This window comes from Pseudomonas sp. GM_Psu_1, from assembly GCF_026544185.1.
GTDB lineage: Bacteria > Pseudomonadota > Gammaproteobacteria > Pseudomonadales > Pseudomonadaceae > Chryseomonas > Chryseomonas oryzihabitans.
In genome coordinates, this window is sequence record NZ_JALNUX010000013.1 from 55,824 (window position 1) to 113,339 (window position 57,516).

Below are 57,516 nucleotides of genomic sequence, written 5' to 3' on the forward strand. Positions count from 1 at the left end.
GCAGCTTGCGGGTGTTCTTGCAGGCCGGATTGGTGCAGCCGAAGAACTTGCCGAAGCGCCCGGTCTTGAGTTGCATCTCGCTGCCGCACTTGTCGCATTCCAGCGACGGGCCCTCGTAGCCCTTGATGCGATAGCTGCCCTCTTCGATCTCGTAGCCCGGGCAGTCCGGGTTGTTGCCGCAGACGTGCAGCTTGCGGTGCTCGTCGATCAGGTAGGCATCCATCGCCGTGCTGCAGATAGGGCAACGGTGCTTGCCGCGCAGGACCAGGGACTCGGATTCGCCCTCGTCGTCTTCGGCGATCTCGTCGCCCGGCACCAGGTTGATGGTGGCCTTGCAGCGTTCCTTGGGCGGCAGGGCATAGCCCGAGCAGCCGAGGAAGACCCCGGTGGACGCGGTGCGGATCATCATCGGCCGGCCGCAGACCTGGCAGGGAATGTCGGTCAGGGTGGGCTGGTTGGCCCTCATGCCCTTCTCGCCGGCCTCGGCGGTCTCCAGCTTCTGCTTGAAGTCGCCATAGAATTCGTCGAGCAGGTTCTTCCAGTCCCGCTCGCCCTGGGCAACGTTGTCCAGGTTGCCTTCCATGTTGGCGGTGAAGCTGAAGTCCATCAGGTTGGCAAAGCTTTCGTTGAGGCGATCGGTGACGATGTCGCCCATCTTCTCGGCATAGAAGCGGCGGTTGTGCACCGTCACGTAGCCACGATCCTGGATGGTGGAAATGATGGCCGCGTAGGTGGAGGGTCGGCCGATGCCGCGCTTCTCCAGTTCCTTGACCAGGCTGGCTTCCGAGAAGCGCGCCGGCGGCTTGGTGAAATGCTGGCTCGGGTCGAGCTTGACCAGGCCGAGGTCCTCGCCCTGCTTCATCTCGGGCAGCACGTCGTCGTCGCCCGGCTTGCTCTGTTGCGGCAGGACGCGGGTGTAGCCGTCGAACTTGAGGATGCGGCCGCGGGCACGCAGCTCGAAGTCACCCGCCGCGGCGGTCACCGTGGTGGACAGGTACTCGGCCGGCGGCATCTGGCAGGCCAGGAACTGGCGCCAGATCAGTTCGTACAGGCGCTCGGCGTCACGCTCCATGCCTGACAGGCTGTTGGGCTTGACGTTGACGTCGGACGGGCGGATGGCCTCGTGCGCTTCCTGGGCGCCTTCGCGGCTGCCGTAGACATTGGCCTTTTCCGGCAGGTACTGCTTGCCGAATTCGCTCTCGATGTAGCCGCGGGCCATGGCGATGGCATCGCCCGACAGGTTGGTCGAGTCGGTACGCATGTAGGTGATGTAGCCGGCCTCATAGAGACGCTGGGCCATCATCATGGTCTTCTTCACCCCGAAGCCCAGGCGATTGCTCGCCGCCTGCTGCAGGGTGGAGGTGATGAAGGGCGCCGAGGGCCGGCTGCTGGTCGGCTTGTCTTCGCGCTTGGCGATGCGATAGGCGGCCTTTTCCAGCTTGGCCAGGGCGGCCTTGGCCTGGGCTTCGTTCAGCGGCTTGAAGGCTTCGCCCTTCTCGCGCACCACTTCGAAGCGCACCTGGGCCTTTTTCGGCGTGGCCAGGTCGGCATGGATCTCCCAGTATTCCTCGGGGACGAAGGCGCGGATCTCGCGTTCGCGCTCCACCACCAGCTTGACCGCGACGGACTGCACCCGACCGGCGGACAGGCCACGGGCGATCTTCGACCACAGCAGCGGCGAGACCATGTAGCCGACCACGCGGTCGAGGAAGCGCCGCGCCTGCTGGGCGTTGACGCGATTGATGTCCAGCTCGCCGGGCTGGGAGAAGGCTTCCTGAATGGCCTTCTTGGTGATCTCGTTGAAGACCACGCGCTTGTAGCGCGAGTCGTCACCACCGATGGCTTCCCGCAGGTGCCAGGCGATGGCCTCCCCTTCGCGGTCCAAGTCGGTTGCGAGATAGACGGTGTCGGCGTCCTTGGCCAGGCGGCGCAGCTCCTCGATCACCTTTTCCTTGCCGGGCAGGATCTCGTAGTGGGCCTTCCAGCCGTGCTCGGGATCGACGCCCATGCGGGCGAACAGCTGGCGCCGGGCCTTTTCCTTGGGTGACAGCGCGGGCGCCTCGGCGGCGGTCTTGCGCGTCTTGGCGGCGGGCTCCTTGGCGGTGCCGGCGCCGCTGGTGGGAAGGTCGCGGATGTGGCCGATGCTCGACTTCACCACGTACTGGTTGCCCAGGTACTTGTTGATGGTCTTGGCCTTGGCCGGGGATTCCACGATGACCAGCGATTTACCCATGGGAGAGTCAGATTCCTGCTTGAAAGCGATGAGCGAGCGAAAGGCGAGCGCCGGAACGGCGAATGGAGGACCAGAACGTCTTCAGTCTGGTGCGCCGGGGGCGGTCGGCCAACGCGGCACCGCTATATATAGTGGCGATGTCGGCAAGGTCAAGGCTGCGGCGTGGCATCCAGACCCAAGGGATCGGCTTCGACGCTGATCAGCGCGAAGCGCGGCACCTGCTCGCCATCGACCTGGACGCTCTCGCGAAACATGCTCAGAGGCCGGGCCCAGAGTCCGTATTCGCCGTACAGCGCCTGATAGATGACCAGCTCTTCCTCGGTCTCCGAATGCCGGGCCACGCCCAGTACCCGATACTGCTGACCCTTGTAGTGCCGGTAGAGTCCCGTCTGTAATGCCATGTTCCACCTCGAAAAAAGAAAACCGGGGCAGCCCTGGGGCGCCCCGGTCGGATGACGCACGCTGCGGCGGATCAGCGCAGGCGTTCGAACACCGTGGTGATGCCCTGGCCGAGACCCACGCACATGGTGGCCAGGCCGAAGGTGCCGTCATTCTGTTTCATGACATTTAACAGCGTGCCTGAAATTCTGGCGCCAGAGCAACCGAAGGGGTGACCCAGGGCGATGGCACCACCGTGCAGATTGACCTTTTCCTCCATCTTGTCGAGCACCTTGAGGTCCTTGAGCACCGGCAGGGCCTGGGCCGCGAAGGCTTCGTTGAGTTCGATGAAATCGATGTCGGCGATGGTCAGACCGGCGCGCTTGAGCGCCTTCTGCGAAGCCGGGACCGGACCGTAGCCCATGATCGCCGGATCGACACCGGCCACGGCCATGGCGCGGATCCTGGCCAGCGGCTGCAGGCCGAGGTCCTGGGCGCGCTGGGCCGACATGACCAGCATGCAGGAGGCGCCGTCGGTGATCTGCGAAGAGGTACCGGCGGTCACGGTACCGCCCTTGGGGTTGAAGGCCGGCTTCAGTGCCGCCAGGCCTTCGAGGGTGGTTTCCGGACGGATGGTCTCGTCATGGCTGAAGACCTTGAGGAAACCGTTCTCGTCGTGACCTTCCAGGGGAATGATCTCGTCCTTGAATTTGCCTTCCTGGGTGGCCTTCCAGGCCAGCTGGTGCGAGCGATAGCCGAACTGGTCCTGGGCCTCGCGGGTGATGCCGTGCATCTTGCCCAGCATCTCGGCGGTCAGGCCCATCATGCCGGAGGCCTTGGCGGCATGCAGCGACAGCTGGGGATTCGGGTCGACGCCGTGCATCATGCCGACGTGACCCATGTGCTCCACCCCGCCGACGACGAAGACGTCGCCGTTGCCGGTCTGGATCGCCTGGGCGGCGGTATGCAGGGCGCTCATGGAGGAACCGCACAGGCGGCTCACCGTCTGGGCACCGCTGGTGTGCGGGATGCGGGTCAGCAGCGACGCCATGCGGGCGATGTTCCAGCCCTGCTCCAGGGTCTGGTTGACGCAGCCCCAGATCACGTCTTCCACCTCGGCCGGATTGACCTGGGGATTGCGGTCGAGGACCGCGTCGATCAGCCGCGCGGACAGGGTCTCGGCGCGGGTGTTGCGGTGCATGCCGCCCTTGGAACGACCCATGGGCGTGCGGGCGAAGTCGACGATGACGACGTCTCTCGGATTCAGACTCATTTCTTTACTCCAGGCTCAACCGAAGAAGCGTTGGCCAGCGGCGGCCATTTCGCGGAGTTTGGGGGTCGGGTGGTACAGCGGCCCGAGGTCGGCGTACTTGTCGGCCATGGCGACGAATTCGGCCACGCCCAGGCTGTCGATGTAGCGCAGCGCACCGCCGCGGAAGGGCGGGAAGCCGATGCCGTAGATCAGGCCCATGTCGGCCTCGGCGGCGCTCTCGACGATGCCGTCCTCCAGGCAGCGCACGGCTTCCAGGCACAGCGGCACCATCATCCGCTCGACGATCTCCTCGTCGGTGAATTCACGCTGCTCGTAGGTGACCGGTGCCAGCACCTCGGCCACGGCCGGGTCGGCGACCTTCTTCGGCTTGCCCTTCTTGTCGGTCTCGTAGACATAGAAGCCCTTGCCGTTCTTCTGGCCGAAGCGCTGGGCTTCGTAGAGGGCGTCCACCGCGGTCTTGCGGCTTTCCTTCATGCGCTCGGGGAAGCCCTCGGCCATGACGTCGCGGGCGTGGTGGGCGGTGTCCATGCCGACCACGTCCATCAGGTAGGCCGGGCCCATGGGCCAGCCGAACTTCTCCATCAGCCGGTCGACGCGCTGGAAATCGGCCCCCTGGGCCAGCAGCGCGGCGAAGCCGCCGAAGTACGGGAAGAGGATGCGGTTGACCAGGAAGCCGGGGCAGTCGTTGACCACGATGGGGTTCTTGCCCATCTGGCGGGCATAGGCCACGGTGGTGGCGATGGCCTTCTCGCTGGTCTTCTCGCCGCGGATCACCTCGACCAGGGGCATCATGTGCACCGGGTTGAAGAAGTGCATGCCGCAGAAGTTTTCCGGACGCTTGAGCGCCTGGGCCAGCAGGCTGATGGAAATGGTGGAGGTGTTGGAGGTGAGGATGGCGTCCTCGCGCACCTGGCCTTCCACTTCGGCCAGCACGGCCTGCTTGACCTTGGGATTCTCGACCACGGCCTCGACCACCAGGTCGACGCTCTTGAAGTCGCCATAGGACAGCGTCGGGCGGATGCGATTGAGCGCCTCGGCCATCTTCGCCGGCTCCAGGCGGCCCTTCTCGACCCGCTTGTTGAGCAGCTTGCTGGCTTCGCTCAGCCCCAGCTCCAGGGCTTCGTCGCGAATGTCCTTCATCAGGATCGGGGTGCCCTTGAGCGCGGACTGGTAGGCGATGCCGCCGCCCATGATGCCGGCGCCCAGCACGCTGGTCAGCTTGACCGGCGCGGCCTGCTTCTCCAGCACCTTGGCCTTGCGCTTGAGCGCCTGGTCATTGAGGAACAGGCCGACCAGGCTGGCGGAGACCGAGGTCTGGGCCATCTTGGCGAAACCGGTGCCTTCGACTTCCAGCGCCTTGTCGCGGCCGTAGTTGGCGGACTTCTGGATGGCCTTGATGGCTTCCAGCGGTGCCGGATAGTGCGGACCGGCTTGGCTGGCGACGAAGCCCTTGGCCGATTCGAAGGCCATCATGGCTTCGATGGCATTGAGCTGCAGCTTTTCCAGCTTGGGCTTGCGCTTGGCGCGGTAGTCCAGCTCGCCGGCGGCGGCGCGGCGGACCAGGTCCAGGGCGGCGTCGAACAGGTGCTCGGGGGCGACCACGGCATCGGCCACGCCGACCTTGAGGGCGGTGGCGGCGTCGTTTTCCTTGCCGGACGCGATCCACTCGATGGCGTTGTCGCTGCCGATCAGGCGCGGCAGGCGGACGGTACCACCCCAGCCCGGATAGATGCCCAGCTTGACTTCCGGCAGGCCGATGCGCGCCGCGGTGCTCAGCACCCGGTAGTCGGCGGCCAGGGTCATCTCGCAACCGCCACCCAGGGCGATGCCGCCCACGGCGGCCACGGTGGGCACCGGCAGGTCTTCGAAGTCGTTGAAGATGCGGTTGATCTCGGCGATGCCGGCCTGCAGCTCTTCGGTCGGCCGGCCGAACATCTCGACGAATTCGGTGATGTCGGCGCCGACGATGAAGACGTCCTTGCCGCTGGTGACGATGACGCCGCGCAGGCCGGCGTGGGCTTTCAGGGCATCCACGGCCTGGCGGAATTCGCGCAGGGTGATGGCGCTGAACTTGTTGACCGATTCGCCTTGGAGGTCGAAGCGAAGTTCGGCGATGCCGTCCTCCACGTCGCGCACCGAAAGGGCTTTGCCTTCGAAAATCATCAGCGGGTCTCCCTTGAGTCCTGGTCGCGAAGCGGGCGGCGGCTTGGGTGGAAGCCGAGAATCGCCAGCCCCGATATTGTTCTGTGGAGGGCACCGGCCGGGCCGGGGCGAAAATTCATACAACCGTTTGAACGGCTCGCACAACCTTCTGGCAAAAGCGGGCGCTTGTCAATTGGGACGCACGGGGAAAGCGCGAGCGGGGTTCGCGTGGCGGGCGCTTGAGCTTGGCGCGCTTCTGTGCAAGATAGCCGTGGAGCTATCCCCGACTCCTGGAGTCGAAACTACAAGTGGGCTAGAGCCTGCGAATCGAGCGCCAGCCACGGTACGGTCTGGCGCCCCATCATGAAGGAGAGATGTGTATGGCCTACCAACACATATTGGTTGCCGTCGACCTGACCGAAGATTGCCAGCCGGTGATCCGCCGTGCGGTTGCCCTGGGTCAGTGCTGTGGCAGCAAGGTGTCGCTGGTGCACGTGGTCGAGCCCATGGCCATGGCCTTTGGCGGTGACGTGCCCATGGACCTGTCGTCGCTGCAGCAGCAGCAGATCGAGCAGGCCCGCGAGCGACTGGACGGTTTCACCACCCAGTATGCGGAGCTGGCCGGCAATTGCGTGCTGGCCTATGGGCAGCCGCGCCAGGAAATCCACCGCATGGCCAAGGAACAGGGCTGCGACCTGATCGTGGTCGGCAGCCACGGTCGTCACGGCCTGGCGCTGCTGCTGGGCTCGACGTCCAACGACCTGCTGCACGGCGCGCCCTGCGATACCCTGGCGGTAGCCTTGAAGAAAGATAAGGCCTGATCCCGCGGCCGGGCTGGATTATTCCAGTTCGGCCCAGCGTTCGATGAGGCGATCCAGTTCGGCCTGCAGCGCGTCCATTCGGGCGAGCTTGGCCTGGGTGACCTCGTTCGGCAGCTGGTAGAAGCCCGGGTCGGCAATGGCGGTCTGCAGGGCCTCCAGCTCGATCTCCGCGGTTTCGATGGCGCCCGGCAGGGCGTCCAGTTCACGCTGCTCCTTGTAGCTGAGCTTGCGCTTGGCCGGTGCGGCGGCAGCGGCCACGGGTGCCGCAGCGGGCGCGGGTTCGGCCTTGGCCGGCGCCGGCTTGCTGTCCTCGCGGGTCTGCACGCCGAGCAGGCGCGGCGAGCCGCCCTGACGCAGCCAGTCCTGGTAGCCACCGACGTATTCGCGGACCCGCCCTTCCCCCTCGAACACCAGGGTGCTGGTCACCACGTTGTCGAGGAAGGCCCGGTCGTGGCTGACCATCAGCACCGTGCCCTCGAAACTCAGCAGCACCTCTTCCAGCAGCTCCAGGGTCTCGACGTCGAGGTCGTTGGTGGGTTCGTCCAGCACCAGCAGGTTGGCCGGCTTGCTGAACAGCTTGGCCAGCAGCAGGCGCGCGCGTTCGCCGCCGGACAGCGCCTTGACCGGCGTGCGGGCACGCTGGGGGCTGAACAGGAAGTCGCCCAGGTAGCTCAGCACATGGCGATCCTGGCCGTTGATGGTGATGAATTCGCGACCCTCGGCGAGGTTGTCGATCACCGTCTTTTCCGGTTCCAGTTGCAGGCGCAGCTGGTCGAAATAGGCGATCTCCAGCTTGGTGCCGTACTGGATCTTGCCGGAGGTGGGCTGCAGGTCGCCCAGCAGCAGCTTGAGCAGGGTGGTCTTGCCCGAGCCGTTGGGACCGAGCAGGCCGATGCGATCGCCGCGCTGGATCAGCAGGGTCAGGTCGCGGATCAGGGGTTCGCCGCCGGGATGGGCATAGCTCATGTGCTCGGCGAGGATGACCTGCTTGCCGGACTTGTCGGCGGTTTCCAGCAGCAGATTGGCCTTGCCCTGGCGTTCGCGGCGCTCGCTACGTTCGTTGCGCATGGCCTTGAGCGCACGGACCCGACCTTCGTTGCGGGTACGCCGGGCCTTGATGCCCTGGCGGATCCAGACTTCTTCCTGGGCCAGGCGCTTGTCGAACAGGGCGTTGGCGGTCTCTTCGGCCGCCAGTTGCTGCTCCTTGTGCACCAGGAAGCTGGCGTAGTCGCCCTGCCAGTCGATCAGGTTGCCGCGATCCAGTTCGAGGATGCGGGTGGCCAGGGCCTGGAGGAAGGCACGGTCGTGGGTGATGAACAGCACGGCGCCCGGATAGCCGCGCAGGGCGTCTTCCAGCCAGGCGATGGCGCCGATGTCCAAGTGGTTGGTGGGTTCGTCGAGCAGCAGCAGATCCGGCTCGGCCACCAGCGCCTGGGCCAGCAGCACGCGCCGCCGCCAGCCGCCGGACAGTTCGGCGAGGGTCTTTTCCGCCGGCAGCTGCAGCCGGCTCAGGGTGCTTTCCACCAGTTGCTGCAGGCGCCAGCCATCGCGGGCCTCCAGCTCCTGCTGGACGTGCATGAGCCGCTCCATATCCAGTTCGCCGCTGGTGTCCTGGGTCAGGTGATGGTACTCGGCGAGCAATTCGCCGACGCCGGCCAGGCCCGCGGCCACCACGTCGAACACCGAGCGGTCGTCGGCGCGCGGCAATTCCTGCGGCAGTTCGCCGATCTTCAGCGCCGGGGCGCGCCAGACCTCGCCGTCATCGGCCTGCTGCTCGCCCTTGACGATGCGCAGGAGGCTGGATTTGCCGGTGCCGTTGCGGCCGATGATGCATACCCGCTCGCCCCGCTCGATCTGCCAGGACACCCCGTCCAGCAAGGGGGTGACGCCAAAGGCCAGGGATACGTTGGTGAACTTGAGCAGCGCCATGGGTTTCTCCGCGAAAAAGGCCAGCCAGTCTAGCAGAGACGCCCACCCCGGCGCCGGTCGACACGAGCCGGCGAAACGCCCGGACCGCCCGACGGCAGGCCATGGCCGACGCTTTCGCCGCCTGGCGCCGGCACGTAAGCTAGACTGCCCCGTGACGGTCGGCCGCTTGCCTTGCGCAGTGCGCGCCGCCCCCTCCGCATCCAGCTTTTACGGAATTCCCATGCGCGGTCGCCTGTTCGTCATCCTGCCCCTGCTCCTCGCTCCCCTGATCGGCTCCACCACCTCGCAAGCCGCTCCCCTGGAGCAGCAGCGGCAACTCTACGACCAGGCCAAGGCGGCGCTGGACCGCGGCGATGCCAGTGTCTACCTGGCCAATCGCGGCGAATTGCGCACCTATCCGCTGGAGCCTTACCTGGCCTATGACGAGCTGATCAAGCGCGTTCCCGGGGCCAGCGATGCCGAGATCGAGACCTTTCTCGCCGAGCACGGCGATCTGCCGCAGTCCAACTGGCTGCGCCTGCGCTGGCTGCGCAGCCTGGCCGATCGCGGCGACTGGAATCGCTTCGAGAAATACTATTCGCCGGACTTCAACTTCACCGAGCTGGACTGCCTGCACGGCCAGTACCTGATCGCCCAGGGCAATGCCAGCGAGGGCTTCAAGCTGGCGGAGAAATACTGGCTGGTGGGCAAGGCCCAGCCGACCACCTGCGACGGCCTGTTCCAGGCCTGGGCGGCACGCGGCCAGCTCACCGAAGAGCGCGTCTGGGAGCGTGCCAAGCTGGCTGCCGACAAGGGCGAGTACGGCCTGGTGCGCATCCTGTCCGCCCAGTTGCCGACGCTGTCCGGCCAGGCCCAGCGGCTGATCGACGTGGCCCAGAAGCCGCAGCAGATCGCCAATGTCCAGGCCTTCGCCCCGGCCAGCGAGAGTCTCGCCGACGTGGTCGGCCTGGGCCTGCGCAAGCTGGCGCGCCAGGACCCGGAACAGGCCATGAGCCTGCTCGAAATCTACAGCCAGCGCATGCCCTTCACCCGCGATGAAAAGGTCGCCATCGCCCGCCAGATCGGCCTGACCCTGGCAAAGAATTTCGATCCCCGCGCCCTGCCGCTGATGGAGCGCTATGACCCCGAGCTGCGGGACGACGACGTCAGCGAATGGCGAGCCCGCCTGCTGCTGCGCCTGGGTCGCTGGAGCGATGCCCATGCGCTGATCGAGCGCTTTCCGCCGAGCCTGGCCAAGGCCAATCGCTGGGAATACTGGCGCGCCCGCACCCTGGAGCTGATGCAGCCGCAGAGTCCGGCGGTGCTGCGGGAATACGCCGAGGTCAGTCGCGAGCGCGACTACTACGGCTTCCTTGCCGCCGACCGCAGCAAGGCGCCCTATCAGCTCAACAACAAGCCGCTGATGCTCAGCGACGCCCTCAAGCGCAAGGTGCGCAACACCCCCGGCGTGCAGCGGGCCCTGGAATTCATCGCCCGTGGCGAGCCGATCAATGCTCGCCGCGAGTGGTTCTATGTCAGCCGTCACTTCAACCGTGACGAACTGGTGGCCCAGGCCCGCATGGCCTACGACATGCAGTGGTACTTCCCGGCGATCCGCACCATCAGCCTGGCCAAGTACTGGGACGACCTGGACATCCGCTTCCCCATCGCCTATCGCGAAAGCTTCGTGCGCGAGGCCCAGACCCGCGGTCTGCACAGCAGCTGGGTGTTCGCCATCACCCGCCAGGAGAGCGGCTTCATGGCCGATGCACGCTCCGGGGTGGGCGCCATGGGGTTGATGCAGCTGATGCCGGCCACCGCCAGCCATACCGCCAGCAAGTTCGCCATTCCCCTGGCCTCGCCGCAACAGGCGCTGACCCCGGAGAAGAACATCCAGCTGGGCACTGCCTATCTGTCCATGGTCCATGCCCAGTTCAACGGCAACCGGGTGCTGGCCTCGGCCGCCTACAACGCCGGCCCGGGGCGGGTGAAGCGCTGGCTGACGGGCGCCCGCCACCTGGCCTTCGATGTCTGGGTGGAGACCATTCCCTTCGACGAGACGCGGCAATACGTGCAGAACGTGCTGGCCTATGCGGTGATCTACGGGCAGAAGCTCAATTCGCCGCAACCCCTGGTGGACTGGAACGAGCGTTTCTTCGACGAGACCTGAGTGCTCGCCGACCCGTCCTGACACCACCGCAGCGGACCCGCACGCCGGGTCGCGTCCGCTGCCTAACCCCTTCCCAGAGCCGTCACGCCACGCCGCAGCTGCATCCTGCCAGGCCCGCGGCCTCGTGACGGCTGCGCAAAACAGCGCCACCCCCTATACTGCAGCCCCTTTTTTTCCGCTATTGAACCGGAGAAACCCATGCTCAAGCGTTCGCTGGCCCTGGCAGCAGGCCTGGCCCTGTCCCTGACTTCCCTGCTCTCCCACGCCGCCGACGAACTGCGCGTCTCGGCCATTCCCGACGAAGCGCCCACCGAGCTGATCCGCAAGTTCAAGCCGCTGGGTGAATACCTGGAGCAGCGCCTGGGCATGCCGGTGAAATTCGTCCCGGTGTCCGACTATGCCGGCGTGGTGGAAGCCATGGCCTCGGATCGCCTGGACCTGGCCTGGTTCGGCGGCTTCACCTTCGTCCAGGCGCAGCGCAAGGCGCCGATGACCCCCCTGGTGCAGCGCGCAGAAGATCAGCAGTTCACCAGCAAGTTCATCACCGCCGACCCGGCCGTGAAGACCCTGCAGGACCTCAAGGGCAAGACCTTCGCCTTCGGTTCGGTCTCTTCCACCTCGGGCAGCCTGATGCCGCGCTACTTCATGCAGCAGGACGGCATCGTCCCCGAGCAGTTCTTCTCGCGGGTGGCCTATTCCGGCGCCCATGACGCCACCGTCGCCTGGGTCGCCGCGGGCAAGGCCGATGCCGGCGTGCTCAACGCCTCGGTGTGGAAGAAGCTGGTCGACGCCGGCAAGGTCGACACCAGCAAGGTCCGGGTCATCTCCACCACCCCGGCCTACTACGACTACAACTGGACGGTGCGCGGCAATCTGGATCCGCAACTGGCGGCCAAGATCAAGCAGGCCTTCCTCGACCTGGATCCGGCCAAGCCGGCCGACAAGGCGATCCTCGACCTGCAGGCGGCCAGCCGCTTCGTGCCGACCTCGCCGGACAACTACAAGAGCATCGAGGCTTCCGCCCTGGCGGCCGGCCTGCTCAAGTGAGTCTCGCCCTCAGGGGCGTGACGCTGGTACACGCCGACGGCTCGCCCGCCCTGGCCGATCTCGACCTCAACCTGCAACAGGGTGAGCAGGTCGCGCTGATCGGTCCGTCCGGGGCGGGCAAGACCAGCCTGCTGCGCCTGCTGGCCACCGGGCTGCGGCCGCTCGCGGGTGAGCTGGAGCTGCTCGGCCAGCAGCCCTGGAGCCTGGGCAACCGGGCGCGGCGTCAGTTGCGCGCCCGTATCGGCCTGATCCACCAGGCGCCGCCCTTGCCGGCGCGCCAGCGCGTCATCACCGCGGTGCTGGCCGGACGTCTCGGCCAGTGGTCGCTGGCGCGCAGCCTGGTCAGCCTGGTGCATCCGCTGGATCGCGCCGGCGCCGCGGCGGCCCTGGCGCCGCTGGATCTCGCCGATCGGCTCTACTCCTCCTGCGATCAGCTGTCCGGTGGCCAGTTGCAGCGCATCGGCATCGCCCGGGCGCTCTACCAGCAGCCGCAGCTGCTGCTCGCCGACGAACCCGTGTCGGCCATGGACCCGGTGCTGGCCGCCCATACCCTGGAGGTGCTGAGCGACGCCGCGGCGCGCCAGGGCACCACCCTGGTCACCAGCCTGCACAACGTCGAACTGGCGTTGCAGCGCTTTCCGCGCATCCTCGGTCTGCGCGCCGGTCGGCTGCTGTGGGACAAGCCCGCCAGCGCGGTCACCCCGACCGATCTCGCCGCGCTCTATGCCAACGAAGGCCTGAGCACCACCCTGCCGCCCGCCGCCCGGCCCCGGCTGCTGCTCACCCTGCTGGCCCTGCTGCTGGCCTGGCCGACGCTGCGCCTGGCGGAATTCGATCTGCTGGGTCTCTTCACCGGCGACAACGCCCGCACCATGGGCAACTTTCTCGCCGGCTTCTGGCCGCCCGCCCATGACGCCGACTTTCTCGCCGTGCTCGGGCGCGCCACCCTGGAAACCCTGGCCATCGCCACCCTGGGCATGGCCCTGGCGGCGCTGATCGCCCTGCCCGCCGCCCTGCTCGCCACCCGTGTGCTGTCGATCTCCGCCCTGCCCCGCGGCGGCCGTCCAGGCCGCCTGCCGCGCCTGCTCCGCGGACTGGTCCGCGGGGTGCTGATCGTCCTGCGCAGCGTGCCGGAGATCGTCTGGGCGCTGCTGTTCGTCCGCGCCGTGGGCCTGGGGCCGACCGCCGGGGTGCTGGCCATCGCCATCACCTATGGCGGCATGCTGGGCAAGGTCTATGCGGAAATCTTCGAATCGGTCGATCCCGGTCCGGCGCGGGCCCTGCTGCTGCAGGGCGCCGGTCGCCTGCAGGCCTTCGTCTATGGCGTGCTGCCCAACGCCGCGGGCGAGATGATTTCCTACAGCGTCTATCGCTGGGAGTGCGCCATTCGCGCCTCGGTGGTGATGGGCTTCGTCGGCGCCGGGGGCCTCGGCCAGCAGGTCGATCTGTCGCTGCGCATGTTCGCCGGTGGCGAGGTGGCCAGCCTGCTGCTGACCTTCCTGGTGCTGGTGCTCCTGGCCGATGTGCTCAGTCGTCTGCTGCGCCAGGTGGAGCGTGGTCAGGGCCGGGGCCGGGGCGCTCTGACGGTGCTGGCCATGGGCGCCGCCCTGGTGGCGTCCGCCAGCTACCTGGGCACCGCCTTCGGCGAATTGCTGAGCGCTCGCGCCCTAGGCCAGATGGGCAGCTTCCTGGCCGACTTTCTCCAGCCGGACTTCTCCCTCGCCCAGCTGTCGGCCGTGGCCCACGGCGCGGTGGAAACCCTGGCCATGTCGGCCCTGGGTACCCTGCTCGCCGGGCTGCTCGGCATCCTGCTGGCGCTGCCGGCGGCCGGGCGCCTAGGCCTGGGCGCCCTGGCGCTGGCGCGGCTGCTGCTCAATGCCCTGCGCGCCGTGCCGGAACTGGTCTGGGCGGCGCTGATGGTGCTGGCCGCCGGCCTGGGACCCAACGCCGGGACCCTGGCCCTGGCCCTGCACACCGCCGGGGTGCTCGGCCGGCTGTTCGCCGAGGCCCTGGAAAACACCCCCAAGGCCCCCGCCGAAGCCATTCGCCTGGCCGGCGGTGGCGCGCTGGCGGCCTTTCTCTACGGCACCCTGCCGGCGGTCTGGCCGCAGTTGCTGGCCTATCTGCTCTATCGCTGGGAAAACAATATCCGCATGGCCAGCATCCTCGGCTTCGTCGGCGCCGGTGGCCTGGGGCAGCAGCTGTACTTCAGCCTGAGCCTGTTCCAGCAGGCCCAGGCCGCCACCGTGATCCTCGGCATGCTGGTGCTGGTGCTGGGCGTGGATCTGCTGAGCAATTGGGCCCGGCAGCGCTGGGTCGTCCGTTAACGAATCTCCGGCAGCAGCAGCGCTGGCAATTGCGCGAGAAAAGCGGCTTCATCGTCGAGCTGGCGCAGATCCAGCCAGAGCGCATCGGCGTCGATGCGCCCCACCACCGGGATGGGTAGCTGGCGCAGGCCTTCTTCCAGTTGCCGCAAGGCGCGCCCACGCAGGCGCTTGCTGACCTGGGGGCGACAGCACAGCGCCGCCCCAGGCAGGCGGGCCACCGGCTGGGCGCCACTGCCGATCATGCCCAGCGCCGGCTCCACGCTGACCGCATAGGTCGAGCCCAGCACGGCGGCGAAGGCCGGTAGCAGCCGCTCGGCCTGAGTGGTGATGGCCTCGGCCGGGCGCGACAGCAGGCGCAGGCTGGGCAATCGCTCGGCCAGTCGATCCGGATCGCGATAGAGCGCCAGGGTCGCCTCCAGGGCGGCCAGGGTCAGCTTGTCGACCCGCAACGCCCGCTTGAGCGGATTCTTCTTGATGCGCTCGATGAGGTCGCGGCGACCGACGATGAGGCCGCACTGGGGGCCGCCGAGCAGCTTGTCGCCACTGAAGGTCACCAGGTCGGCGCCGTCGCGCAGGGCCTGCTGCACCGTGGGTTCGGCGGGCAGTCCCCAACGGGTCAGGTCCACCAGGGTGCCGCTGCCCAGGTCTTCCAACAGCGGCACTTTATGGGCGCGGGCGATGGCGGCCAGCTCCGCCGTAGCCACGCTGGCGGTAAAGCCCTGGACGCTGTAGTTGCTGGTGTGCACCCGCATCAGCAGCGCGGTGCGCGGGCCGATGGCGGCTTCGTAGTCGCGGGCATGGGTACGGTTGGTGGTGCCCACCTCCACCAGCTTGACCCCGGCGCGGGCCATGATGTCCGGGATACGAAAGGCGCCACCGATCTCGATCAGCTCGCCGCGGGACAGTACCCCTTCCTTGCGTGCGCCTATGGCATGCAGGGCCAGCAGGACCGCCGCGGCGTTGTTGTTGACCACCGTCACCGCCTCGGCGCCGGTGAGTTCGCGCACCAGGTCGGCGACCAGGTCGTCGCGATCGCCGCGTTTGCCAGTGGCCAGGTCGAATTCCAGATTCATCGGCTGACGCGCGGCCTCGGCTACCGCGGCGATGGCCTCTTCCGCCAGCAGCGCCCGCCCCAGGTTGGTGTGCAGCACCGTGCCGGTGAGGTTGAACACCCGCCGCACCCGCGGCTGGCTGTGCAACGCCAGGCGCTCGCCCAGACGGCCGGCCAGCACGCCCTCCTCCACCTCCACCGCGGTCAGGGTGCCGGCCCTCAGGGCCTCGCGCAGATCGTCCAGCAGCGAGCGATAGCCGCCAAGGACCTGCTCGCGACCGTGGCGTTCCTCCAGCGGACGCGAAGCGGGATGGCGCAGCAGGCGGTCGATGGACGGCAGGCGGATGGCGGTCATGGGAGCCTCTTGGGTCGAGTCGACCCCCAGTGTAGCCCGAACCCGCGGCGGGTCGACCAGGGGCGCCGGACTGCCGCAGGCTCGTCCCGCCCTGGGAGAGAGCGGCCCGAACCCGGACCCGGGGCGTCCGGAAATGACCCCCGGGTTCCCGGTTTGCCGCGTGCCAGAGCCCGTCCTAGGATGGTTTCGCGGGCTCTTCCCAGCCACCTGCCGCGGTCCTGGCGTGGAGGGCCCTGGCCACCACGTCCACCTCACGACAATAACAAAGGTGCCGTCATGTCCAAGAAATCCTCCCTCTGGGCCAGCGATGGCCTGCTCGACAACAGCGACATCGTCAGCCTCGGCAACTTCACCTACCTGCACACGCTGAAGAGCGCCGCGGCCACGCCGCTGGCGCAGACCCACACAGCCAGCACCCCTACCGTCAGCGAATTCCTCAACGGCGCCATCAGCGAGTACGTGCTGGGTGGCACGCCCGACGGCATGCGGCCGTTCCTCGTCGATGGCCATCAGCTGACGCTGCACAACTCGCTCAACGGCGCCACGGCCCACAGCTGGATCACCGCCGAGAACCAGGTGCTCATCACCTATGCCGGCACCACCAGAGGCGAGAATCTGCTGATCGATCCCCTCTCCACCGCCGGTGGCCTGCTGAGCGATCTGCAGATCCTCGGCCAGCAGGTCTCCAGCGCCCAGCGGCAGTCGCTGGACTTCGCCCACCAGGTGATCGAGGCGGCGGCCAAGCAGGGTTATGGCACCCAGGACATCTTCGTCACCGGCCACTCCCTGGGTGGCATCTCGGCGGCCTACGTCGCCCAGCAGACCGGTCTCGGCGGCATCAGCTTCGAGGCCTCGGGCATTCCCCGCGATGCTCAGGCCGTGGGCCATGGGGGCAATTTCGTCAATGTGGTCACCCTCGGCGATCCGGTGGCCAACTACAGCTCCGACATCCGCGGCGAACAGCCCTTCGCGCCGAGCTTCGTCAGCCAGGCCGAGGGTGGCGGCAGCCTGCCCCACTATGGCTCGCTATTTTTGATCGGTGCCCAGGCCGACCAGCACGACCTGACCCAGGCGGCGGCCAAGGTCGGCCACCTGTTCAACGGCGACAACGGTGGCCAGGTCAATCCACTGGGGGCGGCCCTGCATCCGCTCAGCGTGGCCGCCGGAATCGCCGAAGCGGCGCGCCTGATCGCCGAATTCCATCTGCCGGCCGCCGAATACACCAACCTCGGGGTGACCCCTACCGGTGGTTTTCTGGACACCCTGCCGGCGCAGATCGGCACGGCCCATGGCCCGGTGCTGATGGTCGGCAACTACAGCGTGGCGGAATTGCAGGCCTTCGCCGAGACCCACGCCACCTTCGGCTAGCCGGCTCGCGGCGGCCTTGTTTCGCCGCCGCGAGAGAACTCCCTCCTGCCGTTCGGGTCTGCCCTCCTATCGTCCGGGACCCCGTGGGTCCCGCCCGCCTTTAGCCCAGGAGAACCCCATGACCGCAGACGGTCCCCAGCGCATGACCGATGAAGAAGCCCAGGAATTCGCCACCGAGGTGTTCAACCTCGCGCGCACCGGCAATGCGAAGGTGCTGGCCCTGGTGCTGGAAAAGGGGCTGACGCCCAATCTGCGCAATCACAAGGGCGACAGCCTGCTGATGCTGGCCAGCTACCACGGTCACCTGGACGCCAGTCGTGTCCTGCTGGAGCACCGGGCCGATCCGAACCTCGCCAACGACATGGGCCAGTCGCCCCTGGCCGGCGCGGCCTTCAAGAACAACCTGCCGATGGCCGAACTGCTGCTGGAGCACGGCGCCGCCGTGGAGGGCGCCATGCCCGACGGCAAGACCGCGCTGATGATGGCGGCCATGTTCAATCACGTGCAGATGGTGGAATTGCTGGTCGCCCGCGGCGCCGACCCCAAGGCCCGGGACGCCGCCGGCAACACGGCGCTGAGCGTGGCCCGCGCCATGGGCGCCCAGGACACCCCTGCCGTGCTGGAGCGACTGGGCGGCGTCTGATCAGCGCTTCTGGTAGCGATAGAACAGATTGGGTTCGCTGACCACATAGAGGTTGCCGGCCGTATCCAGGGTGACACCCTCGGGCTGGCGGATCCGCCGTGACAGGCCGCCGAAGGGCGCCACCAGGGAACGGGTATCCAGGGTATGGCCCTGGTCGTCGAACTCGATCAGCACCCGCGACTCGTCGCTGAGCAGCAGCAGGTGACCGGTGCGGCGATCGACATGGACCGCGGACAGGTCACCGGTGCTGGGCGCCTGGTCCAGCCAGGCCTGGCGATCGATGATGCGCAGGGCGAAGTCGCCGTCGAAGCTCCTGAGCAGGCCACGGATTTCATAGAGCTTGCGCGGCGAATGCTCCTTGACCACGAACAGGCGATCGCGGGCGGCGTCGTAGTCCAGGCCTTCGAAGCCCTGGTTGGCGCGGGGGAAGAGATCCAGGGTCAGGCTGCGATAGTCCTTGCGCCGGAGCACGTCGTCGCCTTCGGGGATGCCTACCAGGGTCAGGGCGTTGGCGCCCTCTTCCGCCAGCAGCAGGCGGTCGTTGCCTAGATAGGTCACGCCTTCGACGTCGTCGAAGCCTTCCAGGCGATGGCGTTGCAGCAGCTCGCCGTCACGGCTCAGGGCCAGCAACTCCGGCGGATTGTTGACCACCGCCCAGAGCCGATCCCGTTCCGGGTCATAGCTGAGGTCGGACAGATTCTCGGTGACCCCGGCCACCGGCTTGGCTTCCACCGCCACCCGGTAGCGACCCAGTTCCAGGGAGGTTCGGGGTTCGCTCTGCCACTGCTGGCCGAGCCAGAACAGCAACTGGCTGTCCAGATGGCTGCTGCGCAGGCCCTGGGTCACCCCCAGTGCCAGCAGCAGGGCCAGGCCCAGCAGCCAGCCGGTCCGTCCGATCCTGATCCGTCGTACCCTCGCCGTCATCGCCTTGCCCCGTCATTGTTGTACGGGGCGGAGTATCCGGGGCTGTCTTTATGGTTGTGTGACAGTGCTAACGCCGGGGCTGAACGGGGTTACCCTCCCAGCGCGAGCGACCTGGCAGGGTTTCGCCCTTCATCACCAGCGACAGCGGACCCAGTTCCACGTCGTCGCCGACGCGGGCGCCATAGAGCACCACGCTGCGCGGCCCCAGGTTGACGCCCTTGCCCAGCTCCACCTCGCCGACCTTCATCACCCGGTCTTCGAACAGATGGGTCTGGGGCCCGGCCAGGGCGTTGAGTTCGCCGTGGTCACCGAGGCGCACGCAGTCGAATTCGGTGAGGTCGGTGGTGTCCAGGTAGGTGCCACGACCCAGGCGGGCGCCGAGCAGGCGCAGCGCCAGCGGCAGCCAGGGCGTGCCGCGCAGGGCGCCGAGCAGATTGGGCACCGCCAGGGTTTCGTAGAGGCTGGTGATGGCCTCGCTGCGCCAGACGAAAAAGGTCCACATGGGTGCCGAACGCGGGCGATAACGGCCTACCACCAGCCACTTGAGCCCCAGCACGACCAGGAAGCTGGCCAGGGCGAAGGCGCTGCCGGCCAGCAGGGTCTCGCCGAGCAGTTGCAACCAGGCGCCCTGCTGCCACAGCGGCACCAGGGCCTCGGCGATGGCGCAGCCGGCGGCCACGGTGAAGCCGGTGGGCAGCACGATGCGCAGGGCTTCGATCAGGCCACGCGCCACCCGGCGCCAGGGGGCCGGGCGGAAGGTCAGGCTTTCCGGGTAGCCGGTCAGGGTTTCCCGCGCCGGCAGCCGGACCGCCGGCGAGCCGAGCCAGGTTTCGCCCTGGCGCAGGGGCACACCCTCGTCGAGTCGACCCAGGACACCGATCAGGGCGTCTTCGGGGATGTGGCAGCCGTCGGCGACATAGGCGCCGTTGCCGACGAAACTGCGCCGGGCGATGGAGGTGCGTCTGAGGGTCATCCAGCCCTGGGCGACCTGTTCGTCACCGAGCATCACGGCATCGGCGATAAAGGTCTCGGCGCCCAGTTCCAGCAGCGAGGAGACCGGACCCTGGGCGGTGGATATCTCGGCATCGCGACCGACCCGGGCACCCAGCAGGCGATACCAGAGCGCCGAATAGACGGTGGCATAGAGGCCCTGCAAGCTTTGCAGCGCCGACTCCTGGATCAGGTTGGCCAGCCACTTGCGCCAGTAGAAGAGGCTGTCGATCGACCACTGGCCTTCTTCCAGCCGCGGCAGGATCAGCCGCCGCGCCAGGGCGCAGCCGAGCAGGGTCAGGGCGACGCTGACCACGCCCAGCGGCAGGGCCAGGACGCCGTATTGCAGGGCATCGAGCAGCAGCGAAGAGGTGTGCCACCAGGGTAGTCCACCAAAGCTTTCCAGTTCGTCGATCAGCAGCGCCAGGGGAAACAGCGGCATGAAGAACAGCACCGAGACCACCAGGCCGCTGAGGGCATAGAGGCCCTTGAGCAGGGCACGCTGGGCACGGGACACCGGGGCCGGCGGCAGCACGCGGGCACCGGCGGCACCCTGATCGCGGGCCGGCGCGCCGCCCCAGTGGCGGCCGGCCGGGATGCGCTGACCGCTGCGCAGGGCGGATTGGGCCTGCAGCCGCGCACCGTCACCGAGGGCGGTGTCGCCTTCGAGGATGGCATAGGAGCCGACCTGGGCTTCGCGCCCCAGGGTCACGGCGCCGAGCAGCAATTCGCCGCGCAGCACCCGGGCGTTTTCGAAATTGACGCCGTTGCCCAGGCTGGCGCCCTGCCCCAGGGTCAGCAACTCGGGGACGCGCAGGGTCAGGGTGCCGACGAAGGCTTCGGCGCCGACGCGTGCGCCAAGCAGGCGCAGCCAGCCCCGCGCCAGGGGCGAGCCGCTGAGCAGGTAGGCCGGCGCCAGAGCGAGGAAACGCTCACCCAGCCACCAGCGGTAGTAGGTCAGACCCCAGAGCGGATAGCGACCGGGCTGCAGGCGGCCGGTGAGGCGCTTGCCCACCACGGCCACGGCGAATTCCAGGCCGATGGCCAGGACGAACAGGCTGAGGGCGGTCAGCATCGCCAGGGGCAGCGCGGTGCCGGAATGGATCAGCAGCGGGAAGGCCAGGAAGGGCGCCAGCCAGCGGCCCAGGCGCAGGGTCAGCAGCGGCGGCAGGGCTACCGCCTGGGCCAGGCCACAGCGCCAGCGCCGCCAGCGGCTGGGTGGCGCCCAGGCCTCGGTGGCCGTCGTTGCGCCCGCTTCGGCGGCGTCGGCCTCCAGGGCCTCGGCGATGGCGCCCAGGGTGCGGCCGGCATAGACCGCCTTGACCGTGGCACTGGCATAGCGCGGATCCTGGCGCAGGCGCGAGACCAGCCGGGCGGCGAACAGCGAGTGCCCGCCCAGGTCGTCGAAGAAATCCATCTCGGCGTGCAGCGGCTGACCGGGGAAGAGTTCGGCGGTGGCCGCCAGCAGCGCACCCAGGGCGCCGCTGGCCGGAGCGACCGGCGCCACCGCAGCGATGGCCAGGGGGCGGGCCCGCAGTTGCTTGCGATCGATCTTGCCGGAATTCAGCCGTGGCATCTCGCCGAGCCATTCGAAGCGGCTGGGCACCATGTACAGCGGCAGGCAGCCGGCCAGTTCGGTGCGCAGCAGGTCGCTGCGTGGCAGCGGGCCGCCATCGCCGACCAGGAAGGCCACCAGTTGCTCCACGCCGCCCTCTTCGCGCAGCACCACGGCCACGGTCCCGACCCCGGGTTGGCGGGCCAGGGTGGCTTCGATCTCGCCCAGCTCGACGCGATAGCCGCGGATCTTCACCTGGTCATCGACCCGGCCCAGGCAGTGCACCTGCCCGTGTTCGTCGACCCGCGCCAGGTCACCGGTGCGATAGAGCTTGAGATCGTGACTGCCGGTGCTCCAGGGATTGGGCAGGAATTTCTCGGCGGTCAGCTCCGGGCGGCCCAGGTAGCCATCGGCCACGCCGGGACCGGTGATGCAGAGTTCGCCCACCTGGTCGCGCGGCAGCAGCGCCAGCGGCTGGCTGGCATCGGCAGGCACCACCAGCAGGCTGTAGTTGGGCAGCGGCCGGCCAATGGTCACCGGCTCGCCCGGTTGCAGCTGCGCCAGACTCGCCGAGACGGTGGCCTCGCTGGGGCCATAGGTGTTGAACAGCCGCCGCTGCGGCCGGCTCCAGCGTGCCACCAGGGGCTCGGGGCACATCTCGCCGCCCAGGTTGATCAGGCGCAGGCTGGGGACGTCTTCCGGCAGCAGCGCCAGCAGGGTCGGCACCACGTGCAGCACGCTGATGCGATTGGCGCTCAGGGCGCGGGCCAGGGCCTCGGGATCGGCGGTGATCTCGCGCGGGGCCAGCCAGAGGGTGGCGCCCACCAGGTAGCTGATCCAGATTTCTTCGAAGGACATGTCGAAGGCCACCGAGAAACCCTGGTAGACCCGATCGCCGGCTTCGATGCCGAGCAGCGAATTCTCGCTGCGCAGGAAGTGGCAGATGCTGTCCTGGCGGATGCCGATGCCCTTGGGCTTGCCGGTGGAGCCGGAGGTGTAGATCAGATAGGCCAGATTGTCCGGAGAGACCAGGCCGCGCCGGCGCAGGGTTTCGCCGCTGCCCAGGGCGACGCTCAGCGCGTCGGGGGTCCAGCAGTGCAACCCGGGGCGCGCCAGCAGATCGGCGAAGGGCGCCCCGGTGATCACGCCTACCGCCTGGGCGTCTTCCAGGCACAGGGCCACGCGGTCGGCCGGGGTTTCGGCATCGCAGGGCAGCCAGGCGGCGCCGGTCTTGGCGATGGCCAGCTGCATCACCAGCAGCTCAATGCCGCGCGGCAGCCAGAGGCCGACCACGCGACCGGGCCCGACGCCGGCGGCCAGCAGCCGCGAGGCGGCGCGGTCGGCCCAGGCGTTCAGTTCACCGTAGCTCAGGCTGCGCTCGCCTTCGAGCAGGGCGGGTCGCTCCGGCGCCCGCGCCGCGGTGGCCTCGAACAGATCGGCGAGGACTTCATCGCGGCACAGATCGGGGCGGATGGGGCCTTCGACCAGACTGAGGGAGAGTTCGGCAAGCGCTTCCATGGGGGACAGCCTCTGGGTGTTTAGCGCAGTTTGTATCTCCCGGGTTACGCGCTCCTTAAGGGGCGCTTAGGGTTTGCTTAAGGCTGGCGGCCCCTCGCGCTGGGGGCGCCGGAATGGCTCTAGGCTGCGGCCTTCGCGAGACTCGCCACTGATCGGGGATGGACGGCGGGTCGCTGGCGAGGCCAAAAAAAACGCCTCCCGAAGGAGGCGTTTTCCGTCACCGCATGGCGATCAGCGCAGATCGAAACGATCCAGCTCCATCACCTTGGTCCAGACCTTGACGAAGTCCTTGACGAACTTCTCCTGGGCGTCGGCACTGCCGTAGACCTCGCTCAGGGCGCGCAGCTGGGCGTGGGAGCCGAACACCAGATCGACCCGGGTACCGGTCCACTTCACGGCCCCGGTCTTGCGATCGCGACCTTCGAAGGTGGCCTTGTCCGGACCGGTGGCCTTCCATTCGGTGGCCATGTCCAGCAGGTTGACGAAGAAGTCGTTGGTCAGGGTCTGCGGCCGCTGGGTGAAGACACCGTGCTGGGCGCCGCCGACGTTGATGTCCAGCACGCGCAGGCCGCCCAGCAGCACCGTCAGTTCCGGCGCGGTCAAATTCAGCAGATGCGCCTTGTCCACCAGCAGGAATTCCGGCTTGACCTTGAACTCCCCGCCCACGTAGTTGCGGAAGCCGTCGGCCCAGGGCTCCAGGTGCCCGAAGGATTGCACATCGGTCTGTTCCTGGGAGGCATCCACGCGACCCGGGGTGAAGGGAACGCTGATCGAGTGCCCCGCCGCCTGGGCGGCCTTTTCCACCCCGACGCTACCGGCCAGCACGATCAGGTCGGCGATGGACACCTGCTTGCCCTGCCCTTGGAAGTCACGCTGGATACCCTCCAGCACACCCAGCACCTTGGCCAGTTGCGCCGGCTGGTTGACGGCCCAGTCCTTTTGCGGCGCCAGGCGCAGCCGGCCGCCATTGGCCCCGCCGCGCTTGTCGGAACCGCGGAAGGTGGAAGCCGCCGCCCAGGCGGTGCCGACCAGTTCGGACACGCTCAGGCCGGACGCGGCCAGCTTGTCCTTGAGCGCCTTGACCTCGGCCTCGCCCAGGGGCGCGCCTTCAGCCTTGGGCAGCGGGTCCTGCCAAAGCAGCTCCTCGGCCGGGGTTTCCGGGCCCAGGTAACGGGCCAGCGGCCCCATGTCCCTGTGGGTCAGCTTGAACCAGGCACGGGCGAAGGCATCGGCCAGCTGGTCCGGATTTTCCAGGAAGCGGCGGGAGATCTTCTCGTAGGCCGGATCGAAGCGCAGCGCCAGGTCCGAGGTCAGCATGGTCGGCTGGTGACGCTTGCTGGGATCGTGGGCATCGGGCACGGCATTGGCACCGGCGCCGTCCTTGGGCCGCCACTGGTGGGCACCGGCCGGGCTCTTGAACAGCTCCCACTCGAACTTGAACATGTTCTCGAAGTATTCGTTGCTCCAGCGGGTCGGCGTGGAGGTCCAGGTCACTTCGAGGCCGCTGGTGATGGTGTCGGCGCCCTTGCCGGTGCCATAGCTGTTCTGCCAGCCGAAGCCCTGCTGTTCCAGGTCGGCCGCTTCCGGCTCGGCACCGACGCTGGTGGCCGGGCCCGCACCGTGGGTCTTGCCGAAGGCGTGGCCGCCGGCGATCAAGGCGACGGTTTCCTCGTCGTTCATGGCCATGCGGCCAAAGGTTTCGCGAATGTCATGGGCCGAGGCCACCGGATCGGGATTGCCGTTGGGACCTTCGGGGTTCACGTAGATCAGGCCCATCTGCACGGCAGCCAGCGGGTTCTCCAGCATGCGGCTGGAACCCAGGTTGCGGCTCTGCTCGACCGGATGCTGCTCGGGCTGTGCGGTCAGCACGCCGTCACCGGGCTGCTCCATCTGCTTGTGCTCGCCGTAGCGGACATCGCCCCCCAGCCAGACGGTCTCCGAGCCCCAGAACACCGCGTCGTCCGGTTCCCAGACGTCCTGGCGACCGCCGGAAAAGCCGAAGGTCTTGAAGCCCATGGATTCCAGGGCAACGTTGCCGGTGAGCACGATGAGATCGGCCCAGGAGATCTTGCGGCCATACTTCTGCTTGACCGGCCAGATCAGCCGGCGCGCCTTGTCCAGGCTGACGTTGTCCGGCCAGCTGTTGAGCGGCGCAAAGCGCTGCTGACCCTGACCGGCGCCGCCACGGCCGTCACCGACGCGATAGGTGCCGGCGCTGTGCCAGGCCATCCGCACGAACAGCGGGCCATAGTGACCGAAGTCAGCCGGCCACCAGTCCTGGGAATCGGTCATCACGGCGCGCAGGTCGGCCTTTACCGCTTCCAGGTCGAGGCTCTTGAATTCGGTGGCGTAGTCGAACTCTTCGCCCATGGGATCGGAGAGCGAGGAATGCTGGTGCAGGAAGTTGAGATTGAGCTGGTTCGGCCACCAATCCTTGTTGGTGGTACCGCCGCCGGCGGCGTGATTGAACGGGCACTTGGATTCGGTCGACATCTTCTTGGCTACCTCAGGGTCTTGTTCATCCGGTTGTCAGCCGCGACAGCAGCACGGCCTGCAGAAGGCGTGGTTCCGGTCGCGTCGGCCTAGGGGCTCGACAGACACCGATGCCGGCGTCGAGCCGGCTCCGGAGAGAGCCCCACCATGGGCGAAGCGGACGTTGCGGTCATTGTTATCCCCTCATCAGATGGGCACACCGACGAAGCGGCGCAATCTCCATACTAGACGGCTTCGCCGCCCGGTGTGATAGAAGGTTTTGTGCCCCTCGATAGACTGGCTCTGCAAGATGACCCGCAGGTGACAGGGCATCCTCGAGCGACTCTTGGCGCGATAAGCAACGTTGGCGACCGCTTCGCCGAGGTTCGCGCGGCTTGGCTTCACGAAGCGCGACTGGGGAGCGTGCGCCTACAGAGGCCCGGGCGGAGCAGCGCGCCATATGCGGAAACAGAAGGAACGGCGACCGCCCTGCCCCGGGCGGTCGCCATGCCCGGTCTAGCCCGGGGCGAACAGCAGGTTGGGCGCGTGGCGCTCGTAGCCCTCTTCCGCCAGGCGCACGTCCAGCGCCAGGCTTGCGAGGTCGGCGGACAGGGGTTCGCTGCGGGCGTCGTGGTCGCGATAGAGGTGCTTGAGGTAGGTCTTGCAGTGGGCACAGGTCTCGGCGCGCAGCGGGGCCTTCTGGGCGTTGGCGTCGTCGGTGCTCAGGGAGTAGTAGCCCAGCCCCTTGCCCGTCTCGCAGTGGCTGCACTTGACCCGCACGAAGTGCCATTCGCAGGCGCACAGCGAACAGGTGAGGTACCTCAGGCCATTGGCCTTGCCCAGGTGATGGATGACGCCGGCCATGGGCGGCGCGCCGCAGCAGGGGCAGGCCGTCTGGCTGCCCTGTTCGCGCAGGGCGCTGAAGTCGCTGCGCTGCAGCCAGTGGGTCCAGGCCACCTGCAGGGCGGCGCCGAGGAAGGGCACCACTCCGGCCGGCACCAGCTCGTAGCTGCCCGCCAGCAGGGCGATGGCCCAGGCCTTGCGCTGGCCGGTGTCGGCCTGGCGCAATTCGTCCAGGGCGGCCTGCACCGGTGCCTGAGAGAGCGTGAGGGTCTCCAGCAGGGCATCCAGGGCGGGCAGCCAGTCGCCTTCGCGGACCAGGGTGTCGTAGCCCAGGGGCGGCAGACCGTGCTGCAGACTCCGGGCGCTGCGCGCCTCGTCCAACGGCAGGGGCGCGAGGCGGTCGAAGACGCCTTGCTGGGCCTCGCACACCTCGGCCATCAGCAACAGGTAGTCGCCCAGGGCATTGCCGGTGGCCAGCAGGCGCAGGCGGTCGGCGCGATAGCCGAACAGCTCGCCACCGGGCAGCAGGATGAAATCGGGATTGACGGCCGCGGCTTCGATTTCGCCGGGCTCGAGGATCTGGCCCGCCATGGCAGGGCTCCTTAGCAGAACGGTGGAAGAGAGTATTCAGGATAGCGGGCGGGTTGGGGTGCGGGCTTCGCTGCCCTCACCCCAACCCTCTCCCGGAGGGAGAGGGGGCAAAATGCCGCGCACCTCATCCGGTAGGTGGGGTTGAGCGCAGCGAAGCCCAACAGCAAAGGGCTCACTTCTTCTCGCGGGTGACCTTCTCGTACCACAGCGAGTGGTGCTTCTTCGCCCAGGCCCGGCTCACCCAGCCGGTCATCATCGCGGTCACCGAACCCTTGATCCAGATCCCGGCATAGATGTGCACGATGATCGACAGCACCAGCACGAAGGCGGCGACGGCATGGGCCAGGGCGCCCAGGCGGATCACCGGGATGGGGAACAGGTGGGCGAAGTATTGCCGCCAGATGACCACGCCGCTGACCAAGAGGACCAGCATGCAGGCCAGCAGCACCCAGAACAGGATCTTCTGCCCGGGGTTGTACTTGTCGATCGGCGGCAGCTTTTCCTCGCGGTTGTTCAGGACGTCGTTGATCTGCTTGAGCCACTGGGCGTCTTCGCGACCGATTTTGTTGTGCCGCCAGAAACGGATCACCAGAAAGGCGAAGAATACGAACATCGCCACACCCATGAAGGGATGCAGGATGCGCGTCCAGGTGCCGCCGCCGAACAGGTTCGAAAGCCAGAACAGCGCGGGATGGAACAGAGCCAGCCCCGACAGCCCGGCCATGAAGAACAGGATCGCCACGATCCAGTGGTTGGTCCGCTCGTTGGCGTTGTAACGCTGGATTTCAGGTTTCATCTCGATCTCCCAGGACGCCCCCGGCCAAGCCGGGGGCGTACCCCTGCTAGGGCTGCTTGTCGTGCGGATCGAAGATCTGCACGGACGGACTCAGCTGCTTGACCTCGCCCCTGGGCGTATCGCCCTCGGGACGGGGCGGCGCCTCGACCACCTCGTCGTCGTCATCGGTCCGGTTGGGGCCGACACGCACGTAGTGGAAGAAGCCGGCCAGCACCGCCGCGCCCATGGCGAACAGCGCCAGGGGTTTGGTGAAGCCCTTCCACAGGCCCACGGTGGGGCTGATGGTCGGGTCCTTGGGCAGGTGGTTGTACAGCTGCGGCTGGTCGGCATGGTGCAGCACGTACATGACGTGGGTGCCCCCTACCCCAACCGGGTCGTACAGACCGGCGTTCTCGTAGCCGCGGCTCTTGAGATCGACGATGCGCTCGGCGGCGTGCTCCTTCATGGCGTCCTTGGTGCCGAAGGTGATGGCGCCGGTCGGGCAGGTCTTCACGCAGGCCGGTTCCAGGCCGACCCCGACCCGGTCCGAACACAGCGAGCACTTGTAGGCCTTGTTGTCCTTCTTCGAGATCCGCGGGATATCGAAGGGGCAACCGGCGATGCAGTAGCCGCAACCGATGCAGTGGTCCTGGTTGAAGTCGACGATGCCGTTGGCGTACTTGACGATGGCCCCCGGACTCGGACAGGCCTTGAGGCAACCCGGCTCGGCGCAGTGCATGCAGCCGTCCTTGCGGATCAGCCACTCCAGCTTGCCGGCCTCGTCCTCGTGCTCGGTGAAGCGCATCAGCGTCCAGGAGTCCGCGGTGAGGTCCGCCGGGTTGTCGTAGGTGCCGTGGGTGTGGCCCACCTCGTCGCGCAGCTCGTTCCATTCCGAGCAGGCGACCTGGCAGGCCTTGCAGCCGATGCACTTGGACACGTCGATCAGCTTGGCCACTTCCGCCTGGGTGCGCACCGAGGTGTAGGCCGTGGTGGTCGCGGAGCGGGCATAGATATCCTGACTGGCCATCACGCTTTCTCCACGTTGACGAGGAACGACTTGAACTCGGGCGTCTGGGTATTCCCGTCACCCACGAAGGGGGTCAGGGTGTTGGCCAGATAACCCATCCGCGCCACACCGGAGAAGCCCCAGTGGATGGGGATGCCGACGTGGTGCACCGTCTCGCCGTTGACCTGCAACGGACGGATCCGCTTGGTCACCACCGCCTTGCAGACGATGTGGCCACGCTTTGAGGTGACGCGCACCAGATCACCGGCGGCGATGCCCTTCTGCTTGGCCAGCACCTCGCCGATCTCGACGAATTGCTCCGGCTGGATGATGGCGTTGAGGCGGCAGTGCTTGCTCCAGTAGTGGAAGTGCTCGGTCAGGCGGTAGGTGGTGGCCGCATAGGGGAAGTCCTTGCGATCGCCGAAGTCCGCCCAGTCGTCCTTGAGCACCCGCGCCGCCGGGCTGTTGAGGGCCTTGCGGTTGTTGGGGTGCAGCGGGTTGACGCCGATGGGGGTCTCGAAGGGCTCGTAGTGCTCCGGGAAGGGCCCTTCGGCCATCTTGTCCAGGGCGAAGAAGCGCGCCACCCCTTCGGGGTTCATGATGAAGGGACTCATGCCATCGGCCGGCTTGGCGTCGATCTTGTAGTCGGGTACGTCGGTACCGCCCCACTTCTGCGCCTTGTCGTTCCACCACACCAGCTTCTTGCTCGGGTCCCAGGGCTTGCCCTGGAGATCCGAAGAAGCCCGGTTGTAGAGGATGCGTCTGTTGTTCGGCCACGACCAGGCCCAGCCCAGGGTCTGCCCCATGTGGAAGGGATCGCTGTTGTCGCGCCGCGCCATCTGGTTGCCCTGCTCGGTCCAGGACCCGCAGAAGATCCAGCAACCCGAGGCCGTGCTGCCGTCGTCCATCAACTGGCCGAAACCGGCGAGCTGCTGCCCGGCCTTGGCCGAGACCGCACCCTTGGCATCCAGCACATCGGTGACGGCGTAGCCGTTGAACTCCTTGGCGAGTTCTTCCGGTGCCGGCTCCTCGGGCTTGGCGTAGGGCCAGGACAGCCCCAGGATGGGATCGGGGAAGGCCCCGCCCTCCCTGGCATAGGCCTCGCGCAGCTTGAGGAACAGCTCGGACATGATGGCGATGTCGCTGCGCCCTTCGCCGGGTGCCTCGGCGCCCTTGTAGTGCCACTGCAGCCAGCGGCTGGAGTTGACCAGGGAGCCGTCTTCCTCGGCGAAGCAGGTGGTGGGCAGGCGGAACACCTCGGTCTGGATCTCGGCGGTGTTCACATCGTTGTGATCGCCGTGGTTGCGCCAGAACTCGGAGGTCTCGGTGGCCAGGGGATCCATGATCACCAGCCACTTGAGCTTGGACAGCCCGCGCATCACCTTGGCCTTGTTGGGGAAGGCGGCGATGGGGTTGAAGCCCTGGCAGACATAGCCGTTGACCTGGCCCTTGCCCATCATGTCGAAGTAGCGCAGGACGTCGTAGCCGGCACCGGTGACATCGACCTTGGGCAACCAGTGGTAGCACCAGTCGTTGTCCTTGGTGGCCTTGTCGCCGTACCAGGCCTTCATCAGGCTGACGTGAAACTTGCCGTAGTTCTGCCAGTAGCTCAGCTGCCCCGGGCGCAGCGGCTTGCTGGCGCGCTTGGTGATGAAGGCGTTGTAGTCCTGCTCGCCGTCGCCGCCGATGGTCAGGTAGCCGGGCAGTTGGATCGACAGCAGGCCCAGGTCGGTGAGGCCCTGGATGTTGGAGTGACCGCGCAGGGCGTTCATGCCGCCACCGGGCATGCCGATGTTGCCCAGCAGCAGTTGCACCATGGCACCGCAGCGGATGATCTGCGCGCCGATGGAGTGCTGGGTCCAGCCCAGGGCATAGAGGATGGTCATGACGCGACCGGGCGCCGAGGTCTCGGCGATCTCGGCCCAGACCTTCTGGATCGCCTCGGGCGGCGTGCCGCAGGTCTGGCTGGCCACCTCCAGGGTGTAGCGGCTGTAATGCTGCTTCATCAGCTGGAAGACGCAACGCGGATCCTGCAGGGTCGGATCGATCTTGACGAAGCCGTCGTCGCCGATCTGATACCCCCAGTTCACCTTGTCGGTGTAGGTGCGCTTCTCCGCATCGTAGCCGTTGTACAGGCCGTCCTCGAAGGTGAAGCCTTCCTTCACCAGGAAGCCGGCGTCGGTGTAGTTGCGGACGTACTCCTGCTGGATCTTGTCGTTCGTGATCAGGTAATTGATCAGCCCGCCCAGGAAAGCGATGTCGCTGCCGGTACGGATCGGCGCGTAGTAATCCGCCACCGAGGCGGAACGGGTGAAACGCGGATCGACCACGATCAGCCGGGCGTTGTTGTGCGCCTTGGCTTCGGTGACCCATTTGAAGCCGCACGGATGGGCTTCAGCGGCATTGCCGCCCATGATGAGGACGAGATTGGCGTTCTTGATGTCGCTCCAATGATTCGTCATCGCACCACGGCCAAACGTCGGGGCAAGACCTGCCACCGTCGGGCCGTGTCAGACGCGCGCCTGATTGTCGAAGGCCAGCAGGCCCAGACTCCGTGCGATCTTGTGCGTCAGATAACCGGTTTCATTGGAGGACGCCGAGGCGGCCAGAAAGCCCGTGGTCAGCCAGCGATTGACCGTCTGGCCCTTGTCGTTGGTGGCGATGAAGTTGGCATCGCGGTCTTCCTTCATCAGGGTGGCGATGCGCCCGAGCGCCTCGTCCCAGCTGATGCGGGTCCACTCGTTGCTGCCGGGCTTGCGGACTTCGGGGTACTTGAGGCGATTGGGGCTGTGGATGAAATCCAGCAGGCCAGCGCCCTTCGGGCAGAGGGTGCCGCGATTGACCGGGTGGTCGGCGTCGCCCTCGATGTGAATGATGTTCTGGGCCACGTTCTTGGCCCGGTCGCCCATGCTGTACATGATCAGGCCGCAGCCGACCGAACAGTAGGGACAGGTGTTACGGGTTTCCACGGTGTGCGCCAGTTTGAAATGGCGCACCTGGTCGGCAAAGGCGGCTGTGGGAGCCATGCCTAACGCCGCCAGGCTGGATCCCGCAAGGCCGACTCCAGCGACCTTGAAGAATTGCCGACGGTTCATATCCACGGTTCTTATCCTCGTTCAGGCTGGGTCCGGTGCGTAGCCGGACCCTGCACAGAGAGTAACTCAACCGTTTGGCTTATCGAGCGCTTCGCTGTTGTCGCCGATCAATGGAAGTCGGCCTTCCGTCTCCTGATCCGCCGCGGTCTGACGAACGGGGTGGCGAGTGGGCAGCGGATCGCGACTGCTTATCCAGCGGATGTGCAAGGTCAGGGCCTGGCGAAAGGCGTCCGGTAGAGCGGTCCGCTGATCCTGTCGATTCGGCAGCGCCGGAAAGTCATGCTAAGCTAGCTAACTTTCCTCGCGATGCCTCGGACCCCTTCACCATGTCCAAGCGCCTGCCGACGCCGCCATAGCACCACCCCTCCCCCGGTAACCGCCCCTGCGGCGGCTGCCCGTGTCTTGCTGCCCTGTCGTCTCTCCGCGATCGCGCCCCGCCGCGCCATCGCCCGTTCTGGATACGCCATGAAAAGTGTCTCTCCCCGCGCCGACATCCTGGCCGGTCTCACCACGTCCTTTGCCCTGGTGCCCGAGTGCATCGCCTTCGCCCTGGTCGCCCATCTCAACCCGCTGATGGGGCTCTATGGCGCCTTCTTCATCTGTACCCTCACCGCCCTCTTCGGTGGCCGCCCCGGCATGGTCTCCGGCGCCGCCGGCTCCATGGCGGTGGTCATCATCGCCCTGGTGGTGCAGCACGGCGTGCAGTACCTGCTGGCCACGGTGGTGCTCGGCGGCCTGCTGATGATCGGCTTCGGTCTCCTGCGCCTGGGCAAGCTGATCCGCATGGTGCCGCACCCGGTGATGCTGGGGTTCGTCAACGGCCTGGCCATCGTCATCGCCCTGGCCCAGCTGGAGCACTTCAAGCAGGGCGAGACCTGGCTCAGCGGTACCCCGCTGTATCTGATGATCGGCCTGACCGCAGCGACCATGGCCATCATCTGGCTCCTGCCGCGCCTGACCCGCGCCGTGCCGCCGGCCCTGGCCGCCATCCTCGGCGTCGGCCTGGCGGTGCACTTCCTCGACCTGCCGACCCGTACCCTGGGCGACATGGCCCATATCGCCGGCGGCCTGCCGCGGCTGGCGCTGCCCGACATCCACTGGAGTCTGGAAACCCTGCAGATCATCCTGCCCTATGCGGTGCTGATGGCCCTGGTCGGTCTGCTGGAGACCCTGCTGACGCTGAATCTCACCGACGAAATCACCGAGAGCCGCGGCCGCCCCAATCGCGAGTGCGTGGCGCTCGGCGCGGCCAACCTGGCCTCGGGGCTGTTCGGCGGCATGGGCGGTTGCGCCATGATCGGCCAGACCATGATCAACCTGAGTTCGGGTGGCCGTGGCCGGCTGTCAGGGGTGGTCGCCGGCGTGCTGATGCTGCTCTTCGTGCTGTTTCTCTCGCCGCTGATCGAGCGCATTCCCCTGGCGGCGCTGGTCGGCACCATGTTCGTGGTCGCCCAGCAGACCTTTGCCTGGGCCTCGCTGCGGGTGCTGCACCGGGTACCGCGCAGCGACATGCTGATGATCGTCGCCGTCACCGTGATCACCGTCTTCGCCGATCTCGCCACCGCGGTGCTCTGCGGCATCGTCCTGGCCGCGCTCAACTTCGCCTGGCAGCACGCCCGCCGGCTCTATGCCGACAGCCACCTGGAGGCCGACGGCAGCAAGAGGTACCAGGTCCACGGCACCCTGTTCTTCGCCTCCACCGCCACCTTTCTCAACCAGTTCGATCCGGCCGGCGATCCCGCGAAGGTCGTGGTGGACTGCCGCCACCTGAGTTTCGTCGACTATTCCGCGGTGGCGGCGCTGCATACCCTGCACGAACGCTATGCCAAGGCCGGCAAGCGGGTGCGGGTGCTGCACCTGTCGCAACGCTGCAAGCAGCTGCTGCGTCGCGGCGGGGTGACGGACGACCTCGCCCTCGGTGATTGAACCCCGGACGGCGCCGCCGGGTCTTTCCCAGCAATGTCCTGCTCCCGGAGATCCGCGGCCATGTCCAAGATCCTTGCCTGCCTCGACGGCTCGGCCGTCAGCGCCGCCGTCTGCGACTTCGCCGCCTGGGCGGGCCTCGCCCTGGATGCCCCGCTCACCCTGCTGCATGTACTGGATCAGCGCCGCTTCCCGCGGCCGGGCCAGGCCACGCCGCCGCTGCTGGTCAACCGCGAACACCTGCTCACCGAGCTGGCCGCCCTGGACGCCCAGCGCGGCAATCTCGCCGAAGACCAGGGGCGGCTGCTGCTCGATGCCGCCCAGTTGCGGGTAGAGGAGCAGCAGGCCCGCTGCGCCGGCGCCGTGCTGCAGCACGGTGACCTGATAGGTTCGCTGGAGAGTCTGCAGGAGGATTTCGACCTCATCGTGCTGGGCCGTCAGGGCGAGGACAGCCCGCCCAAGCGGTTGATCGGTCGCCATCTGGAGAGCGCCATCCGCCTCCTGCACCGCCCGCTGCTCGTGGCCGGCCACCTGTTCGTCAAACCCGACGGCGTGCTGCTGGCCTATGACGACAGCAGCAGCGCCCGCAAGGCGGTGACCTGGGTGGCCAACTGCCGACTGTTCGACGGCCTGGCCTGCCACCTGGTGACCGTCGGCCGCGACCGCGAAGAACGCCGCGTCGCCCTCGCTCGCGCCGCCGACGAACTCAGAGCCCGGGGCCGCACGGTCACCACCGCCATCACCGACGGCGACGTGGAGCTGGGCCTGGAGCGTTATCGCAAGCAGCACGGTCTCGAGCTGGTGGTGATGGGCGCCTTCGGCCACTCCCGCCTGCGCCACTTCTTCATGGGCAGCAACACCCGCAACATGCTGGAAGCCGCCGGCAGCGCGCTGATCGTGGTGCGCTAGTTAAGGCTCGCGCGCACCCTAGAAATCCACCCGTCCGCGACTGGCCTTGAGGCCGCTGCGACGCGACTTGCCTTCCAGGCGGCGCTGCTTGGAGCCGTAGGTGGGCTTGGTGGGTCGCCGTGGCTTTTCCTGGACGTTGGCGGCGGCGATCAGCGCGGCCAGGCGCTCCAGGGCATCGGCGCGATTCTGCTCCTGGGTGCGGTATTGCTGCGCCTTGATCACCACCACGCCGTCGCGGCTGATGCGCCCATCGCGCAAGGCCAGCAGGCGCGCCTTGAGCGCTTCCGGCAGCGACGAGGCCTGGATGTCGAATCTCAGGTGGACGGCGCTGGAGACCTTGTTGACGTTCTGGCCACCCGCGCCCTGGGCGCGCACCGCGGTGAGCTGGATTTCCTGCTCCGGCAGCGTCAGACGCTCGTCGATGACCAGGGTCACGCCGGCTGCGCGCCGCGGCTGAGCCAGGCGTCCAGCAGCGGCTCCAGTTCGTCCAGCGGCTGGTAGCCGTTGGTGATCAGCGCCAGCTGGCCGTCCCGCTCGGCCAGCAGCGTGGGGAAACCGGCGATGCCCAGATTGAGTGCCCAGTCGAAGTCGGCCTGGGTGGCCAGGTGCGCCGCCTCACCGTCGAACAGCGGGGCGAATTCGATGCGCGGCAGGCCACAGGCCTCGGCCAGTTCCACCAGCAGCGCCGGCTGGGTGACGTCGCGGGCTTCGACATAGAAGGCCCGCTGGATGCGCTTGGCCAGCGGCCAGACGGCCTCCTCGTCGAGCTGGCGCGCGGCGACCAGGGCGCGGCAGGCCGGCTCGGTGTCGTACACCAGGCCCTCCGGCGGGCCCTGGTCGAGGGCGAAGGGCTGGCCGGTGGTCTCCTGTACCGCCTGCCAGTAGGCCAGGGTGCGCACCCGGCTGGCGGTGTCCTGGGCCACCCGCTCGCGGCGCAGGCCGCCGACCACCAGCTGCAGGGGGATGTTCTGGGCAGCCGCCCGCTCGGCCAGGCGCTCGACCACCGGGGCGAAGCCCCAGCACCAGGAGCACATGGGGTCCATCACATAGAGCAGGCGACCGGTCATCCTAGACCTCCTCGAGGCTGGGCGTGGCGTTGAGCCGCGGATCGCGGCCGATGGGGTGGGGTTCGTTGCGCAGACGCGCCAGTTCGATCTGCTTCTGCCGCTCGCGAGCGCCGGCGCGGGTCTTTTCCGACAGCGAATCCCAGCAGTGCGGGCAGCTGATGCCGGGGCTGTAGTGCGGCGACTGCATGTCTTCCGGCGAGACCGGCGTGCGGCAGGCATGGCACTGGTCGTAGACCCCTTCGGCGAGGTCATGGGTCACGGTCACCCGGTTGTCGAAGACGAAGCACTCGCCCTCCCAGCGCGACTCGGCCGCGGGCACCTCTTCGAGGTACTTGAGGATGCCGCCCTTGAGGTGGAAGACCTCGGGAAAGCCCTCCTGCAGCATGAAGCTCGACGCCTTCTCGCAGCGGATGCCGCCGGTGCAGAACATGGCGACCTTCCGGTGCCGGGCCGGATCGAAGTGCTCGCGGATATAGGCCGGGAAATCGCGGAAGCTCTTGGTCTTGGGATCGATGGCGCCCTTGAAGCTGCCGATGCCCACCTCGTAGTCGTTGCGGGTGTCGATCACCAGCACCTCGGGATCGTCGACCAGGGCATTCCAGTCCCGGGGTTCGACATAGGTCCCCACGCGCTGGTTGGGATCGACGCCGGGCACGCCCAGGGTGACGATCTCCTTCTTCAGCTTGACCTTGGTGCGATAGAAGGGCTGCTCGGCGCAGTAGGATTCCTTGTGGTCGATGTCGACCAGGCGCGGATCGGCGCGCAGCCAGGCCAGTACCGCATCGATGCCTTCGCGGCTGCCAGAGACGGTACCGTTGATGCCTTCCTCGGCCAGCAGCAGGGTGCCCTTGACGTCGTTCGCCAGGAGGGTCTGCAACAGGGGTTCACGCAATTGGACGTAGTTGTCCAGGGTGACGAACTTGTACAAGGCCGCCACGACAATCTTGTCGGTCATCTTCGGGTTCCCAGGGGTCGCCCTCGCAAAGGGCGGACCGGTTAGACGAAAACGCCGGCAAGGATGCCGGCGCCGATCAAATTTTAACCAATACAGGCTGCCGCTGAACAGGGCTGGCGGGATTCAACCCGCCAGGTCGTGCTTGCTGCCGCCGCGGCAGGTGGGCGAATCCGGTGCCTGCCCCTGGGCCGCCCACTCTTCCGGGGTGTAGGTGTGCAGCGCCAGGGCATGGAACTGGCCCATGAGTTCGCCCAGGGTGCCGTAGACCTTCTGGTGGCGCTTCACCGCGTTGAGACCGGCGAAGTGCGGGCTGACCACCACCGCCTTGTAGTGGGTCTCCTGGCCGCGACTGTGCATGTGGCTTTCGTCCAGCACCTCCAGGTGCTCGGGTTGCAACAGGCCCAGGCTGGACTGGATACGTTCGCGCATGCTCATGGGGATACCTCGACTGTGAGAACCCGCATTCTAACGGGCTGGCGGCCCGCCCGGAATCGCTCCGGTCGGTCCACAAACGACAAAGCCCGGAACGGGTCCGGGCTTCGTGGCAACGGCGGGAATCAGCGCTTGGCGGGCGGCGGCGCGTTCTCGGCACCAGCCGGCGGCTTCACGCCCAGCTCCTTGTCCATCTCGGCGAGGATGCCGTTGACCTTGGGTACCGCCTGCTCCAGCTTGGCCTGGGTCAGCTGGGCGGACTGCGCCGACAGGCGCGGCAGGGTGGCGATCATCTTCTTGCCCAGATCGGACTGGTAGAACTTGATGAGGCCTTCCAGCTCGTCTTCGGTGAAGTTGTCGGTATACAGCTTGACCATCTCGGGCTTGATCTTTTCCCAGCCGATGGTGCTGTCCAGCGCCTGGTTGGCGCGGGCGGTGTAGCTTTCCAGCACGGCCTTCTTGGCCGGCGCCTTGGCCTGCTCGAAGTGCTGGGCGAAGAGTTGCTGGACCTGGGCATAGACCGGCGTGGTCAGCTTGTCGGCGTTGGCCAGCTTGAGAAAGCGCTCCGCGTCGGCCGCGTGGCTCTTGGCATCGGCCAGGGCGAAGCTGCTGGCGCTGGCGAGCACAACGACGGCGCCAAGCGTACGGAGGGTCTTCTTCATGGGCATCCTTCAGGAGGCTGAAAATGGACCGCGAGTGTGCCACAGAGCGGCTGAACCTGGCCTGAACTTGGCGAGGATCCGCAGCCATTTGAGAACACTTCCCATTTGGGAACCCTGGCGCTAACCTGCTGCCCAAGTTAGTTGGACCCTACCTCATCAACGGAGACCACCATGAGCCGCACCGAAACCGATAGCATCGGCCCCATCGAAGTAGCCGACGACGTCTACTGGGGTGCCCAGACCCAGAGGTCGCTGGAAAACTTCGCCATCGGCAACCAGCAGATGCCGCTGGCGGTGGTGCATGCCCTGGCGACGGTGAAGAAGGCGGCCGCGCGGGTCAATCTGCGCCTCGGCGAGTTGCCGGAAGACGTTGCCACCCTGATCGAGAAGGCCAGCAGCGAGATCCTCGACGGTTTCCATGACGACCAGTTTCCCCTGGTGGTCTGGCAGACCGGCAGCGGCACCCAGAGCAACATGAACGTCAACGAGGTCATCGCCGGGCGCAGCAACGAGCTGGCCGGCAACGGCATGGGCGGCAAGAAGCCGGTCCATCCCAATGACCACGTCAATCGCGGTCAGAGCTCCAACGACTGCTTCCCCACCGCCATGCACATCGCCACCGCCCTGGCGGTGCAGAACGACCTGCTGCCGGCCATCGCCGAGCTGTCCGGCGGCCTGGCGCTGCAATCGGCACGCTACCAGAACCTGGTCAAGACCGGCCGCACCCACATGATGGACGCCACCCCGGTGACCTTCGGCCAGGAGCTGTCGGCCTTTGTCGCCCAGCTGGATCTGGCCGAGCGGGCCATCCGCAACGCCCTGCCGGCGGTCCTGGAACTGGCCCAGGGCGGCACCGCCGTGGGCACCGGTCTCAACGCGCCCAAGGGCTTCGACGAGGCCATCGCCAAGGAAATCGCCGAACTTACCGGTCTGCCCTTCGTCACCGCGCCGAACAAGTTCGCCGCCCTCGCCGGCCATGAGCCGCTGGTGGCCCTGCACGGCGGCCTCAAGACCCTGGCCGTGGCCCTGATGAAGATCGCCAACGACCTGCGCCTGCTGGGCTCCGGTCCGCGCGCCGGTTTCGCCGAGGTCAAACTGCCGGCCAACGAACCGGGCAGCTCCATCATGCCGGGCAAGGTCAATCCCACCCAGTGCGAGGCCCTGTCGATGCTGGCCTGCCAGGTGATCGGCAACGACGTCACCGTGGGTTTCGCCGCGAGCCAAGGCCATCTGCAGCTCAACGTCTACAAGCCGGTGATCGCCCACAACGTGCTGGAATCCATTCGCCTGCTGGCCGATGGCTGCCGCAACTTCAACACCCATTGCGTCACCGGCATGGAGCCGGACGAGCACAAGATGGCCGAGCACCTGGAACAGGGGCTGATGCTGGTGACGGCGCTCAACCCGCACATCGGCTACGACAAGGCCGCCGAGATCGCCAAGAAGGCCTATGCCGAGAACAAGACCCTGCGCGCCGCCGCGCTGGAGCTCGGCTACCTGACCGATGCGCAGTTCGACGAGTGGGTACGTCCGGAAACCATGCTGGAAGCCGGTGGCCGTGGCTGAGGCACGCGGCGCCACGCCGCTGGAAGGGGATGGCCGGCGCCTGCTGGTCATCCAGGGCAATCCCAAGCGGACCAGCTTCTGCCAGTCGCTGGCCGACGCCTATGTCCAGGGCGCCCAGGCCAGTGGCCAGGTGGTACGCCAGCTCAAGCTGGCCGACGCCCAGTTCGATCCGGTGCTGCGCGAGGGCTATGACCTCTCGCAGACGCTGGAGCCGGATCTGCTGGAAGCCCAGCGGCAGATCCACTGGGCCGAGCATCTGGTGTTCATCTACCCGGTGTGGTGGAACGGCCTGCCGGCGGTGCTGGCGGGCTTTCTCGAGCGCGTGCTGCAACCGGGCTTCGCCTTCGCCCAGCGCGATCAGACCTGGGGCGGCGAGCCGCTGCTGACCGGCCGCAGCGCCGAGCTGCTGGTCACCTCCGACACCCCGCCCTCCCCCTGGCAGCGCCTGCGCAACCAGGCGCCCCATCGCCAGGGCATCCAGGAAGGCCTCGAAGCCTGCGGCATCCAGGTGCTGCAGGTGCACGAGTATTCGCCGGTGCGGGCGGCGGACGAGGAGCAGCGGCTGCGCTGGCTGCAGGAAGTGGAGCGGTTGGGGCGGAACGAGTAGTTGGGTTTTTTGATCGCGGCCATGGCGGTCCGCCGACGCGGCCGCTCCTACACAAGACAGATATTTCCGTAGGAGCGGTCGCATCGGCGAACCGCCACGATCGCGATTCCGCCACTGCATACCAAGGCGTAAGGCATAACCAAAGCGCCTTTTATTCTTTCTCCTGCGGATCAACCGTCGGCACTATCGATGCTCCCCTTCCCCCGCGGAGCACCGCCATGACCCGCTATCTCATCCTTCCCGGTTGGCAAGGCTCCGGTCCCGAGCATTGGCAGACCCACTGGCAACACCGCCTGCCGGATGCCCGTCGGGTCGAACAGGACGACTGGCAGCGTCCCGATCCGCAGCGCTGGGTCGCCGCTCTCGACGCGGCCATCGCCCAGGCCAATGCGCCGGTGGTGCTGATCGCCCATAGCCTGGGGTGCGTGACCGTCGCCCGCTGGGCGGCCAGCGCGCCGGTGGCCCGCCGGCAGCGGGTGCTGGCGGCCTTGCTGGTGGCGCCGGCCGATGTCGAACGTCCGGGTTGCCCCGTGGAGCTAGTGGGTTTCGCCCCCTTGCCACGCCAACCGTTACCCTTCCCCTCGCGGGTGGTGACCTCGGACAACGACCCTGCCATCAGCCTGCCGCGGGCCGAAGCCCTGGCCCAGGCCTGGGGCAGCGAACTGGATATCCTGCCCGGTGCCGGCCATATCAACACACGCTCCGGGCATCGGCAGTGGGAGGAAGGCCTGCTCCACCTGGCGAAGCTGGGGTCGAGCCAGGGCCTGCGCGTCGCCTGATCCCTGCCCTTCCAGATTCAGAAGCGCCCCATCACCTGGCTCTGCCCGGGCCTGAGCCAGCCGATGCTCTGCAGCACCGACGCCATGTCGCTGCCGGGCTGTGCCGTGCCCTGCACCTGCCCGCGCCAGTTGGCCAGGCTCAGGCGCAGTTCCAGGCGATGCTGGCCGGTGCGCTCGAAGACGCCCTGCAGCCAGGGCGCCGTCTGGCAATCCACCTGCAACCGGGACTCGCCCAGGGCGAGACGCCGGGGCGCCAGGAGCTGCAGGCCATCGCCCTGCCATCCGCCACCCGCCGCCTGGCAACGTCGCCAACTGCCTGCCAGGCGTACCTCGCCCACCAGCCGACCGGCGAGCAGCGCGCTGCCCGGCGCCTGCAGCCAGCGCAGGTCACCTCCGGCGAGATCGGCCTGCCACCGCCAGGGCCAGCCGCTGAGGACCATGCCCCAGGGCGCAGCCTCGGCCTCGCCGATCCTGACCTGCAACCGGCCCGGCCAGCGCAGCTGCCATTGCCAGGGTCCGGCACCGCCGCCCGGCCAGTCGAGGCGCTGCATGCCGCCGCCCAGCAGGGAACCCTGCAGCCCCACCGGGGTGACCTGGGGCGGTAGCAGCCGCGGCAGCCAGTCCGCCGCGGGCCAATAGAGCAGGCAGCCCAGGGCGAAGATCAGCAGGGCGAACAGGGTAACGACCAGGCGCGCGAGCCAGCGCATCATGGCGTCCGCCCCACCAGCACCGCCAGGACATCCAGTTCGAAGGCCACGCCCCCTGACTGGCTGCGAATCCTGAGGGTCTGCGGCAACCAGCCACGTGCCCGCGCCCAGGCCTGCAGCCGTTCCACCGCAAAGATATCGGCCGCCTCGCCACGCAGGTGCCAGACCGGCTCGGCCAGGGTCAGGGCGCTGAAGGTCACCCCACCTACCGCAGCGCGCCAGTCCGCTTCCTGCAGCGGCTGGGCGACCGGCAGTGCCCGGGCCTCTGCGGCAAGGCGGACCCAGTCCACCGAAGCCGGTCGGCCGCCGGGTGTGGGGCGCAGCCAGAGGATGGCGGCCAGCAGCAGAATGACCAGACCGCCGAGGGCCAGTCGCTGGCGTTCGGCAGGCAACCGCTGCCAGCGCTGCAAGAGGGTGCTCATGGTCGTTTCTCCGTCGGGACTGCCAGGCGCAGGGTCAGACGCCCGGCCTGCCGTTGCCACTGCAGGGTAGCGAATTCCTCGCCGAGTCGGCTGCGCAAGGTCTTGTCCAGACTGGCGGGGCCTTCCAGCACCAGCTGGATACCCTGCTCATCGAGCGACCACTCCACCAGACGCAGCCCTGGTGCGCTGGTCAGGGCGGCGCCAAGGGGCTCCCTGAGGCGCTGCCAGAGGCGCCACTGGCCCTCCAGCTGCCGCCGGGTGCGGCTGGCCAACTGGAGTTCGCGTTCGGCGCGGCCGGCCTCGAGACGGTCGCTGGCCAGACCCAGCCGTTGGGCGACATAGGCCCGGTCGAGCTGGGCCAGTCGCCACTGCTGGACCTGTTGCAGGCCCAGGTGCAGGATCGCCAGCACCGCGGCCGCGGCCATGCCCAGCACCAGTGGACGCGGCAGGCCCAGCGCGGGTCGGCTGCGACGCTGGCCCTGGCGCGGCCAGAGATCCAGGGGCGCGAGACCTGCGGCGGGCCGGGGCCAGAGCGGATCGCGGGAGGCCTCGGGCCCGGCTTCGAGCAGCGCGGCCAGGGCGGGCGACAGACTGGCTTCGAGGGCGTGCGGCCAGGTCAGCCAGACCTCGTGGCCCTCGAGGCGGGTCTTGAATCTCAGGCCTTCGCCCAGGCGCATTCCGATCCCGCTCTCGGCGGTGGGCTCGGGCAGCAGCTGGAAGTCGACCCAGCAGGCCGCCACCGTCCAGCCGCAGGCGGCGCAGTGCTCCCGCCAGGCCTCCAGCAGCGCCCGATCCAGTGCCAGCAGGCGCAGCCGACCCGGGGTGCGCCCCAGACAGACCAGGTGCTGGTCACTGGCGTCCGCCAGCAGCTGGTCCTCCAGCAGCAGGCCCCATTCGTGCGGACGCAGCCCCTTGGGCGCGGCGACATCGAACAGGCTGCAGTCTTCGCCATGCAGCAGCAGGGTCATCGGCTGGGCGGACGCGGGCAGCGCTGCCGCGGCTTGCAGCTGGCCGTCCTGAAGGCGCGCGGCCACCAGCGGATTGTCCGGGCCCGGCGGACCGGGTCGCCGCGTACGCAGGAGCAGCCGCGTGGAGCTGTGGGCGGGGCTGAGGTCGCGGCGCAGCAGGGGCAGCAGGCGCGCGAGCGGGAGGGAGGCGAGCATGGGGTCAACCTGTCTGAGGCAGGGCGAAGGTACAGACATAGCCGGCACCCTGCAGGGTAAAGGTCAGCCGTACCCCGTTGGCGGGTTCGGCCGGGGGCGGATAGGCGAGCCAACGACCGCCGCCGTGGAATTCCAGTTGCAGGCGCTCGACGCCGGGCTGATCGAACACCGGTTGCCAGACCGGGGCCTCCACCGCATCCAGCTCGGCACTGCGCCAGAGTCGCAGCCGTTCCTGGGCGGCATCCCATTCCAGGCGTTGGCGGCGCAGGCGACCGGCGCCCTGCCCCGCACTCAGCGGCAGGCTGTCCAGGGCGACCCAGTCCAGGCGGTTCTCGGCGGGGCGCCAGTCCAGCAGGGCGTTGTGCAGCGGCAACCGGTGCTCCTGCAGCGGGCGCAGGACCAGACCACCCAGGCGCCGCTCCAGCAGGCCGCAGAGGTCCAGCACCCGGGCGTTGGTCGATTCCCGCGCGGCCAGGCGACCGCGGGCGTCGAGCCAGAGATTGACCAGACTGCCGAGCAAGACGGCGAGCAGCGCCGTGAGGGCGATGGCCAGCAGCACCTCGATCAGGGTCATGCCCGCCTGGTTTCTCATGGCTGGACTCCGGCCTGGATCGGCCAGTCGCCCAGGCTTCGACTGAGCGCGGCATCGGCATAGAGCGTCAGCCGCCCGCCGAGGGGGCCGCTTGCGCCCTCCAGGCGCCAGTAGCAGCGTTCGCCACCCTGGTTCAACTCGCCCTGGCCGGTGGCCAGGCCCTCCACCTGCGCCCGGGCAGTGAGTTCGCGGGCGCACAGCTGGGCCAGCTCGCGGGACTGGGCGACCCCGGCGATGTCCAGTCGCTGGCCGATCACCTGGCTGACGCCCACCGCCATGAAGGCGACGATGGCCAGGGCCACCAGCACCTCCAGCAGGGTGAAACCGGTCTGCTTCATGGCCGCTCCACCGAGGCGCGGCCGCGCCCGTCGACCACCAGCAGCCACTGCCGCTCGTCTTCGGCAAAGGCCAGGCGCTGGCCCTGGGTATCGCCATTCGGCCACCAGATCAGCCGCGGCTGGGCACTCACCGGCTCGGCCAGTTGCAGACCACTCGGCCAGCGCCCGTCCGGCAGATCGGCACTGGCCAGGGGTTGCCAGCGTGGCCCGCGGGTGTCGGCCACCAGTTGCAGATAGCGAAAGCCGGTGGCGTCGGCCTGCCAGCCGAGGATGCGGCCGCTGCGGCGGGCGGTGTCCCGCGCCAGCTGGAAGTCGCCCGCCAGACTTTCCAGGCGCCACTGCCCGGCCGGGCTGCCGCCGCCCAGGCGCGCCACGCCTACGGCGGTGAGCAGGCCGACGATCAAGAGCACGACCATCAGCTCCAGCAGGGTGAAACCGCCCTGGCGCCCCGGCATGGCAGCTCAGAGGGTCCAGTTGCCGATGTCGGCGTCGCTGCCCTCGCCGCCTTCGCGACCGTCGGCGCCGAGGCTGTAGAGATCCACTCGGCCATGTTCGCCGGGGATGCGATAGCGATAGGCGGCGCCCCAGGGGTCTTCCGGCAGGCGGCGGATATAGCCGTCGGCGCGGTAGTTGCGCGGCTCGGGGGCCTGGGTCGGCTTGCTCACCAGGGCGGCTAGGCCCTGCTCGGCGGTGGGATAGCGCAGGTTGTCCAGGCGGTACATGTCCAGCGCCTGCTCCAGGCTGGCGAGATCGGCGCGGGCCTTCTGCTGCATGGCCTTGTCCTGGTTGTCCAGCACATTGGGCGCGACGATGGCCACCAGCAGGCCGATGATGAAGATCACCACCATGATCTCGATGAGGGTGAAGCCGGCCTGGCGGGCGGGTACGGCATGAGAGCGCATCGCGAAAGTCTCCTTGGGGTGCATCAGAGGTTGAGCGCCTGGTTGAGCTGCATGATGGGCAGCAGGATGGCGAGGACGATGGCCAGCACCACGCCGCCGAGGATGAGGATCAGCACCGGTTCGAACAGCGCCAGGGCCAGGTCCACCTGCTGGTTGAAATCCCGCTCCTGAGCATCCGCAACCCGCTCCAGCATGGCGTCGAGGGTGCCGCTGGCCTCGCCGCTGGCGACCATGTTCACCAGCAGCGGCGGAAACACCGCGGGGCGATCCAGCGCCCGGCCGAGGCCGGTACCGGCGGTGACCTGCTCGATGGCGGCGTCCAGGGCGTCACCCAGGACCTGGTTGCTCAGGGTGGCACGACTGACCTGCAGGCCTTCGAGCACCGGGATGCCGCTGCCGACCAGGATCGCCAGGCTGCGGGTTAGGCGGGCGCTGTCGAGGGTGCGCAGCAACTCGCCCAGGCGCGGCAGGCGCAACAGCTGGCGATGCCAGCGTCGCCGCCACAGGACCTGGCGCAGCAGGCGCTGCAGACCGACACCGGCCAGCACCAGCAGACCCAGCAACCAGGGCCCAAAGACCAGCAGGCCATCGCTGACGGCCACCAGGGCGCGGGTGATCCAGGGCAATTGCAGGCCACTGTGGATGAATTGCTCGGTGAGCTTGGGCACCACGAAGGTCATCAGGCCGGCCACCACGGCGATGGAGACCAGGGCCAGCGCCAGGGGATAGATGAGCGCGGTACGCGCCTTGTGGCGCTGGCGCTGCACCCGTTCGAGATAGTCGGCCAGGCGTTCCAGCACCGGGCCCAGGCGCCCGGCCCGCTCCCCGGCGGCCACCAGGGTCAGGTACAGCGGATCGAAGGTGCCGGGATGGCGACCCAGGCTGTCGGCCAGGGTGTAGCCCTCGCGCACCTGGCCCAGCAGATCCAGCAGCAAGGCCTTGAGCGCCGCCTGGCGACTCTGGCGCTCGAGCATCTGCAGGGCCTCGGCCAGGGGAATGGCGGCGCCCACCAGGGTCGCCAGCTGGCGGGTGAAATCGGTGCGACTGTTGGCGTCCAGCCGTCCGCCGCGACCGCGCGCGCCGCGCACCGGACCGCTCGCCTGCACCTCGCGGGGAAAGAGGCCGCGCTCGCGCAGCAGCTGGCGGGCGTGGCGCTCGCTTTCGGCCTGGATGACATCGCGCTGGCGACGCCCGTCGCCGTCCAGCGCCAGGTAGCGGTAGGCCGGCATCAGCGCAGCGCTCCGCCGAGGGCGTTACTGGTGCACCGCACGCAGCACCTCCGCCAGGCTGGTCTCGCCCGCCGCCAGGCGCGCCAGGGCGCCCTCGGCCAGGGTCGCGCGGCGGCCTTCCAGCAGTCGCGCCATCTCGCCTTCACCGGCGCCTCGATAGATGAGCTCGGCCAGTTCGGCGTCCAGGGCGACGAATTCATAGAGCCCCAGGCGACCGCGATAGCCACTGCCGTTGCACGCCGCGCAGCCCTGGGGCTCGCGCAGCCGTTCGAGGCCGGCCAGCCCCGGCAGGAGCGCCTGCTCGGCCGGGCGCAGCGGACGCCAGGCAGCGCAGCCACAGAGCCGCCGTACCAGCCGCTGGGCCAGCACCCCCTTGAGGCTGGAGGCCAGCAGGAAGGGCTCCACGCCCATGTCGCGCAGCCGGGTAATGGCGCCCAGGGCGCTGTTGGTGTGCAGGGTGGAGAGCACCAGGTGACCGGTGAGACTGGCCTGCACGGCGATGCCGGCAGTCTCCACGTCGCGGATCTCGCCGATCATGATGACGTCCGGATCCTGGCGCAGGATGGCCCTCAGGCCGCTGGCGAAGGTCAGGCCGGCACGGGGGTTGACCGGGGTCTGGCCGATGCCGGGCAAGGCGTATTCCACCGGGTCTTCCACGGTGAGGATGCTGCGGCTGCCCTCGTTGAGCAGGCCCAGGCTGGCATAGAGGGTGGTGGTCTTGCCCGAGCCGGTCGGCCCGGTCACCAGCAGGATGCCGTTGGGCTGGGCCAGGGCACCACGCAGGCCAGTGTCTATGGCCGGCGGCAGGCCGAGGCGCGGCAGCTCCAGCAGGCTGGCCTGCTTGTCGAGGATGCGCATCACCACCCGCTCGCCGTGGACGCCGGGCAGGGTCGAGACGCGGATGTCCACGTCCCGGCCGCTGGCCCTCAGGGTGATGCGGCCGTCCTGGGGCTGGCGCTTCTCGGCGATGTCCAGCCGCGCCATGACCTTGATCCGCGACACCAGCATGGCCGACAGGGCCCGCGGCGGGCGCAGCAATTCGCGCAGCACCCCATCCACCCGCACCCGTACCACCAGCGCCTGCTCGAAGGTCTCCACGTGCAGGTCGGAGGCGTCCAGGCGCAGGGCCTCGGCGAACAGGGCGTTGATCAGGCGGATCACCGGCGCCTCGCCGGCGCTGTCGAGCAGGTCCTCGACCCGCGGCAACTCCTCCATCAGCCCGGCCAGGTCGACGGTCTCGCCCAGGCCTTCCACCAGGGCTTCGCTGGTGGCCTGGCCGGCTTCGTAGAGCGGCCCCAGGCGCTGCTCGAAGACCTCGCGGGGCAGCCAGTCGCAGCCCAGGGGGGGACCATGGCGGCGCTGCACCTCCTGCAGCAGGGCCAGGTCGGCATCCGTGCGGCACAGCAGCCGATAGCCGTCGGGCGCGGCGGCCAGGGCGATACCGGCCTGGCGCGCCAGGCGATAGGGCAGCGTCGGTGTCATCAGAGGCCGTCCAGGCGCGCCCGCGCCGAGGGATAGAGACTCTGCAGGGTGGGCGCGCCGCGACTGCCCGGCGGGGTGGCCGGCAAGGCAGCGGCCGGGGCGGCGGCGCGCATGCCGCGATACTTGTCTTCGCTGATCTGCTGCACCAGCGCCGGATCACGCAGGATGCGCGGACGGATGAACACCACCAGATTCTGCTTGGTGCTGGAGCGGGTACGCGACTTGAACAGATTGCCCAGCACCGGCACGTCGCCCAGCAGCGGCACCCGCTGGTCGCTGTCGTTGCCCTCGTTGCTGATCAGGCCGCCGAGGACGATGAGGCCGTTGTCCTCGACCATCACCGTGGTCTTGATCTCGCGCTTGTTGGTGACCACGTCGCTGGCGCGCACGTTGTCGGCCAGCGACGAGACCTCCTGGACGATCTCCATGCGCACGGTGTCGCCTTCGTTGATCTGCGGCTTGAGGCGCAGCTTGACCCCCACCTCGCGGCGCTCGATGGTCTGGTAGGGGTTTGCGTTGTTGCTGGTGACCGAACCGGTGACGAAGGGCACCTCCTGGCCGACCATGATCGAGGCCTCGGCGTTGTCCAGGGTCAGCAGCGTCGGCGTCGACAGCAGGTTGAAACCGCTCTCGCTGCGCATGGCCTGCAGCAGGGTAACGAAATTCAAGCCGCTGCCGCCGATGCGCCCGACCCCGGCGGAGATGCCCTGCATGCCCGACAGCAGACTGCCCAGGGCGGTGGTGTCCTGGTTGGCCGCGGCGGCGGCGATGCCGTTGATGGGCGTGCCGTTGGTGAAGTTGACGCTGCCCGCCGGCAGGTTGCCGTTGCGGTCGAGAAACAGCCACTGGACACCCAGCTGGTTGGCCTTGGTGTCGGTGATCTCGGCGATGATGGCCTCCACCACCACCTGGGCGCGGCGGATATCCAGCTGGCTGATGATGCGCTTGTAGCCGGCGAGCTCCCGTGGCGGACCGATCAGCACGATGGAGTTGGTCCCCAGGTCCGCTTCCAGACGAATACCGGGCGCCCCCGGCGCCAGCGTCCCGCCGCCCTTGGGCAGCGGGGCTTCCCCTTCCGCTCCACCTTCCGTAGGGGTGGTATTACCAGGGGCGGGCGCCGCGGGAATCTCCACCCGTGCCTCCTGGGTGACCTCCCCGCTCAGGCCGCGCAGCACCTTGACCACCTCGCCGGCCTTGGCGTGGTGCAGATAGACCACCTCGGTGTCGCTGGCCGCATCGCGGGAGACGTCCAGTTCGGCCACCAGCCGGCGCACCTGGCGGCGCACGGCCTCGTCGCCGCGCACCATGAGGGCATTGCTGCGGGCGTCCGCCAGCACCTGGACACCACCACCGGCCTGGCCGCGACTGGCCAGCAGCCGCTCCACCAGCGGCGCGGTGTCGCGCGCCTGGGCATGGCGCAGGGTGATCATCTCCACCGGCTCGTCGCGGCCGCGGTCCAGCCGCGTCAGCAGCTGACCGATGCGACTGAGGTTGCTGCGCCAGTCGGTCACCACCAGCAGGTTGCTGGCCGGATAGGGCGTGGCCACCCCGACCCGAGCGTCCATCAGCGGACGGACGATGCCCAGCAGCTGTTCGAGATTGCCACCGCGCACGGCGAACACCCGGGTCGCCACGGTATCGCCGGCCCCGGCCTTGGCCGGGGCGCCGTCATCCAGCTCCACCGGCAGCGGTTCGGTGCGCGCCGCCTGATCGGGCAGGATCTTCACGCTGCCGTCGTCCAGCTCCACCGCGGCGTAGCCGTTGGCGCGCAACTGGGCCAGGGCCAGGGCATAGACATCGTCGGCGGCCAGGGGCTGGGCGCTGCGCACCGTCAGGGTGCCGCGCACCCGGGGGTCGATGACGAAGTTGGTGCCAGTGATGCGCCCGACGCTTTCGATGAACAGATCGATCTCGGTGTTCTCGAAGTTGACCTCGAAGCGTTGTTCGGCCTGGGCGCCGAGCAGCCAGAAGGCGAGGAGCAGGCCGCAATAGCTGCGTTTCTTCACAGGGACAGTCTCACGGGTAGGGCCAGGGCGCGGCCCTGACGTTCCAGTTCCAGGGTCAGGGCGCCGGTGGCGCGCCAGTGCGGCAGGCGTTGCAGGAGCGCCCGGGTATCGGCCACGGGGACGGCGTCCACCCGGCGCAGGACGTCGCCGGGCTCCAGGCCCAGGCCACTGAAGAAGGCCGGTTCGGCGCCGGGTTGCAGGCGGTAGCCGGTCAGCTCGCCATGCTCGCGCACCGGGGTGGCGCGAATGCGCCTGAGCAGGCTGGCCAGGTCACCCTCCTCCGCGCTCGGCAGGGGCGCGGCCTTGACCGGCGCCGGCTTGGCCGTACCGCTGGCGGCGAGCCCGACGAGTTCGCGCGGCGCCGGCCAGGGCAACCGCTCTTCGCGATCGCCGCGGGTAAAGACCAGGCCCTGGGCGTCGATGGCGGTCAGCACCAGACCGGGCGCCAGGCTGTCGCCCAGCACCAGGGACAGCTGGCGATCGCCGTGGCGCAGCACCACCACCGAGCCGTCGATGGGCACCGCCTTGATCGCCCCGACCCACTGGATCGGCAGGCTGCTGGGTGCGGCCTGGCTGGCGGCGCGCCAATGGCCGGCAAGCAGATCGGCCGCCGGTGCCGTCTCGACCTGGGCGCTGGGCGCGGGCGTCGGCAGCCACAGCAGGCGCAGGTCGCAGACCACCCGGGCCGCCAGCCAGGCGGCGATGCCCAGCCACAGCAGGGTCAGCAGCCGCAGCGCCAGGGGATGGATGAGCAGGCGCGCCATCAGGCCAGCGACTCCAGACGGCGGCGCAAGGCAGCCAGCGGATGCCAGCCCGGATGGCCTTCGACGAACTCCAGGCGTGGCGGCGCCAGGGGTGCCAGGCCCCAGTCGGCGGGCCGGGCGCGCAGATAGGCTTCGAGGCGCTGCCACAGCGCCTCGCCGGTGCCGAGTTCACGCCCCAGGGCAAAGGTGCGAGAGGTAAAGGAGGCGCCCAGGGGTGCCTGCAGCGGTCCGATGCGCTGTCCACGCGGCGCGCCGTAGCGGCAGGTCCACGGGACGCCCAGCAGCCGCGGCAGATCCTGGCTGTTGTCCAGCAGCAGGGGTTCGCCGAAGCGGTTGTCGGCGGCCTCTTCCAGGAGCGTGCGCAGACCGTCCGCCGAGGTGGGCAGATCCAGCACCGTGGCCTCGTGGCCGCCACAGAGGGCGATCAGGTGCTCGCGGGTGATCCAGTCGCCCCGCCGCAGGGGCAGGTCATATCTCAGCCCTGGCAGCAGCACCGGCTGCGCATCGCCACCGCCCAGGGCCGCGGCGATCAGGGCATCCCAGCTGCCGCCGAGCAGGTCGCGGCGCCAGAGGTCCACCGGCGCCCGTGCCAGGTGCTGGTCGAGCCAGCCGGCATGGGGCGCCCGGGCCTGCGCCAGTTGCCGCTGATAATGTTCCAGCAGGGCTCGATCCGAGACGCGCTCGGCCTGCACCGGATGGAAGACGGCGTCCAGGCGCCAGCCGTCGCGACCGCCCCGGCAGCGGATCTCGAAGATACCGACGCCGCGGCAGCCCGGCAGGCACACCGGCAGCGGACGCCCGCTGCCGCGCATCACCGGGATCAGTTCCGGCCAGAGATCCTGGCCGCGGGCGCAGAGCAGCAGGTCCGCTTCCTCCAGCCGCTCGGCCAGCCACAGGCCCGGCCCGCTGCCGACATCGGCCAGCACCACCAGCAGATCGGCCTTGCCCCGGGCTTCGGCCAGCACCGGACGCAGCCGGGCATACCAGTCGGCCAGCGGCGCCTGCTGGTCGCTGGCATAGGGATCGGTCACGCCGACCAGGGCGATGCGCACCCCGTCGCGCTCGATCAGGGCGAAGGGGGCGACGCCCAGGGTGGTGCGCTGTTCTTCGGTAAGGGTGGCGCCCAGCACCGGGCGACCATAACGGCGATAGAGGGCGGCGCTGCGCTCGGGCCAGAGCAGGCGTTCGTCGCTGCTGACGCGGACCTCGCTGCCCAGCAACCGGCTGCCCTCGACCCCGGCCTCGCCGCGGGTCAGCTGGGTCAGGCCGCTGCCGTTCCAGCACTGGCCGTTTTCCAGGGTCAGGCTACGGATCGCGCCCTGGCGGGTGCGCAACTGGGTCAGCTGGCAGGCCAGGGCGGCATAGCCACCATAGCGCTGGCCGTCGCCACGCCCGGCATCCAGCAGCGGTGCCAGCGCGGGAGCGAGACGAGCCGCGTCGGCGCCGGTACGCCAGGGCGCGGCGCCGATCCGCCCGGCCGGCCCGAGCCGCACCCGCGGCACCACCGGCCAGCCGGGTTCGCGGGCATCCAGGGTGTCGGCGACATAGAGCAGCTGCAGATCGGTGTCCGCCGGACTGGCGGAAAAACCCCGGGCACAGCCACCCAGCAGGGGTGCCGTGGCGCCCGCCGCGAGCCAACCCAAGACCTGGCGTCGTGCCCAGTTGCCCATCCGATGTCTGCCTTGCGCGCTTAAATGAGGGCGGCATCCTAGGCGGCGAAAAGCTACAAATTCATGACAAAACAGCAGGTTACAAACTGTTACAGCGCGACTGGCGGGAAATGACCGGCTGTAACCTTTCAGTCACCAGACCATCACAGAGGCTTCCTAAAGTCGCCGGCTCCCGTGATCAACCAAGGAAGCTTTGCGCATGAGCACTTTCACGAGCGACGACCGTAACCGCAACGAAAGCGGCAACGAACCGCTGGATGCCGTCGTCGACCGTTACCTGTCGCGCCGCAGCGTCATGAAGGGCGGTCTGGGTGCCGCCATCGCCATGATCGCCGGCGGTGGCCTGACCGCCTGCTTCGACGGCGGTGGCGGCTCGCACGACGATCCGGCCCCCAGCCAGCCGGCCCCGGCGCCGCAGCTCAAGCTTGGCTTCGAATCCATCCGCGGCGCCCGACTCGACGCCATCGTCCTGGCCTCTGGCTACAGCGCCCGCACCCTGGCGCCCTGGGGCACCCCGCTGAACAACCTGGCCAACGCCTGGCGCAGCGACGGCAGCAACACCTCCACCGACCAGGCCAATGCCGCCGGCATGCACCACGACGGCATGCACTTCTTCCCGCTGAACAATTCCAGCAGCGACGGCCTGCTGGCCATCAACTACGAATACATCGACCAGAAGGTGCTGCACCCCAACGGCCCGACCACCACCAACGGCAAGCGTCCAGCCGAGGAAGTGCGCAAGGAGATCAATGCCCATGGCGCGGCGGTGATCCGCATCCGCAAGGTCAACGGCATCTGGCAGGTGGTCACCAACGACGCGCTGAATCGCCGCTTCACCAGCGCCACGCCCATGGAAATCGCCGGTCCGCTGCGCGGCAACGCCAATCTGGTCACCCCCTACTCCCCCGACGGCACCCGCACCCGCGGCACCAACAACAACTGCGGCAACGGCTTCACCCCCTGGGGCACCTACCTCACCTGCGAGGAGAACTGGCCGGGCATCTTCGTCAACAAGGGCACCCTGCCGGTCGACCAGAAGCGCATCGGCATCACCAACAAGAGCAACTACGGCTGGGAGACGCCGGCGGGTGACGCCAGCGAGGTGGACAACGAATTCCGCCGCTTCGACCTGACCCCCACCGGCGCCAGCGCGACCCAGGACTTCCGCAACGAAGCCAGCGGCTACGGCTACATCGTCGAGATCGACCCCTACAACAGCGCCGCGCCGGCCACCAAGCGCACCGCCATGGGTCGCTTCCGCCACGAGGGCTCGGCCTACGGCATCCCGGTCGCCGGCCAGCCGCTGGCGTTCTACATGGGCGACGACTCGCGCAACGAATACATCTACAAATTCGTTTCCGCCGCTGCCTGGGATCCGGCCGACGCCAATTCGGCCAATCGCCTGGCCATCGGCGCCAAGTACCTGGACAACGGCACCCTCTACGTCGCCCGTTTCGATGACGGCGGCAACGGCAAGTGGCTGCCGCTGACGGTCAATGCGCCGACCAAGGACGGCCGTACCCTGGGCGCCCTCTACGGCGACCTGGCCGGCATCATCCTCAACACCCGCGGCGCCGCCGACGCCGTGGGCGCGACCCCGATGGACCGCCCGGAGTGGACCACGGTCAACCCCTTCACCGGCGAGGTCTACGTCACCCTCACCAACAACTCGGCACGCACCTCGGCCAATGCCGCCAACCCACGGGTACCCAACGTCAACGGCCACATCGTGCGCTGGAAGGACAACAGCAACCAGACCGACTTCACCTGGGACATCTTCGTCTTCGGCTCGGACGCCGGTGCGGCCCCCGACATCAACCGCTCGGGCCTGACCGAACTCAACCAGTTCGCCAGCCCCGACGGCCTGGCCTTCGACAGCCGCGGCATCCTCTGGATCGAGACCGACAACAGCGACAACGCCGTGGCCGAGTACACCAACGACCAGTTGCTGGCGGTCATTCCGGCCCAGGTGGTGGATGGCAGCGGCAAGCAGGTCGCCATTTCCGCCACCAACCAGACCGCGCTGCGCCGCTTCCTGGTCGGTCCCAATGGCTGCGAGATCACCGGTATCACCTGGACCCCGGACCTGACGACCATGTTCATCAACGTCCAGCACCCGGATAACTGGCCGTTCAGCGAAGTCGCTACCGACGCCACCCCGGCCGGCACCAAGGTGCGTCCCCGCGCCTCCACCGTGGTGATCCAGAAGCTCGACGGCGGCCCCATCGGCGTCTGATCGCGTCGGCGAGAGCCCGGCTCCCCCGGTTGGCGACGACCGCGGGAGCCTTTTGCCTTCCAGCGGATTCGAAATCCGTCCCGTCACATGGAGAGCCGCGCAGCGTTTTCCACGCTACGGCTCCGGCGTTGATGGAGCGGATCGCCTGCTCCGACAACCCCCTCTCCCCCTGGGAGAGGATTGGGGTGAGGGCATGCCCCGCGCTACGGAGCCACCTGTGGAAAAGGCTGCGCCGTTTTCCGCGCTACGGATCTGGCATTGATAAAGCGGCTCGCCTGCTCCGACAGCCCCCTCTCCCTCTGGGAGAGCGTTGGGGTGAGGGCAGGCCCCGCGCTACGGAGTCACCTGTGGAAAAGGCTGCGCCGTTTTCCACGCTACGGCTCCGGCGTTGATGGATCGGATCGCCTGCTCCGACAACCCCCTCTCCCCCTGGGAGAGGGCTGGGGTGAGGGCATGCCCCGCGCTACGGATTCAACTGTGGAAAAGGCTGCGCCGTTTTCCACGCTACGGTTCAAGCGTTGATGGAGCGGATCGTCTGTTCCGACAACCCCCTCTCCCTTTGGGAGAGGGCTGGGGTGAGGGCATGCCCCGGGCAACGAATCACCTGTGGAAAAGGCTGCGCCGTTTTCCACGCTACGGCCCGGACCGCAAGGCTACTGCAACACCTCCGCCCCACCCGGCCCCGGTACCCACAGCGTGGTGTCCCGTGTCGCCAGCCAGCGCACCCGTTGCGTCGGCACCGCGGCAGCCCAGCGACTCACGCCCTGGGCCGCCAGCTGCCGCACCTGACGAAAGACCTGGCCGTCGCGACTCACCTCGACCCCGAGCAGGAAGTCGCCGCTGTTGAGGATCAGCCGCTGGGTCAGCAGGCTGAAGGTCTCCTCCCCCACCCCCGGCAGCGCTTCGCGCAGGCTCTCGACCGTGGCATAGCCCTGGGCGGGCCGCGCGGTGATCAGCAGTTGCAGCGTCTCGCGCGGCACCTCATCGAGAAACAGCGCCTCCAGCAGCGCCAGCTGACCCAGCCCCAGGGCATTGGCATTGAGGCGCCAGCCGGAGGTTTCCGGCAGGGCACAGAGTTCACGCAGGTGCAGATGCCGACCAGGGCGCGCCGGCTCCAGCCGATCCAGTTCGCCGATCTCGGCCAGCGGCAGATTGGGCACCAGCAGCGGCGGCGCCAGCCGCAGGGCCTCGGCACTCTCCAGACCGAATTCACGGGTCTCGCCGTCGGCATCTACCCAGTCGGCGAGGCGCTCGGCAAAGGCCGTAGCCGTCAGTCCGGGCTCGCCCAGGCCGCCCGGACGCTGCGCCAGCAGCTGCTTCAGCTGCCGTAACGCCAGGTCCCGCTCCGGGCCGGCCAGGGCGTTGACGTTGAAGCAGCCGTGCAGATCGCGCAGCTGGGCACGGACCTGGGCCCCCTCCACCTCATAGGCCAGCACCTCGCCCCTCAGGCTCTGCCAGAACTCGGGACGCTGGCGGGCCCCGGCCTGTATCAGGCCCTGGGTGACTACCTGCTCGGCGCCCGCCGCCAGCGCCCGCGCCAGGGTCTCGTGCTCCAGCAACCGCGCCCGCTGCAGTTCGGCCCGCCCTTCGGCCAGCAGCACCGGCAACAAGGCCGCCACCAGGGCCAGCGCCCAGAGCGCCATCAGCAGGGCCACGCCCCTTTGTCGCCGCACCCGCATTCCTCCAGGCAAAAGCGGCATTGGAACCGACCCAGGTTGCAGAATCGTGGCAATGCGTGGATCAGCTTCCCCGTTGGGCTTCGCTACGCTCAACCCAACCTATAAATGCTGCCGTCATGTGGAGGCGCGTGTGGTTACCCAAAGCAGCAGGACGCCAATCAGAAGCGCAAACACCAGGAGTATCGCCAGGCATCCCACCCCCTCGGGTACATCCGATAGCCAGGCGTTCTTCTCTGGAAAACGGCCGCGAGTCAATTTACGGAGCACCCATAGGCCAAGGCTGGCGCATAGATAACTCCAGAGAAAATTCAGTATCCATTCCATGGGCAATGCCAAAAGCCGATCTTGCGGATCCATTCCGGGAATGGTACCTACCCGTCAACTCCTATACTCGCTCATTCCTTACCGCTTGGCGAAGGCAAAAGGTACACAACAAAAAACCCGCCACCAGGGCGGGTTTCCTCACCAGCAGGGCCGCCTCACAGCTTGGCGATGGACACCTCGGTGGATTTGACGAAGGCGATCACCTCGCTGCCCACCTGGAGTTCCAGCTCCTTGACCGAGCGGGTGGTGATGACGGAGGTGACGATGCCGGCGGCGGTCTGGACGTCGATCTCGGAAAGCACCGAGCCCTCGATGATTTCCTTGATGGTGCCCTTGAACTGGTTGCGAACGTTGATGGCCTTGATGGTCATGGCAGAACTCCTCGGGTGATCGATCAGTAGGCCCAGCGCAGTTGCGTGGGCAGGGGTTGCACGATTTCGGGTAGATCGGGGTTGAGCGGCTGCTGCAGCACCCGGGCCAGTACCTCGGCTTCCAGGCGGGCCAGTTGGGCATCGCCGGCGGCCCGGGGGCGCGCCAGGTTGACGTCGAGATCCAGGCCGACGTGGCCGTCTTCGATGAGCACCACGCGATCGGCCAGGGCCACCGCCTCGCCCACGTCGTGGGTCACCAGCAGCACGGTGAAGCCGTGGCGCTGCCAGAGGCCCTCGATGAGTTGCTGCATCTCGATGCGGGTCAGGGCATCCAAGGCGCCCAGCGGCTCGTCGAGCAGCAGCAGGCGCGGCTGGTGGATCAGGGCGCGGGCCAGGGCCACGCGCTGCTTCTGGCCGCCGGACAGCGCCGAGGGCCATTCCTGGGCGCGATCGGCCAGGCCGACCGCCTCCAGGGCTTCCAGCGCCTTGGGCTTCCAGTCGCCCTTGAGACCCAGGCCGACGTTGTCGATGATGCGTTTCCAGGGCAGCAGGCGCGCGTCCTGGAACATCAGCCGGGTGTCTTCGCGGTGCTCCGCCAGGGGTTCGTCCTGCCCCAGCAGGGTGCCGCCACTGGCGCGGTCGAGTCCGGCCACCAGGCGCAGCAGGGTGCTCTTGCCGCAGCCACTGCGGCCCACCACGGCGACGAACTGGCCGGCCGGGATCTCCAGATCGATCCCATGGAGCACGGTGCGCTCGCCAAAGGTCTTGACCACCTGTTGCAGCTTCAGGGCGATGCCCCGCGCCAGCGGCGGAACGGCTTGCAGACTGGTCATGCGTGGGCTCCCTTCTGATAGGCCGGGTGCCAGCGCAGCCAGGCGCGTTCCAGGCCGCGGGCGGCGAGATCCGCCAGCTTGCCGAGGACGGCATAGAGCAGGATGGCCAGCACCACGATGTCGGTTTGCAGGAATTCCCGGGCGTTCATCGCCAGGTAGCCGATGCCGGAGCTGGCGGAAATGGTCTCGGCGACGATCAGCGTCAGCCACATCAGGCCGAGGGCGAAACGCACCCCCACCAGGATGGCCGGCAAGGCGCCCGGCAGTACCACGTGCCAGAACAGCCGCGCCCCGGAGAGGCCGTAGCTGCGGGCCATCTCCACCAGCGCCGGATCGACGTTGCGGATGCCGTGGTAGGTGTTGAGATAGATGGGGAAGAACACCCCCAGGGCCACCAGGAACAACTTGGCCGA

46 protein-coding genes and 2 pseudogenes (2 of these 48 running past the window's edge) are annotated in these 57,516 nt (G+C 68.2%); 14 read left to right on the plus strand and 34 right to left on the minus strand.

Annotated elements, in window-relative coordinates; all coding sequences use genetic code 11:
• The 4 genes from topA to fadB form a co-directional block, all read right to left on the minus strand.
• Positions 1-2,233, minus strand: the 5' portion of a protein-coding gene (topA, locus tag OXS31_RS19310) for a type I DNA topoisomerase (protein ID WP_027598369.1). It extends 374 nt beyond the left edge of the window; 2,233 of the gene's 2,607 nt are visible here — the first part of the coding sequence; it begins with the start codon at positions 2,231-2,233; the stop codon falls past the left edge of the window.
• 149 nt (positions 2,234-2,382) lie between these two features.
• On the minus strand, positions 2,383-2,634 hold the full coding sequence (locus OXS31_RS19315) for a DUF1653 domain-containing protein (RefSeq protein ID WP_027598370.1): 252 nt from the start codon (positions 2,632-2,634) through the stop codon (positions 2,383-2,385).
• A 71-nt stretch (positions 2,635-2,705) separates the two neighbouring features.
• Entirely contained in the window at positions 2,706-3,884 is a 1,179-nt protein-coding gene (fadA, locus tag OXS31_RS19320) for an acetyl-CoA C-acyltransferase FadA (RefSeq protein ID WP_007162383.1), read from the minus strand.
• A 15-nt stretch (positions 3,885-3,899) separates the two neighbouring features.
• On the minus strand, positions 3,900-6,047 hold the full coding sequence (gene fadB, locus OXS31_RS19325) for a fatty acid oxidation complex subunit alpha FadB (protein WP_267401412.1): 2,148 nt from the start codon (positions 6,045-6,047) through the stop codon (positions 3,900-3,902).
• A gap of 359 nt (positions 6,048-6,406) precedes the next feature.
• Between fadB and OXS31_RS19330 the strand changes: the two genes are divergently transcribed.
• Positions 6,407-6,847, plus strand: a complete 441-nt coding sequence (locus OXS31_RS19330) for a universal stress protein (protein WP_007162381.1) — start codon at positions 6,407-6,409, stop codon at positions 6,845-6,847.
• A gap of 18 nt (positions 6,848-6,865) precedes the next feature.
• Here the strand turns inward: OXS31_RS19330 and OXS31_RS19335 are convergent, their stop codons facing one another.
• The gene (locus OXS31_RS19335; RefSeq protein WP_267401414.1) at positions 6,866-8,776 is read right to left on the minus strand and encodes an ATP-binding cassette domain-containing protein; all 1,911 of its coding nucleotides are present in this window, start codon (positions 8,774-8,776) and stop codon (positions 6,866-6,868) included.
• Between the two features lie 220 nt (positions 8,777-8,996).
• Between OXS31_RS19335 and OXS31_RS19340 the strand changes: the two genes are divergently transcribed.
• From OXS31_RS19340 to phnE, 5 genes and pseudogenes are all read left to right on the plus strand, one after another.
• Positions 8,997-10,925 (plus strand): transglycosylase SLT domain-containing protein, encoded by a 1,929-nt coding sequence (locus OXS31_RS19340; protein WP_267401415.1) that lies wholly within the window; start codon positions 8,997-8,999, stop codon positions 10,923-10,925.
• Between the two features lie 198 nt (positions 10,926-11,123).
• Entirely contained in the window at positions 11,124-11,972 is an 849-nt protein-coding gene (locus tag OXS31_RS19345; RefSeq protein ID WP_007162378.1) for a putative selenate ABC transporter substrate-binding protein, read from the plus strand.
• Positions 11,973-11,989: 17 nt separating this feature from the next.
• A pseudogene (locus OXS31_RS19350) lies at positions 11,990-12,478 on the plus strand (ATP-binding cassette domain-containing protein); the annotation flags it as partial.
• Between the two features lie 231 nt (positions 12,479-12,709).
• A pseudogene (locus tag OXS31_RS19355) lies at positions 12,710-13,507 on the plus strand (ABC transporter permease); the annotation flags it as partial.
• Between the two features lie 60 nt (positions 13,508-13,567).
• Positions 13,568-14,299, plus strand: a complete 732-nt coding sequence (gene phnE / locus OXS31_RS19360; RefSeq protein WP_267401453.1) for a phosphonate ABC transporter, permease protein PhnE — start codon at positions 13,568-13,570, stop codon at positions 14,297-14,299.
• On the opposite strand, the gene selA is transcribed toward phnE, so the two are convergent.
• The gene (selA, locus tag OXS31_RS19365) at positions 14,296-15,705 is read right to left on the minus strand and encodes an L-seryl-tRNA(Sec) selenium transferase (protein WP_267401416.1); all 1,410 of its coding nucleotides are present in this window, start codon (positions 15,703-15,705) and stop codon (positions 14,296-14,298) included. The two genes, phnE and selA, sit on opposite strands and share 4 nt — an antisense overlap.
• A gap of 276 nt (positions 15,706-15,981) precedes the next feature.
• On the opposite strand from selA, the gene OXS31_RS19370 reads away from it, so the two are divergent.
• Positions 15,982-17,073, plus strand: coding sequence for a hypothetical protein (locus OXS31_RS19370; protein WP_267401417.1), 1,092 nt, complete (start codon positions 15,982-15,984; stop codon positions 17,071-17,073).
• 118 nt (positions 17,074-17,191) lie between these two features.
• Entirely contained in the window at positions 17,192-17,716 is a 525-nt protein-coding gene (locus OXS31_RS19375) for an ankyrin repeat domain-containing protein (RefSeq protein ID WP_267401418.1), read from the plus strand.
• On the opposite strand, the gene OXS31_RS19380 is transcribed toward OXS31_RS19375, so the two are convergent.
• The 7 genes from OXS31_RS19380 to fdnG form a co-directional block, all read right to left on the minus strand.
• On the minus strand, positions 17,717-18,640 hold the full coding sequence (locus OXS31_RS19380) for an SdiA-regulated domain-containing protein (protein ID WP_267401420.1): 924 nt from the start codon (positions 18,638-18,640) through the stop codon (positions 17,717-17,719).
• Positions 18,641-18,707: 67 nt separating this feature from the next.
• Positions 18,708-22,703 carry a Pls/PosA family non-ribosomal peptide synthetase gene (locus OXS31_RS19385; protein ID WP_267401422.1) on the minus strand — a complete coding sequence of 1,332 codons (3,996 nt, stop codon included), beginning with the start codon at positions 22,701-22,703 and terminating at the stop codon, positions 18,708-18,710.
• Between the two features lie 231 nt (positions 22,704-22,934).
• Positions 22,935-25,196 carry a catalase/peroxidase HPI gene (katG, locus tag OXS31_RS19390; RefSeq protein ID WP_267401423.1) on the minus strand — a complete coding sequence of 754 codons (2,262 nt, stop codon included), beginning with the start codon at positions 25,194-25,196 and terminating at the stop codon, positions 22,935-22,937.
• A 495-nt stretch (positions 25,197-25,691) separates the two neighbouring features.
• Positions 25,692-26,609: a formate dehydrogenase accessory protein FdhE gene (gene fdhE / locus OXS31_RS19395; protein ID WP_197852345.1), complete on the minus strand. Its 918-nt coding sequence runs from the start codon at positions 26,607-26,609 to the stop codon at positions 25,692-25,694.
• Positions 26,610-26,781: 172 nt separating this feature from the next.
• Entirely contained in the window at positions 26,782-27,405 is a 624-nt protein-coding gene (locus OXS31_RS19400; protein WP_007162369.1) for a formate dehydrogenase subunit gamma, read from the minus strand.
• Positions 27,406-27,451: 46 nt separating this feature from the next.
• Positions 27,452-28,411 carry a formate dehydrogenase subunit beta gene (gene fdxH, locus OXS31_RS19405; protein WP_074584736.1) on the minus strand — a complete coding sequence of 320 codons (960 nt, stop codon included), beginning with the start codon at positions 28,409-28,411 and terminating at the stop codon, positions 27,452-27,454.
• Positions 28,411-31,491, minus strand: a complete 3,081-nt coding sequence (gene fdnG / locus OXS31_RS19410) for a formate dehydrogenase-N subunit alpha (protein WP_139346960.1) — start codon at positions 31,489-31,491, stop codon at positions 28,411-28,413. The genes fdxH and fdnG overlap by 1 nt, the downstream gene beginning before the upstream one ends.
• Positions 31,492-31,950: 459 nt before the next feature.
• On the opposite strand from fdnG, the gene OXS31_RS19415 reads away from it, so the two are divergent.
• On the plus strand, positions 31,951-33,411 hold the full coding sequence (locus OXS31_RS19415; RefSeq protein WP_267401424.1) for a SulP family inorganic anion transporter: 1,461 nt from the start codon (positions 31,951-31,953) through the stop codon (positions 33,409-33,411).
• A gap of 60 nt (positions 33,412-33,471) precedes the next feature.
• A complete protein-coding gene (locus OXS31_RS19420) occupies positions 33,472-34,317 on the plus strand; it encodes a universal stress protein (protein WP_027598385.1) in 846 nt (281 codons plus the stop codon).
• Positions 34,318-34,335: 18 nt separating this feature from the next.
• Here OXS31_RS19420 and arfB read toward each other — a convergent pair whose 3' ends face one another.
• The 5 genes from arfB to OXS31_RS19445 all read right to left on the minus strand — a co-directional run bounded on the left by arfB (position 34,336) and on the right by OXS31_RS19445 (position 37,433).
• On the minus strand, positions 34,336-34,746 hold the full coding sequence (arfB, locus tag OXS31_RS19425) for an alternative ribosome rescue aminoacyl-tRNA hydrolase ArfB (RefSeq protein ID WP_039976309.1): 411 nt from the start codon (positions 34,744-34,746) through the stop codon (positions 34,336-34,338).
• Between the two features lie 2 nt (positions 34,747-34,748).
• The gene (locus tag OXS31_RS19430; RefSeq protein WP_044342612.1) at positions 34,749-35,384 is read right to left on the minus strand and encodes a DsbA family protein; all 636 of its coding nucleotides are present in this window, start codon (positions 35,382-35,384) and stop codon (positions 34,749-34,751) included.
• 1 nt (position 35,385) lies between these two features.
• A complete protein-coding gene (locus OXS31_RS19435) occupies positions 35,386-36,339 on the minus strand; it encodes a rhodanese-related sulfurtransferase (RefSeq protein ID WP_267401425.1) in 954 nt (317 codons plus the stop codon).
• A gap of 123 nt (positions 36,340-36,462) precedes the next feature.
• A complete protein-coding gene (locus tag OXS31_RS19440; protein WP_007162358.1) occupies positions 36,463-36,774 on the minus strand; it encodes a BolA family protein in 312 nt (103 codons plus the stop codon).
• A gap of 122 nt (positions 36,775-36,896) precedes the next feature.
• Positions 36,897-37,433, minus strand: coding sequence for a DUF2059 domain-containing protein (locus tag OXS31_RS19445; protein WP_037006907.1), 537 nt, complete (start codon positions 37,431-37,433; stop codon positions 36,897-36,899).
• 171 nt (positions 37,434-37,604) lie between these two features.
• On the opposite strand from OXS31_RS19445, the gene OXS31_RS19450 reads away from it, so the two are divergent.
• The 3 genes from OXS31_RS19450 (at position 37,605) to OXS31_RS19460 (ending at position 40,385) form a co-directional block, all read left to right on the plus strand.
• Positions 37,605-38,999 carry a class II fumarate hydratase gene (locus OXS31_RS19450; RefSeq protein WP_007162356.1) on the plus strand — a complete coding sequence of 465 codons (1,395 nt, stop codon included), beginning with the start codon at positions 37,605-37,607 and terminating at the stop codon, positions 38,997-38,999.
• Positions 38,986-39,606 (plus strand): NAD(P)H-dependent oxidoreductase, encoded by a 621-nt coding sequence (locus OXS31_RS19455; RefSeq protein WP_007162355.1) that lies wholly within the window; start codon positions 38,986-38,988, stop codon positions 39,604-39,606. Before OXS31_RS19450 ends, OXS31_RS19455 begins: the two co-directional genes overlap by 14 nt.
• A 218-nt stretch (positions 39,607-39,824) precedes the next feature.
• A complete protein-coding gene (locus OXS31_RS19460; protein ID WP_267401426.1) occupies positions 39,825-40,385 on the plus strand; it encodes an alpha/beta hydrolase in 561 nt (186 codons plus the stop codon).
• A gap of 17 nt (positions 40,386-40,402) precedes the next feature.
• Here OXS31_RS19460 and OXS31_RS19465 read toward each other — a convergent pair whose 3' ends face one another.
• From OXS31_RS19465 to OXS31_RS19520, 12 genes are read right to left on the minus strand one after another with little or no spacing between them, the layout of a single operon-like run.
• The gene (locus OXS31_RS19465) at positions 40,403-41,095 is read right to left on the minus strand and encodes a hypothetical protein (protein ID WP_267401427.1); all 693 of its coding nucleotides are present in this window, start codon (positions 41,093-41,095) and stop codon (positions 40,403-40,405) included.
• On the minus strand, positions 41,092-41,514 hold the full coding sequence (locus OXS31_RS19470; RefSeq protein WP_267401428.1) for a hypothetical protein: 423 nt from the start codon (positions 41,512-41,514) through the stop codon (positions 41,092-41,094). The genes OXS31_RS19465 and OXS31_RS19470 overlap by 4 nt, the downstream gene beginning before the upstream one ends.
• Positions 41,511-42,677 (minus strand): type II secretion system protein GspL, encoded by a 1,167-nt coding sequence (locus OXS31_RS19475; protein WP_267401429.1) that lies wholly within the window; start codon positions 42,675-42,677, stop codon positions 41,511-41,513. Before OXS31_RS19475 ends, OXS31_RS19470 begins: the two co-directional genes overlap by 4 nt.
• A 4-nt stretch (positions 42,678-42,681) precedes the next feature.
• Positions 42,682-43,269: a prepilin-type N-terminal cleavage/methylation domain-containing protein gene (locus OXS31_RS19480; protein ID WP_267401430.1), complete on the minus strand. Its 588-nt coding sequence runs from the start codon at positions 43,267-43,269 to the stop codon at positions 42,682-42,684.
• A complete protein-coding gene (locus OXS31_RS19485) occupies positions 43,266-43,607 on the minus strand; it encodes a prepilin-type N-terminal cleavage/methylation domain-containing protein (RefSeq protein ID WP_007162349.1) in 342 nt (113 codons plus the stop codon). The genes OXS31_RS19480 and OXS31_RS19485 overlap by 4 nt, the downstream gene beginning before the upstream one ends.
• The gene (locus OXS31_RS19490) at positions 43,604-44,062 is read right to left on the minus strand and encodes a GspH/FimT family pseudopilin (RefSeq protein ID WP_267401432.1); all 459 of its coding nucleotides are present in this window, start codon (positions 44,060-44,062) and stop codon (positions 43,604-43,606) included. The genes OXS31_RS19485 and OXS31_RS19490 overlap by 4 nt, the downstream gene beginning before the upstream one ends.
• A 6-nt stretch (positions 44,063-44,068) precedes the next feature.
• Entirely contained in the window at positions 44,069-44,509 is a 441-nt protein-coding gene (gene gspG / locus OXS31_RS19495; RefSeq protein WP_007162347.1) for a type II secretion system major pseudopilin GspG, read from the minus strand.
• Between the two features lie 23 nt (positions 44,510-44,532).
• Entirely contained in the window at positions 44,533-45,738 is a 1,206-nt protein-coding gene (gene gspF / locus OXS31_RS19500; RefSeq protein ID WP_267401433.1) for a type II secretion system inner membrane protein GspF, read from the minus strand.
• Between the two features lie 24 nt (positions 45,739-45,762).
• A complete protein-coding gene (locus OXS31_RS19505) occupies positions 45,763-47,220 on the minus strand; it encodes an ATPase, T2SS/T4P/T4SS family (RefSeq protein ID WP_027598401.1) in 1,458 nt (485 codons plus the stop codon).
• Entirely contained in the window at positions 47,220-49,226 is a 2,007-nt protein-coding gene (gene gspD, locus OXS31_RS19510) for a type II secretion system secretin GspD (RefSeq protein WP_267401436.1), read from the minus strand. Before gspD ends, OXS31_RS19505 begins: the two co-directional genes overlap by 1 nt.
• Entirely contained in the window at positions 49,223-49,990 is a 768-nt protein-coding gene (locus OXS31_RS19515; protein WP_186380435.1) for a hypothetical protein, read from the minus strand. Before OXS31_RS19515 ends, gspD begins: the two co-directional genes overlap by 4 nt.
• Positions 49,990-51,660, minus strand: coding sequence for a lipoprotein UxpA (locus OXS31_RS19520; protein WP_267401438.1), 1,671 nt, complete (start codon positions 51,658-51,660; stop codon positions 49,990-49,992). The genes OXS31_RS19515 and OXS31_RS19520 overlap by 1 nt, the downstream gene beginning before the upstream one ends.
• Before the next feature lie 199 nt (positions 51,661-51,859).
• On the opposite strand from OXS31_RS19520, the gene OXS31_RS19525 reads away from it, so the two are divergent.
• Complete coding sequence (locus tag OXS31_RS19525; RefSeq protein ID WP_007162340.1) at positions 51,860-53,896, plus strand: PhoX family phosphatase; 2,037 nt, start codon at positions 51,860-51,862, stop codon at positions 53,894-53,896.
• Between the two features lie 653 nt (positions 53,897-54,549).
• On the opposite strand, the gene gspK is transcribed toward OXS31_RS19525, so the two are convergent.
• The 4 genes from gspK to ssuC all read right to left on the minus strand — a co-directional run.
• Positions 54,550-55,569: a type II secretion system minor pseudopilin GspK gene (gene gspK, locus OXS31_RS19530; RefSeq protein ID WP_267401442.1), complete on the minus strand. Its 1,020-nt coding sequence runs from the start codon at positions 55,567-55,569 to the stop codon at positions 54,550-54,552.
• A gap of 485 nt (positions 55,570-56,054) precedes the next feature.
• Positions 56,055-56,270 carry a TOBE domain-containing protein gene (locus tag OXS31_RS19535; RefSeq protein ID WP_007163030.1) on the minus strand — a complete coding sequence of 72 codons (216 nt, stop codon included), beginning with the start codon at positions 56,268-56,270 and terminating at the stop codon, positions 56,055-56,057.
• A 23-nt stretch (positions 56,271-56,293) separates the two neighbouring features.
• Positions 56,294-57,103, minus strand: coding sequence for an aliphatic sulfonates ABC transporter ATP-binding protein (gene ssuB, locus OXS31_RS19540; RefSeq protein WP_007163029.1), 810 nt, complete (start codon positions 57,101-57,103; stop codon positions 56,294-56,296).
• Positions 57,100-57,516, minus strand: the 3' portion of a protein-coding gene (ssuC, locus tag OXS31_RS19545; RefSeq protein WP_017639828.1) for an aliphatic sulfonate ABC transporter permease SsuC. The gene runs 372 nt beyond the window's last position; only the last 417 of its 789 coding nucleotides appear in the window; its start codon lies beyond the right edge, outside the window; it ends in the stop codon at positions 57,100-57,102. The genes ssuB and ssuC overlap by 4 nt, the downstream gene beginning before the upstream one ends.

Bases quoted from the DNA above. Each gene is read 5' to 3' on its own strand.
- OXS31_RS19315 (WP_027598370.1), bottom strand. From the start codon at position 2,634: ATGGCATTACAGACGGGACTCTACCGGCACTACAAGGGTCAGCAGTAT.
- fadA (WP_007162383.1), bottom strand. From the start codon at position 3,884: ATGAGTCTGAATCCGAGAGACGTCGTCATCGTCGACTTCGCCCGCACG.
- fadB (WP_267401412.1), bottom strand. From the start codon at position 6,047: ATGATTTTCGAAGGCAAAGCCCTTTCGGTGCGCGACGTGGAGGACGGC.
- OXS31_RS19330 (WP_007162381.1), top strand. From the start codon at position 6,407: ATGGCCTACCAACACATATTGGTTGCCGTCGACCTGACCGAAGATTGC.
- OXS31_RS19335 (WP_267401414.1), bottom strand. From the start codon at position 8,776: ATGGCGCTGCTCAAGTTCACCAACGTATCCCTGGCCTTTGGCGTCACC.
- OXS31_RS19340 (WP_267401415.1), top strand. From the start codon at position 8,997: ATGCGCGGTCGCCTGTTCGTCATCCTGCCCCTGCTCCTCGCTCCCCTG.
- OXS31_RS19345 (WP_007162378.1), top strand. From the start codon at position 11,124: ATGCTCAAGCGTTCGCTGGCCCTGGCAGCAGGCCTGGCCCTGTCCCTG.
- phnE (WP_267401453.1), top strand. From the start codon at position 13,568: ATGGGCGCCGCCCTGGTGGCGTCCGCCAGCTACCTGGGCACCGCCTTC.
- selA (WP_267401416.1), bottom strand. From the start codon at position 15,705: ATGACCGCCATCCGCCTGCCGTCCATCGACCGCCTGCTGCGCCATCCC.
- OXS31_RS19370 (WP_267401417.1), top strand. From the start codon at position 15,982: ATGTCCAAGAAATCCTCCCTCTGGGCCAGCGATGGCCTGCTCGACAAC.
- OXS31_RS19375 (WP_267401418.1), top strand. From the start codon at position 17,192: ATGACCGCAGACGGTCCCCAGCGCATGACCGATGAAGAAGCCCAGGAA.
- OXS31_RS19380 (WP_267401420.1), bottom strand. From the start codon at position 18,640: ATGACGGCGAGGGTACGACGGATCAGGATCGGACGGACCGGCTGGCTG.
- OXS31_RS19385 (WP_267401422.1), bottom strand. From the start codon at position 22,703: ATGGAAGCGCTTGCCGAACTCTCCCTCAGTCTGGTCGAAGGCCCCATC.
- katG (WP_267401423.1), bottom strand. From the start codon at position 25,196: ATGTCGACCGAATCCAAGTGCCCGTTCAATCACGCCGCCGGCGGCGGT.
- fdhE (WP_197852345.1), bottom strand. From the start codon at position 26,609: ATGGCGGGCCAGATCCTCGAGCCCGGCGAAATCGAAGCCGCGGCCGTC.
- OXS31_RS19400 (WP_007162369.1), bottom strand. From the start codon at position 27,405: ATGAAACCTGAAATCCAGCGTTACAACGCCAACGAGCGGACCAACCAC.
- fdxH (WP_074584736.1), bottom strand. From the start codon at position 28,411: ATGGCCAGTCAGGATATCTATGCCCGCTCCGCGACCACCACGGCCTAC.
- OXS31_RS19415 (WP_267401424.1), top strand. From the start codon at position 31,951: ATGAAAAGTGTCTCTCCCCGCGCCGACATCCTGGCCGGTCTCACCACG.
- OXS31_RS19420 (WP_027598385.1), top strand. From the start codon at position 33,472: ATGTCCAAGATCCTTGCCTGCCTCGACGGCTCGGCCGTCAGCGCCGCC.
- OXS31_RS19430 (WP_044342612.1), bottom strand. From the start codon at position 35,384: ATGACCGGTCGCCTGCTCTATGTGATGGACCCCATGTGCTCCTGGTGC.
- OXS31_RS19435 (WP_267401425.1), bottom strand. From the start codon at position 36,339: ATGACCGACAAGATTGTCGTGGCGGCCTTGTACAAGTTCGTCACCCTG.
- OXS31_RS19440 (WP_007162358.1), bottom strand. From the start codon at position 36,774: ATGAGCATGCGCGAACGTATCCAGTCCAGCCTGGGCCTGTTGCAACCC.
- OXS31_RS19445 (WP_037006907.1), bottom strand. From the start codon at position 37,433: ATGAAGAAGACCCTCCGTACGCTTGGCGCCGTCGTTGTGCTCGCCAGC.
- OXS31_RS19450 (WP_007162356.1), top strand. From the start codon at position 37,605: ATGAGCCGCACCGAAACCGATAGCATCGGCCCCATCGAAGTAGCCGAC.
- OXS31_RS19460 (WP_267401426.1), top strand. From the start codon at position 39,825: ATGACCCGCTATCTCATCCTTCCCGGTTGGCAAGGCTCCGGTCCCGAG.
- OXS31_RS19465 (WP_267401427.1), bottom strand. From the start codon at position 41,095: ATGATGCGCTGGCTCGCGCGCCTGGTCGTTACCCTGTTCGCCCTGCTG.
- OXS31_RS19470 (WP_267401428.1), bottom strand. From the start codon at position 41,514: ATGAGCACCCTCTTGCAGCGCTGGCAGCGGTTGCCTGCCGAACGCCAG.
- OXS31_RS19475 (WP_267401429.1), bottom strand. From the start codon at position 42,677: ATGCTCGCCTCCCTCCCGCTCGCGCGCCTGCTGCCCCTGCTGCGCCGC.
- OXS31_RS19480 (WP_267401430.1), bottom strand. From the start codon at position 43,269: ATGAGAAACCAGGCGGGCATGACCCTGATCGAGGTGCTGCTGGCCATC.
- OXS31_RS19485 (WP_007162349.1), bottom strand. From the start codon at position 43,607: ATGAAGCAGACCGGTTTCACCCTGCTGGAGGTGCTGGTGGCCCTGGCC.
- OXS31_RS19490 (WP_267401432.1), bottom strand. From the start codon at position 44,062: ATGCCGGGGCGCCAGGGCGGTTTCACCCTGCTGGAGCTGATGGTCGTG.
- gspG (WP_007162347.1), bottom strand. From the start codon at position 44,509: ATGCGCTCTCATGCCGTACCCGCCCGCCAGGCCGGCTTCACCCTCATC.
- gspF (WP_267401433.1), bottom strand. From the start codon at position 45,738: ATGCCGGCCTACCGCTACCTGGCGCTGGACGGCGACGGGCGTCGCCAG.
- OXS31_RS19505 (WP_027598401.1), bottom strand. From the start codon at position 47,220: ATGACACCGACGCTGCCCTATCGCCTGGCGCGCCAGGCCGGTATCGCC.
- OXS31_RS19515 (WP_186380435.1), bottom strand. From the start codon at position 49,990: ATGGCGCGCCTGCTCATCCATCCCCTGGCGCTGCGGCTGCTGACCCTG.
- OXS31_RS19520 (WP_267401438.1), bottom strand. From the start codon at position 51,660: ATGGGCAACTGGGCACGACGCCAGGTCTTGGGTTGGCTCGCGGCGGGC.
- OXS31_RS19525 (WP_007162340.1), top strand. From the start codon at position 51,860: ATGAGCACTTTCACGAGCGACGACCGTAACCGCAACGAAAGCGGCAAC.
- OXS31_RS19535 (WP_007163030.1), bottom strand. From the start codon at position 56,270: ATGACCATCAAGGCCATCAACGTTCGCAACCAGTTCAAGGGCACCATC.
- ssuB (WP_007163029.1), bottom strand. From the start codon at position 57,103: ATGACCAGTCTGCAAGCCGTTCCGCCGCTGGCGCGGGGCATCGCCCTG.